The organism is Streptacidiphilus pinicola, from assembly GCF_003258295.1.
In the GTDB taxonomy this organism is placed as follows: domain Bacteria; phylum Actinomycetota; class Actinomycetes; order Streptomycetales; family Streptomycetaceae; genus Streptacidiphilus; species Streptacidiphilus pinicola.
The window spans coordinates 1-40,404 of record NZ_QKYN01000048.1 but is presented as its reverse complement, the minus strand read 5'-3'; the positions used below and the strand labels follow the sequence as shown (position 1 = coordinate 40,404).

At 73.1% G+C, this 40,404-nt stretch carries 35 protein-coding genes and 2 pseudogenes; 18 read left to right on the top strand and 19 right to left on the bottom strand.

The window, feature by feature from the left end:
- From DN069_RS40035 to DN069_RS13180, 7 genes and pseudogenes are all read left to right on the top strand, one after another.
- Window positions 1-183, top strand: a pseudogene (locus DN069_RS40035) (hypothetical protein); the annotation flags it as partial.
- Window positions 180-1,361, top strand: a complete 1,182-nt coding sequence (locus DN069_RS13205; protein WP_111501143.1) for a GNAT family N-acetyltransferase — start codon at window positions 180-182, stop codon at window positions 1,359-1,361. The pseudogene DN069_RS40035 and the gene DN069_RS13205, both read left to right, overlap by 4 nt.
- A gap of 10 nt (window positions 1,362-1,371) precedes the next feature.
- Window positions 1,372-1,704, top strand: a complete 333-nt coding sequence (locus tag DN069_RS13200; RefSeq protein ID WP_111501142.1) for a YnfA family protein — start codon at window positions 1,372-1,374, stop codon at window positions 1,702-1,704.
- A 69-nt stretch (window positions 1,705-1,773) separates the two neighbouring features.
- Window positions 1,774-2,538: a hypothetical protein gene (locus tag DN069_RS13195; protein ID WP_133259906.1), complete on the top strand. Its 765-nt coding sequence runs from the start codon at window positions 1,774-1,776 to the stop codon at window positions 2,536-2,538.
- Window positions 2,539-2,599: 61 nt separating this feature from the next.
- Window positions 2,600-4,198 (top strand): ABC-F family ATP-binding cassette domain-containing protein, encoded by a 1,599-nt coding sequence (locus DN069_RS13190; protein WP_111501140.1) that lies wholly within the window; start codon window positions 2,600-2,602, stop codon window positions 4,196-4,198.
- A gap of 350 nt (window positions 4,199-4,548) precedes the next feature.
- Window positions 4,549-4,779 carry a helix-turn-helix domain-containing protein gene (locus DN069_RS13185; protein WP_243639166.1) on the top strand — a complete coding sequence of 77 codons (231 nt, stop codon included), beginning with the start codon at window positions 4,549-4,551 and terminating at the stop codon, window positions 4,777-4,779.
- 150 nt (window positions 4,780-4,929) lie between these two features.
- Window positions 4,930-5,730: an enoyl-CoA hydratase/isomerase family protein gene (locus tag DN069_RS13180; protein ID WP_243639164.1), complete on the top strand. Its 801-nt coding sequence runs from the start codon at window positions 4,930-4,932 to the stop codon at window positions 5,728-5,730.
- A 14-nt stretch (window positions 5,731-5,744) separates the two neighbouring features.
- Here DN069_RS13180 and DN069_RS13175 read toward each other — a convergent pair whose 3' ends face one another.
- The 7 genes from DN069_RS13175 to DN069_RS13145 are packed head-to-tail and all read right to left on the bottom strand — an operon-like array spanning window position 5,745 to window position 17,445.
- Window positions 5,745-6,695 carry an ABC transporter ATP-binding protein gene (locus tag DN069_RS13175; protein WP_111501137.1) on the bottom strand — a complete coding sequence of 317 codons (951 nt, stop codon included), beginning with the start codon at window positions 6,693-6,695 and terminating at the stop codon, window positions 5,745-5,747.
- Window positions 6,692-9,490 (bottom strand): FtsX-like permease family protein, encoded by a 2,799-nt coding sequence (locus DN069_RS13170; protein ID WP_111501136.1) that lies wholly within the window; start codon window positions 9,488-9,490, stop codon window positions 6,692-6,694. The genes DN069_RS13175 and DN069_RS13170 overlap by 4 nt, the downstream gene beginning before the upstream one ends.
- Complete coding sequence (locus DN069_RS13165) at window positions 9,490-12,990, bottom strand: FtsX-like permease family protein (protein WP_133259905.1); 3,501 nt, start codon at window positions 12,988-12,990, stop codon at window positions 9,490-9,492. The genes DN069_RS13170 and DN069_RS13165 overlap by 1 nt, the downstream gene beginning before the upstream one ends.
- 19 nt (window positions 12,991-13,009) lie before the next feature.
- On the bottom strand, window positions 13,010-13,771 hold the full coding sequence (locus DN069_RS13160; protein ID WP_111501134.1) for an SDR family oxidoreductase: 762 nt from the start codon (window positions 13,769-13,771) through the stop codon (window positions 13,010-13,012).
- Window positions 13,772-13,782: 11 nt separating this feature from the next.
- On the bottom strand, window positions 13,783-15,579 hold the full coding sequence (locus DN069_RS13155; protein ID WP_111501133.1) for a glycoside hydrolase family 15 protein: 1,797 nt from the start codon (window positions 15,577-15,579) through the stop codon (window positions 13,783-13,785).
- Window positions 15,580-15,611: 32 nt separating this feature from the next.
- Window positions 15,612-16,400: an SURF1 family cytochrome oxidase biogenesis protein gene (locus DN069_RS13150; RefSeq protein ID WP_243639163.1), complete on the bottom strand. Its 789-nt coding sequence runs from the start codon at window positions 16,398-16,400 to the stop codon at window positions 15,612-15,614.
- 19 nt (window positions 16,401-16,419) lie between these two features.
- Window positions 16,420-17,445: a DEDDh family exonuclease gene (locus DN069_RS13145; RefSeq protein WP_111501132.1), complete on the bottom strand. Its 1,026-nt coding sequence runs from the start codon at window positions 17,443-17,445 to the stop codon at window positions 16,420-16,422.
- Window positions 17,446-17,511: 66 nt separating this feature from the next.
- On the opposite strand from DN069_RS13145, the gene DN069_RS13140 reads away from it, so the two are divergent.
- Window positions 17,512-18,555, top strand: a complete 1,044-nt coding sequence (locus DN069_RS13140; protein ID WP_111501131.1) for a zinc-dependent alcohol dehydrogenase family protein — start codon at window positions 17,512-17,514, stop codon at window positions 18,553-18,555.
- A 75-nt stretch (window positions 18,556-18,630) separates the two neighbouring features.
- On the opposite strand, the gene DN069_RS13135 is transcribed toward DN069_RS13140, so the two are convergent.
- The 4 genes from DN069_RS13135 to DN069_RS13120 form a co-directional block, all read right to left on the bottom strand.
- Entirely contained in the window at window positions 18,631-19,584 is a 954-nt protein-coding gene (locus DN069_RS13135; protein ID WP_111501130.1) for a sigma-70 family RNA polymerase sigma factor, read from the bottom strand.
- 22 nt (window positions 19,585-19,606) lie between these two features.
- Window positions 19,607-20,347: an SDR family oxidoreductase gene (locus tag DN069_RS13130; RefSeq protein ID WP_111501129.1), complete on the bottom strand. Its 741-nt coding sequence runs from the start codon at window positions 20,345-20,347 to the stop codon at window positions 19,607-19,609.
- Between the two features lie 84 nt (window positions 20,348-20,431).
- The gene (locus DN069_RS13125) at window positions 20,432-21,607 is read right to left on the bottom strand and encodes an acyl-CoA dehydrogenase family protein (protein ID WP_111501128.1); all 1,176 of its coding nucleotides are present in this window, start codon (window positions 21,605-21,607) and stop codon (window positions 20,432-20,434) included.
- Complete coding sequence (locus DN069_RS13120; protein ID WP_111501127.1) at window positions 21,604-22,815, bottom strand: CaiB/BaiF CoA transferase family protein; 1,212 nt, start codon at window positions 22,813-22,815, stop codon at window positions 21,604-21,606. Before DN069_RS13120 ends, DN069_RS13125 begins: the two co-directional genes overlap by 4 nt.
- Before the next feature lie 162 nt (window positions 22,816-22,977).
- Between DN069_RS13120 and moaA the strand changes: the two genes are divergently transcribed.
- Window positions 22,978-24,003: a GTP 3',8-cyclase MoaA gene (gene moaA / locus DN069_RS13115; RefSeq protein WP_111501126.1), complete on the top strand. Its 1,026-nt coding sequence runs from the start codon at window positions 22,978-22,980 to the stop codon at window positions 24,001-24,003.
- A 316-nt stretch (window positions 24,004-24,319) separates the two neighbouring features.
- Complete coding sequence (locus DN069_RS13110) at window positions 24,320-25,609, top strand: glycosyltransferase 87 family protein (RefSeq protein WP_111501125.1); 1,290 nt, start codon at window positions 24,320-24,322, stop codon at window positions 25,607-25,609.
- On the opposite strand, the gene DN069_RS13105 is transcribed toward DN069_RS13110, so the two are convergent.
- The 4 genes from DN069_RS13105 to DN069_RS13090 form a co-directional block, all read right to left on the bottom strand.
- Complete coding sequence (locus DN069_RS13105) at window positions 25,539-25,787, bottom strand: hypothetical protein (protein ID WP_111501124.1); 249 nt, start codon at window positions 25,785-25,787, stop codon at window positions 25,539-25,541. The two genes, DN069_RS13110 and DN069_RS13105, sit on opposite strands and share 71 nt — an antisense overlap.
- Window positions 25,788-26,015: 228 nt before the next feature.
- A complete protein-coding gene (locus DN069_RS13100) occupies window positions 26,016-26,345 on the bottom strand; it encodes a DUF3099 domain-containing protein (RefSeq protein WP_111501123.1) in 330 nt (109 codons plus the stop codon).
- Window positions 26,346-26,464: 119 nt separating this feature from the next.
- Window positions 26,465-27,874 carry a metallopeptidase TldD-related protein gene (locus tag DN069_RS13095; RefSeq protein ID WP_111501122.1) on the bottom strand — a complete coding sequence of 470 codons (1,410 nt, stop codon included), beginning with the start codon at window positions 27,872-27,874 and terminating at the stop codon, window positions 26,465-26,467.
- A complete protein-coding gene (locus tag DN069_RS13090) occupies window positions 27,874-29,370 on the bottom strand; it encodes a TldD/PmbA family protein (RefSeq protein ID WP_111501121.1) in 1,497 nt (498 codons plus the stop codon). The genes DN069_RS13095 and DN069_RS13090 overlap by 1 nt, the downstream gene beginning before the upstream one ends.
- A 220-nt stretch (window positions 29,371-29,590) precedes the next feature.
- Here DN069_RS13090 and fabG point away from each other — a divergent pair, with 220 nt between their 5' ends.
- Both fabG and fabI read left to right on the top strand, forming a co-directional pair.
- Window positions 29,591-30,295: a 3-oxoacyl-[acyl-carrier-protein] reductase gene (gene fabG / locus DN069_RS13085; protein WP_111501120.1), complete on the top strand. Its 705-nt coding sequence runs from the start codon at window positions 29,591-29,593 to the stop codon at window positions 30,293-30,295.
- Between the two features lie 5 nt (window positions 30,296-30,300).
- The gene (gene fabI / locus DN069_RS13080) at window positions 30,301-31,071 is read left to right on the top strand and encodes an enoyl-ACP reductase FabI (protein ID WP_111501119.1); all 771 of its coding nucleotides are present in this window, start codon (window positions 30,301-30,303) and stop codon (window positions 31,069-31,071) included.
- Window positions 31,072-31,123: 52 nt separating this feature from the next.
- Here the strand turns inward: fabI and DN069_RS13075 are convergent, their stop codons facing one another.
- Window positions 31,124-31,663: a hypothetical protein gene (locus DN069_RS13075; protein ID WP_111501118.1), complete on the bottom strand. Its 540-nt coding sequence runs from the start codon at window positions 31,661-31,663 to the stop codon at window positions 31,124-31,126.
- A gap of 10 nt (window positions 31,664-31,673) precedes the next feature.
- Window positions 31,674-32,339, bottom strand: a complete 666-nt coding sequence (locus DN069_RS13070; protein WP_111501117.1) for a FadR/GntR family transcriptional regulator — start codon at window positions 32,337-32,339, stop codon at window positions 31,674-31,676.
- 116 nt (window positions 32,340-32,455) lie between these two features.
- Here DN069_RS13070 and DN069_RS13065 point away from each other — a divergent pair, with 116 nt between their 5' ends.
- The 6 genes from DN069_RS13065 (at window position 32,456) to DN069_RS13045 (ending at window position 39,511) form a co-directional block, all read left to right on the top strand.
- On the top strand, window positions 32,456-33,727 hold the full coding sequence (locus tag DN069_RS13065) for a CynX/NimT family MFS transporter (protein ID WP_111501116.1): 1,272 nt from the start codon (window positions 32,456-32,458) through the stop codon (window positions 33,725-33,727).
- Between the two features lie 17 nt (window positions 33,728-33,744).
- Complete coding sequence (locus tag DN069_RS42375; RefSeq protein WP_279387894.1) at window positions 33,745-33,867, top strand: SGM_5486 family transporter-associated protein; 123 nt, start codon at window positions 33,745-33,747, stop codon at window positions 33,865-33,867.
- Window positions 33,868-33,907: 40 nt separating this feature from the next.
- Complete coding sequence (locus DN069_RS13060; RefSeq protein ID WP_111501115.1) at window positions 33,908-34,432, top strand: SixA phosphatase family protein; 525 nt, start codon at window positions 33,908-33,910, stop codon at window positions 34,430-34,432.
- 204 nt (window positions 34,433-34,636) lie between these two features.
- Window positions 34,637-35,971, top strand: a complete 1,335-nt coding sequence (locus DN069_RS13055) for an alpha/beta hydrolase-fold protein (RefSeq protein WP_111501114.1) — start codon at window positions 34,637-34,639, stop codon at window positions 35,969-35,971.
- On the top strand, window positions 35,968-38,583 hold the full coding sequence (locus DN069_RS42370; protein WP_111501113.1) for a bifunctional lysylphosphatidylglycerol flippase/synthetase MprF: 2,616 nt from the start codon (window positions 35,968-35,970) through the stop codon (window positions 38,581-38,583). The genes DN069_RS13055 and DN069_RS42370 overlap by 4 nt, the downstream gene beginning before the upstream one ends.
- Window positions 38,584-38,635: 52 nt before the next feature.
- The gene (locus DN069_RS13045) at window positions 38,636-39,511 is read left to right on the top strand and encodes an IS5 family transposase (RefSeq protein ID WP_111501112.1); all 876 of its coding nucleotides are present in this window, start codon (window positions 38,636-38,638) and stop codon (window positions 39,509-39,511) included.
- A 9-nt stretch (window positions 39,512-39,520) separates the two neighbouring features.
- Here the strand turns inward: DN069_RS13045 and DN069_RS41495 are convergent, their stop codons facing one another.
- Window positions 39,521-39,817: a hypothetical protein gene (locus tag DN069_RS41495; RefSeq protein ID WP_243639161.1), complete on the bottom strand. Its 297-nt coding sequence runs from the start codon at window positions 39,815-39,817 to the stop codon at window positions 39,521-39,523.
- Window positions 39,818-40,283: 466 nt separating this feature from the next.
- A pseudogene (locus tag DN069_RS13035) lies at window positions 40,284-40,404 on the bottom strand (IS5/IS1182 family transposase); the annotation flags it as partial.

Below are 40,404 nucleotides of genomic sequence, written 5' to 3'. Positions count from 1 at the left end.
GTCGCCGTCGGCGGCGCGGCCGGCCTGCTGCTGGGCAGCCTCGCGCTGCTGGCCCGTCCCGGCGCGGGCGGCGCCGGCGCGCGGACGGAGCCCACGGCCGAGGCCGTCGCCGCGGCGACCGAGCCGGTCGACCCCGCGACCGTGCCGGAGCAGCAGCGCGAGACCGCGGGGCAGGGCGCATGACGACGGCCGTCCGTTCCGACGCGGCCGGCGGTGGCCCCGCCGAGCCCGCGCCGCAGTACGAGACCGTCGTGCTCCGCGACGAGCGGGCGCTGGATGCCCTGGCGGGGGAGTGGGACGACCTGCAGGAGCGCAGTCCGGGCGCGACGCCGTTCCAGAGCCACGCCTGGCTGGCCTCCTGGTGGCACAGCTACGGCCGCCCGGGCCGGCTGCGTCTGGTGACGGTCCGTCGCGACGGACGGCTGATCGCGCTCGCCCCCCTCTACCGCGACGGCGCGGTCCTGCGACCGCTGGGCGCGGAGATCACCGACTTCCACGACGTACTGCTGGACCGGGAGTTCGCGGACGAGGCGGCGCGGCGGCTGGCCGCGGCGCTGGCCGCGGAGCTGCGCGGGCCGTTCGCCCGCCTCGACCTCCCGGAGGTCCGCGCCGACGCGGCGGTCCACGTCCTGCACACCCACTGGCCGCGTACCGCGCGCCGGCTCCCGGCGTCCCTGGTGCAGCACCTGCCCGGCGTCCCGATGGAGGAGCTGCTGATCCGCCTGCCCGGCCGCACGGCGCAGCGCACCAGGGTCAAGCTCCGCAAGCTGGCCGCGGCCGGGATCGACGTCCGCCTCGTCCCGCCGTGGGAGGCCCCCGAGGCGGTCGACCGGATGCTCGCCCTGCACGCGCTCCAGTGGCGCGACCGCGGCGCGACGCCGGAGCACATGCGGGGACGCTTCGCCTCGCACCTGCGCGCGGCCGCGACCGGCATGGCCGCGACCGATCGCGCGCAGCTGCGCGAGTACCGCCTCGACGGCCGCCTGATCGCCTGCGACCTGATGCTGCAGAGCACCGGGATGGTCGCCCTGTACGTCTACGGCGTCCACCCGGAGGCGCGGGAGCGCCTCGACATCGCGGGCATGCTCTTCGGCGAGTCCCTCGCCCACGCGGTGAGCACCGGCCGCCACGAGCTCAGCCTGCTGCGCGGCAACGAGCCCTACAAGCAGCGCTGGCGCCCCGACCCGGCCCACAACGAGCGCCTGCTGTTCGGTTCGGCGCCCGCCGTCGTCCTCACGGCCTGCGCGGCGCGGGCGGAGGAGCGTGCGAAGGAGTTCGCGCGGCGCCGGATGCCGTGGCTCAAGGAGGTCCGCGGGCGGGCGCGCGTGCTGAAGGCCAAGCTCACGCGGCAGGTCGCATAACCTCTGCCCTGTGGCCGTCACTCGTTCCGTCCTGCTCTTCGTCCTCGCCGCGATCGCCGAGATCGGCGGCTGCTGGCTGATCTGGCAGGCGGTGCGCGAGCACCGGAGCTGGCTGCTCGCCCTCGGCGGCGTCCTCGCCCTCGGCGCCTACGGCTTCGTCGCCGCCGCCCAGCCCGACTCCCACTTCGGCCGCGTCCTCGCCGCCTACGGCGGCGTCTTCGTCGCGGGCTCCCTCGCCTGGGGCGTCCTCGTCGACGGCTTCCGGCCCAGCGTCTGGGACTTCGTCGGCGCCGGGGTCTGCCTCGTCGGCGCCGGCCTCATCATCTACCAGCCGCGCGCCTGAGGGCCCCGCGTCGCGACACGAGTGCGGGGTGTCGCCGGGGAGCGGGGCGCAGCCCTTACGGTGGCCTGCATGCGTCGCCGCGTCTCGCTACGGGTTCTGGTCACGGCTGTGCTGCTCGCGGGGCTCGGGCTGGTCGGGGTGGCGGCGCGGGCGGAGCGGGCGGCGCCGTTCGGGGACTCGGTGGCGGTGGTGCAGGACGCCGAGGCCGGGGCCGGGGCGCTGCGGATCGCGGCCGCCGCCGTGGAGGGCTACGACGTGCGGACCCGCGCCGTCGCCTGGAGCTACCGCAGGGACGGGCACCGGCCGCTGCGGCTGGTGCCGGTGGGGGCGACCACGGTCGCCGTCTGGGACGACGGGATGCTGACCGGCATGGAGCCGGAGCCCGCGGCCGTGCGGTGGCACCGCTATGTGCCGGGGGTGGGGGCGCGGACGCCCCTGCTGCTGGTGCCCCTCGGCACGGGCGGAGCGTCGTTCCTGGTGCTGACCCGGGACGTGGTGATGACCTACAACACCGGCGACGGCACCCTGCGCACCTCGACCCTCCCCTCCATCGCCGCCGGCTGCTTCTTCCGCGACTCCGGCCCAGCCGGGCCCGTGCACGTGGGCGGCTGGGTGCTGGCCCGGCGCGACTGCGCCGACGGCGCCGGACGGACCGAGCTGGAGGGCTTCGACCTGGACGGCCGCCGCTGGCAGCGGCCCGCGGTGGCGCCCGTGCGGATGGCGGCGACGGCGGCGGGGGACGTCGACGTCCTCGCCGTTCCGGCGGGGCGGTCCGCCGTGGTGGACCCGGTGACCGGCCGTCCGGCCCGGGAATGCGTTTGCGCGGCCCGTTAGACTGGAGGCTTGTTGCGCGAACTGGCGCACCCTCGCACACCGTCCCGGGAGTGGTTTCGCCATGATCGTCGCCAACGACATCGAGCTGCGCGCGGGCGCGCGGATCCTGATCGAGTCGGCGACCTTCCGCGTCGCCCCCGGCGACCGCATCGGTCTGGTCGGCCGCAACGGCGCGGGCAAGACGACGCTGACCAAGGTGCTCGCCGGCGAGGGCCAGCCGGCCGGCGGCACGGTGACCCGCGGCGGCGAGATCGGATACCTGCCGCAGGACCCCCGCACCGGCGACCTCGACGTGCTCGCCCGTGACCGCGTGCTCTCGGCCCGTGGCCTCGACGAGGTGCTGCGCAAGATGCGCATCAACGAGGACAAGATGGCGAACGGCAAGGGCGCCACCCGCGAGCAGGCCATGAAGAAGTACTCGCGGCTGGAGACCGAGTTCCTCACCAAGGGCGGCTACGCGGCCGAGGCCGAGGCCGCCACCATCGCCGCCAGCCTGGGCCTGCCGGACCGCGTGCTGGGCCAGCCGCTGCACACCCTTTCCGGCGGTCAGCGCCGCCGCGTCGAGCTCGCCCGGATCCTCTTCTCGGACTCCGACACGCTGCTGCTGGACGAGCCGACCAACCACCTCGACGCCGACTCGATCCTGTGGCTGCGGGACTACCTGAAGTCCTACAAGGGCGGCTTCATCGTCATCTCCCACGACATCAACCTGGTCGACGAGGTCGTCAACAAGGTCTTCTACCTGGACGCCAACCGCACCTGCATCGACGTCTACAACATGGGCTGGCGGCTCTACCTGCAGCAGCGCGAGGCGGACGAGAAGCGCCGCAAGCGCGAGCGGGCCAACGCCGAGAAGAAGGCCTCGCAGCTCAACTCGCAGGCCGACAAGATGCGCGCCAAGGCCACCAAGACCGTCGCCGCGCAGAACATGGCGCGCCGCGCCGAGAAGCTGCTCTCCGGCCTGGAGGCGGTGCGCCAGAACGACCGCGTCGCCAAACTGCGCTTCCCCACCCCGGCGCCCTGCGGCAAGACGCCGCTGACGGCCGAGGGTCTGTCGAAGTCCTACGGCTCGCTGGAGATCTTCACCGACGTCGACCTGGCCATCGACAAGGGCTCCCGCGTGGTCGTGCTCGGTCTCAACGGCGCCGGCAAGACCACGCTGCTGCGCATGCTCGCGGGCGTGGAGCAGCCGGACACCGGTCAGGTCGTCCCCGGCCACGGCCTGAAGATCGGCTACTACGCCCAGGAGCACGAGACCCTGGACGCGGACCGCACGATCCTGGAGAACATGCGCTCGGCCGCGCCGGACATGGACCTGGTCGAGATCCGCAAGATCCTCGGCTCCTTCCTCTTCAGCGGCGACGACGTGGACAAGCCGGCCGGCGTGCTCTCCGGTGGCGAGAAGACCCGCCTGGCGCTCGCCACGCTCGTCTGCTCCAGCGCGAACGTGCTGCTGCTGGACGAGCCGACCAACAACCTCGACCCGGCCAGCCGTGAGGAGATCCTCGGTGCGCTGCACTCCTTCGAGGGCGCGGTCGTGCTGGTCACCCACGACGAGGGCGCCGTGGAGGCGCTCGAGCCCGAGCGGATCATTCTGCTTCCGGACGGTGTCGAGGACCTCTGGAACCAGGGTTACGCCGACCTCGTGTCGCTTGCGTGAATTATCAGCAGCAAAACGCCTAGTCGGAACTGTTCGGCTAGGCGAGGGATCATGCATCTGGCCCAGAAGACCTCATATCGACAGTTGCATCTTCCGCCGCTGGGCAGTGCTCGGATTCCGTGGAATCCGCAATCTTCGGCAATCCCCAATTACCGCTGCTGATCAGCAATTTCGGCTGGCGGGCCCGCTGTGGCCGGGGGCGTGAGGGTAGATCCTGTGCGCTCCCCGTGCGCGCGGCGACTCCACTTGGGTGCGGGAATCCCGGTATCGACCTTGTCGAATGGGTGGCCATGGAGCCCCCCATGGGTGATCATGGGATTCCGACAGAGCACTGCTACGAGGAGGCACGGGTGGCCGAGACTCTGAAAAAGGGCAGCCGGGTGACTGGTGCCGCACGGGAGAAGCTCGCGACCGAGCTCAAGAAGAAGTACGACTCCGGTGCGAGTATCCGCGCGCTCGCGGAGGAGACGGGTCGTTCCTACGGCTTCGTCCACCGCATGCTCAGCGAGTCCGGCGTGTCCCTCCGCGGTCGCGGCGGGGCCACGCGCGGCAAGGCGAAGGCGACCGCGGCGGCCGGCTGACGTCGTTCCCGGCGCGACATCTGTTCCTGACGCAACGGCGGTCCGGGTCTCCTCCCCCTGGCCGTCGTTCGTCGCGCTGCGGCTATGGATCGGCTCCGCCGACGTTGTTACTCTTCGGTAGCTACGTTCGCGCGACTGCCGGAGGAACCTGTGACTGACCACGCTCACGACTGGCCTGTTGACGACTGGGCCGAGGCGGGCGTCCGCCTCGAGGTCGAGGGCCAGCTCGCCACGGTGACGCTGTGCCGTCCCGAGCGCCGCAACGCGCAGTCGCCCGCCCTGTGGCGCGCACTGGCCGCGATCGGCAGCGCGCTGCCCGGCACCGTGCGCGTCGTCGTGCTGCGCGCCGAGGGCGTCTCCTTCTCCGCCGGCCTCAACCGCCAGGCGTTCACCCCCGAGGGCATCCCCGGGGAGCTCTCGTTCATCGAGATCGCCAAGGGCCCGAACGGCGACGCGGTCATCGCCGAGTACCAGGAGGGCTTCCTCTGGTGGCGCCGCCCCGACCTGGTCACCGTCGCCGCGGTCCAGGGCCACGCGGTCGGCGCGGGCTTCCAGCTCGCCCTCTCCTGCGACCTGCGCGTCGTCGCCGAGGACGTCCAGTTCGCGATGAAGGAGACCGCGCTCGGCCTGGTCCCCGACCTGACCGGCACCAAGCCCCTGGTCGACCTGGTCGGCCCGGCCCGCGCGCTGGAGATCTGCGCGACCGGCCGCTGGGTCCACGCGGACGAGGCCGCGCGCATCGGTCTCGCCAACCTGGTCGTCCCCGGCGAGGAGCTGCACGCCGCCGCGTCCGACCTCGCCGCCGCGCTGCTGGCCTCGCCGCGCGACGCGGTGATCGAGACCAAGGCACTGCTGGCGGGCGCCGGCGCCCGCACCCTCGAGGAGCAGCGCGCCGCCGAACGCGCCGCCCAGCTGCGCCGCCTGCGCGACCTGGCGGGCATCGCCGAGTAGCGGCAAGAGAGGCCCTAACCCTCGGGGCGGACGGCGATGTGGTCCGGTTCGAGGGTGAGGCCGACGCGGTGTTCCATGGCGAGGGCCTCCAGGAACGGGCGGGGGAGCTGGACGCGGCCGGCGCGGTCGAGCATGGCGTACTCGCGCTCCTCCACCGATTCCTGGCCGTCGGCGTCGGTGGCGAGGCGGCGCAGCACCTCGGAGGCGGCGCGGCCGTCGCGGATGGCGACGGTGCGGCGCACCTCGCCGGCCACCATCGGGTCGTGGGTGACGATGACGACGGTGGTGGACAGCTCGGAGTTGACCGAGCGGAACGCCTCGAAGATCTGGGCGGCGGTCTCGGAGTCCAGCTCACCGGTGGGCTCGTCGGCGAGCAGCACCGAGGGCTGGTTGGCCAGGGCCGTCGCGATCGCGACGCGCTGCTGCTGGCCGCCGGACAGCTCCGCCGGGCGGCGGTCGCGGCACTCGGCGACGCCCAGCAGCTCCAGCAGCGAGTCCGCGCGCTCGGCGCGCGCCCTGCGGGCCCGGAAGCCGGCCAGCTGCATGGGCAGCAGCACGTTCTGGCGTGCCGTCAGGAAGGGCAGCAGATTGCGGGCCGTCTGCTGCCAGACGAAGCCGACCACCTCCCGCCGGTACCGCAGCCGGGCCTTGGCGTCCAGGGTGAGCAGGTCGTTCCCGGCGACGACGGAGCGCCCCGCGGTGGGGACGTCCAGGCCCGCCAGGATCTGCAGCAGCGTGGACTTGCCGGAGCCGGACGCGCCGACGATCGCCATCAGCTCGCCGTGGGCGACCGTCAGGTCCAGGCCCTGCAGGGCCTGCACCTCGACGCCCTCGGCGGAGAAGATGCGCACCAACCGGTCGCAGGCGATGACCGAGCCCTCGCCGTAGGCGGGCCCGTCCTGCGCCGCCGCCGAGCGGGCCCGCAGCTCCTCGAAGGTCGGGGAAGAGGCGGGGGAAGGGGTCATGTCGCGTCTCCAACCCTCAACTGGGCGCCGATCTGGCGCCGTCCGATCAACGCGGCCTCGGCGGCGACGACCACCGCGGCGAGGACCAGCAGCAGCACACCCGGGCCCAGCAGCGGCAGCGCCTCCACCCGCAGGCCCCGGCTGATGCCGACGCCCGACAGCGAGGCGGTGCCGGAGAGCGCGCCGAGGTCCACGGCGGAGCCCAGCACCGGGACGGTCAGCAGCCCGAGCAGGGTCCCGGCCACGGCCGCCAGCAGCACCGGCGGCAGCGACTCGGTCAGGATCAGCGCGTAGCCCTGACGGGTCGTGAGACCCATGGTGCGCAGCCGGGCCAGCAGCCGGGAGCGTTCCGGCGAGGCCTCCAGCAGCGACAGCAGCACGGCCAGCAGGCAGAGCAGCCCGGTGGCCACCACCGAGGCCAGATAGATACCGGTCGCACCCGCCTGCAGCGGCGACCCGGCGAGCCGGGCGCGCTGCTCGGTGAGTACCGCGGTGTCGACCGCGCTCGCGCCGGGTGCGCGGGCGACGACGGCGCGCAGGGCGCGGCCGTCCACGGAACCGCTGAGCAACAGGACGCGCGGACCGTTCACGAATCCGTTGTGGGCCTGCTCGGCGGCGAGCAGCGGCGCGGCCGGCAACACGACGAAGTCATTGGTCCCCTGCGCGGGGGTCGCGCTGATCGTGGCCACCACCCGCACCTGGAGCGGGCCGTAGTCGCTGTCGATGCTCTGGACCGCGCCGCCGAAGAAGGCGGCGACGGCGGGGGAGGCGAGAGCCGGCAGCGGGCCGTGCCCGTCCCAGCGCAACTGCGCGGCGTCGAAGCCGCCCCGGCCGACGCGCCGCGCCAGCGCGGCGTAGGAGTCGGGCCGGACCCCGAGGATGTCGAAGCGCGCGGTCTCCCCGAGCGCGAGGTCGCGCTGCACGAGGACCGGCTCCACGGACCGGACCCCCGGCAGCCGGCCGACGGCCCGGACGAGCGAGGGGTCCAGGTCGGTGCTGTCGGTGCTCACCCGTGCGTCGGCGCCGACCAGGCTGAGCGCGCCCGTCTCCCGGGCCTGCTGCACGCCCGACAGCACGGAGCCGCCGAAGGCGCCGACGGTCAGCGCGAGCAGCATGGCCAGCAGTGGCAGCAGCGCCGCCGAGGCGGAGCCGCGGCCCGCGCGGGCCAGGCCCAGGAACGCGATCGCTCCGTCGCGGCGTCGCGAGGGCAGTGAGAGCAGGCGCACCGGCAGCGGGTAGAGACGCACCAGCAGGATCGCGCCGGACAGACCGAGCAGCAGCGGCGCCAGAGTGACCATCGGATCGACCCCGCCCGCAGGGTCGGTGCCGCGGCCGCGCAGGACCAGGGCCGCGGCGAGGGTGGCCGCCAGCACGGTGAGCTCGGCGACCGTGCGGCGGCGCGAGGGGCGGGCGGACAGGACGTCCTCGGCCCGGCCGCGCGGCTGCACCCTGCGGTGGCCGGCGAGCAGCCGGACCGGGTGGGCCAGCGCGGCCGCGAGCCAGACCAGCGCCGCGGCGGCCAGGGCGGCGCGGTGCCGCCCGCTGGGGAGCAGCAGCAGTGCGGCGCCCGCGCCGAGCGCCGTGCCGACCCCGGCGTAGAGGGCCGACTCGGCGAAGAGCCGCGCCCACAGCCCGGGCAGGGAGGCACCGCGGGCGCGGAGCAGGCGCAGTTCCTCGCGGCGGCGTTCGGCGGCGAGGCCGAGCAGCATCAGCAGGACGACCGCGCCGACCCCGGCCGTGCCCGCCACCCCGACGGTGGTGAGCGGGGCCAGGGCCCCGCGCTCGGCGTCGTAGGAGGCGAGCAGCGGGTCCAGCCTCGTGGTGGCGCTCAGTCCCGCGTGCCACTGCTGGTAGATCCAGGTGGCCGTCCCGCCGTTGGTGACCGAGGCCAACTCCTGCCGGGCCGCCCCGATCTGGTACGCCTTCAGGCTGCCCGCGCGCAGCGGGTACCACCAGTACGCCTCGGTGGGCCCGAGCCAACGCATCACCAGGGCGCCGCCGCGGGAGGTGAGCGCGTCGGCGTAGGGGTAGTCGATGGTGTCGGCGGTGTGCGGCGGGGTGACGCTGAGCGTCGTGGGTGCGTCGAGGCGGTCGCCGGTGTTCCAGTACGGGTCCTGGGGCCGGTCGACGTGGTAGACCCCGACGAGCCGGGCCTGCGCGGCGGGACCCAGCTGGTAGAGCCCGCCCAGGCGCAGCCCGAACCGGGTGGCGGTGCTGTCGCTGACCGCGATCTCGAATGGTCCGGACGGCGCGCCGGGCGTGCCGTCGGGCGCGTCGGGGCCGCGGGTGGGCGCGGTGTCGGCCGGCATCCGGCCCTGGACCAGCCGCACCTCGTGGTGCGGGTCCGGCTGCCAGACCAGGTCGATCCGTGGGGACTGCGGCCCGGCGGCCACACCGGGACCGCTGAGCGCCAGACCGCTCAGCGGCAGGGGGTCGCCCACGACGAGGGTGTGCAGGCCGGCCGTCTCGGCCTCGCGGTCCAGGGTCAGCGGTGCCCCCAGCGCGCCGCGCAGCGCGTCCTGGGCCTCCGCGAGCGCGCCCGGCGTGGCGAACTCCCAGGTCTGCTCGCTCTGCAGGGTGTTGACCGCGTTGCCGCCGATCCGGACGCTCTGGCCGGTCAGCCCGGCGCCCGCCAGCTCGGCGGCCAGCGCCCGGTCCTGGTAGCGGTCCAGCTGCAGCGGCAGCGCGGCGGCGAGGAAGCCGGTGACCAGGGTCAGCAGCACGACGGCCGAGGCGATGCCGGGCAGGTGGGCGATCCGGGTGCGCACCCAGGGGACGCGGTTCCGACGCGACATCAGCTCTCCTCGGGCGTGCGCGGACGGCGGGAGGGGTCGCCGCCGCGGAACCCGGCGAGGACCGCGCACAGCAGCGGGACGGCGGCGACGGCGGTGAGCAGCCCGGCCACCGGCAGCACCGGGATCTCCACCAGCACCCCCGGTACCGGCGTGGTGGCCTGCGGGGTCAGCACCAGCAGCGGCACCACCAGCCGCGTGATCGCCTCGCCCAGCAGCAGGCCGACGCCGACGCCCAGCACGATCGGCAGGGTCAGCTCGGCGGCGGTCGCGCGGGCCATCCGTCGTCGGCTCATGCCGAGGGCGCGCAGCACCGCGAACTCGCCCGCCCGCGCCCGTACGGTGCCCGAGGCGTTGGCGGCGAAGCCGACCGCGGCGAGGACCACCGCGAGCACCATCCCCGCCAGCAGGGCGGACTGCGGCCCGCTGCCGATCGGGTCGTGCGCGGCGGACGCGGCCACGGCGGCGCGGTCGTAGAAGACGGCGACGTCGCCGTCGGCCGCGAGGGCGGCGTCGGCCCGGGCGCGGCCGTTCGGGGTGGCGGCGAGCCACCACTCCACCGGCGGGGCCGAGGCGTTGGCGATGGCCGTGTCGGGGCGGTCGAGCCGTTGCACGTAGGAGGGCAGGTCGACGAGCACGGCGCCGCCGTCGTCGTTCGGGTCGGTCGCGCCGAAGCCGGCGCCGGTGTTCAGCGTCTGCCCGTTCAGGCCCTGCTCGGCCGCCGCGCCGGTGCCGGGCAACTGCCGCACCACGCCCGTGATCCGCACCACCAGGCCGCCGCCGGCCTCGTTCAGCGTGAGCACCGAGCCGACCCGGGCGTGGTTGCTGTCGAGGAAGCGCTGGTCGGCCACGGCGGCGAGCGGCGGCAGCGAGGCCGGCCCGGCGGGGGTGAAGGAGCTCTCCACGTCCGGCGCCGCCTGGCCGAAGGAGCCGCCGGCGGTCTGGTCGAAGAAGGTGCCGAGCTTCATCCGCGCGGTCAGCGCGGCCGGGCCCGAGGGCTGCGCGGTGACCGGACCTCCGGGCTGGTACGTGGAGTCGTGGTCCTTGGCGGCGCTGTCCTGGGTGCGGTTGCTCCAGCCGAGTCCGGCGGGGGCGGTCGCCGTGACGCCGTCCCCGGCGAGGGTGAAGGCGGCGGTGAGCTGCGGGTGCGGCTGCCGGTCGGCGGCGCGCGGGGCGAGAGCCACGGGCCGGGCCAGGTCGATCCTGGTGACGGTCAGCGGGTAGGCGGGCGTGCCGGTGCCGGCGGCGGCGCGCAGGTCGAACACCAGGTGGTGGGTGGCGTCGTCGGGCGGAACGGATCGGGTGTCGAGCCCGGCGGTCACCCCGAAGCGGTCCGTCACCTCGACGGTGACGCCGACCTGTTGCGGCGTCAGGGTCTGCCCCGGCCCCAGGCCGGAGACCGAGAGCCGCACGTCCACGTCGAGCGTGGTGGGGCGGCCGGGCAGCGGGACACCCCGCTGCGCGGCCGGGGCGGGCGGGTCGGCCAGCGGGCCGAGCAGCCGCTCGGCGGAGCGGTCGGCGAGATCGGCGCGCAGCGGCAGCCGGCCGGCCTCGGCCCGGGTGTCGAGGGCGAGCAGTTCGCCGATGCGCCCGCCCGCCAGGCTGAGCTGCTGCCGGTTGACGGGGACCGCCGCCGCGACGCCCGGCAGCGCGGCCAGCAGACCGCCCTGCCCGAACGCGGGGACGTGCAGCGCGGCCACCCGGATGTCCCCGCCGGTGTCGAACGCGGCCTGGTCCCGCTGGGACCGCCCCCAGCTGACGTTCAGTCCGATCGACAGGGTGCCGATGGCCGCGGCCAGGGCGAGCGCGAGCACCGGACCGGCGCTGCGGTGCGCGCGCCGGGACAGCTGCCAGGCCGCGAGTGCGCCGGGCAGCGACCGGCCGCGGGTCGCCAGGCGCTCGCCGATCCGTGCCACGACGGGCAGCAGCCGCAGCGTCAGCACCGTTCCGGCGGCCAGCGCCAGAGCGGGGGCGGCGACCAGCACCGGGTCGACGCCGAGCGAGCCGGTCGGGCCCTGGGGAGCGCCGGCGTAGTGGCGCAGCTGCACGTAGGCCGCGACGGCGAGGGCGACCAGGGCGAAGTCCGCGCCGCCGCGCAGCACGGAGGGCAGCGCGGCGCGCGCCCCGCGCGTCGGCCGCCGCGACTCCCGCGCCCTGCGGGCCCGCGCCAGCGCCGGCACCACCACGACGGCGGCACAGCCGAGCGCGGTGACCAGCGCCGTCCACCAACCGGCGGCAGGCAGCGGCCCGTCCAGCCGCACCCCGGCCGAGGAGAGCGGGCCGAACGCGCCCAGCAGCCGGATCAGCGGCTGCGCCAGCAGCGGCGCGAGCACGGCGGCGGGCAGCGCCAGCAGCAGCGCCTCGGTGGCGGCCAGCCGCACGATCCGCTGCGGCGCGGCGCCGCGCGCCTGCAGCAGCGCGTTCTCGGCCTCGCGCTCCTCGGTGAGCAGCCGGGCCGCCAGCAGCAGCGTCATCGCGGTGAGCAGCACCAGTTGCAGCACCACGACCAGCAGCGTGGAGCGGGCGACGAGGATGCTCTGACGGAGCTGGTCGAGCACGGGCGGCAGGTTGCTGACGGCCTGGTAGGTGCCCTGCTGGTTGATCCGCGCGGTCGCGGCCCGGTCGGCCGCGGCGAGCGCGCCGAGGTCGGCGGCGCGCAGGCGGTCGGTGCCGGGCACGGCCTGCCAGCTCAGCTGGGACTGCGTCACCGCGCCGCCCGCGAAGGCGGCGTCGGTCGTCAGCATCGGCCCGTAGCCGGCCCCGCCGTGGCCGCCGCCGGCGGCCCGCTGGAAGCCCTGGCCGCCGAGCGCGTCCAGCTGCCAGTAGGGGTCGGCCGGGTTCGCGGCCCGGTAGACGCCGGAGATCAGCACCGGGAGCGGGGCCTTGCTGATCTGGTCGGTGAGGGTGAGCCGCCCGCCGGTCACGCTGCGCGTGCCGGCCGGGAGGCCGAGCAGCAGCCGCGAGACCGCGGCCTCCGGCACGGCGATCGGGACCGGCCCGCCCGGGACGGCGTCGGTGGGCCAGCTGCCCTGCAGGAGCTCGAGCTTGCCCCGGTCCAGCGTCGCCAGGCTGGTCACGTCGGGGTTCGCGGTGGTGCCGCCCGGCAGGGCGAGGCCGTCGGAGAGCGCGAGACTGCGGATCTCCAGCGGCAGCCCCGGCAGCGCGGTCGCGGCGAGGCGCCGTGCGTCCCGGTCGCTCCCGGCGCGGTCGGCGTAGCCGGCGTGACGGGTCAACAGCAGCGGCGTGGCCGCCGCGTCCGTGGTCGCCAGCACCCGCCGCGCCCCGGCGTCGGCCACGCCGGACGCGAAGCCCGCGAGCGTGGCCAGCACGCAGGTCGTCACGAGAATACTGACGGCCGCGGCGGCGACGAGCAGCCGATGCGCCCGCAAGCGCAGCACCACGAACCCCGCGAAACCACCCACCTGTCCCCAACCCCCGCCCCCGGCCCGTTCGCGGACGATCCTGTCACGCACCCGCGTGGTGACGGAAGGGGTGATCACCACGGCTCAGCCGTGGGCGGGCCTACAGGCCGTGGAGGGCGCCGCCGTCCACCGGGATCATGACGCCGGTGAGGTAGCTCGCGGCCGGGGAGAGGGTGAAGGCGGCGACCTTGCCGAACTCGTCCGGGCGGCCGTAGCGGCGGAGCGGGATCGCGGCTTCGTGGGCGGCGCGGGACCCTGCCGGGTCGGGGGAGAGGGAGTCGAGGTGGGCGACGCGCTCGGTCTCGATGCGGGCGGGCAGCAGACCGAAGACGCGGATGCCCTCCGGACCCAGCTCGTTGGCCAGCGTCTTGGCCGTCATCGCCAGGCCCGGCCGCAGGCCGTTGGAGACGGCCAGGCCGGGAATCGGTTCGCGGGCGGAACCGGAGAGGACGAAGCCGATCGCCCCGCCCTCCTCCAGGACGTCCGCCGCCGCGCGGGCGATCCGGAGCGCGCCGAGGAAGACCGACTCGAAGCCCTCGCGCCACGCCGACTCCGGCGTGGCCAGCGCCGTGCCGGCCGCGGGGCCGCCGACGCTGATGAGGACGCCGTCGAGGCGCCCGAAGCGGGCGAGCGCCGCGCCGACCACGCGTTCCGCGGTGTCCTCGGCGGCGTTGTCGGCGACGACGCCCTCCACCCGTTCGTCGCCGCCGAGCGCGGCGACGGCCTCGGAGACGGATTCCTTGCTGCGGCCAGTGACCACGACGCGCGCGCCGTCGGTGACCAGCTCGCGCGCGCTCGCGAAGCCCAGGCCACGGGTGGCGGCGGTGACGACGTAGACGCGTCCGGCGAGTCCCAGATCCATGTGCGTGTGGTTCAGCCTTCCGTGCGCGCGAGTTGGAACGCGGTGTTGACGAGGGCGACGTGGGTGAACGCCTGGGGCGTGTTGCCGAGCTGACGGCCCGCCAGTGGGTCCCACTCCTCCGAGATCAGGCCGACGTCGTTGGCCAGGCCCCGCAGGCGGTTGAAGAGGGCGCGGGCCTCGTCGACGCGGCCGATGGCGATCAGCGCGTCGCACAGCCAGTAGGAGCAGGCGAGGAACGCGCCCTCGGAGCCTTCGAGGCCGTCCACCGCGTCGGTGTCCGCCTCGCCGGTGGGGGTGGAGTACCGCAGGATGTAGCCGTCGTGGTCGAGCTCCTGCTGGATGGCGTCGACCGTGGCGGCGACGCGCGGGTCGTCGGGGGCCAGGAAGCCGGTCTTGACGGCGAAGAGGGTCGACGCGTCCAGCGCGGCGCCGCCGTAGTACTGGGTGAACACGCCGCGCTTGTGGTCCACGCCGCGCGCGCAGACGTCGCCGTGGATGATGTCGCGCAGTTCGCGCCAGCGCTCGACGGGCCCGGCCATGCCGGTCTCCTCGGCGAGCTTGACCGCCCGGTCGAAGGCCACCCAGCACATGATCTTGGAGTGGACGAAGTGACGGCGCGGACCGCGCACCTCCCACAGGCCCTCGTCCGGGTCGGACCAGTGCTCCTCCAGGAACTCCAGCAGGTTCTGCAGGAGCCGCCAGACGTGCTGCTCTATCGTGATGCCGTGCTGGTGGGCCAGGTAGAGGGTGTCCACCACCTCGCCGTAGACGTCGAGTTGGAGCTGGTCGACGGCGGCGTTGCCGAACCGGACGGGGTGCGAGCCCTCGTAGCCGGGGAGCCAGTCGGCCACCTGCTCCGGGAGCCGCCGCTCGCCGCCGACCCCGTACATGGTCTGCAGGTCGGCCGGGTCGCCCGCGATAGCGCGCAGCAGCCAGTGGTACCAGGCCACGGCCTCGTCCCGGTAGCCGGCGTTGAGCAGCGCGGAGAGGGTCATCGTGGAGTCGCGCAGCCAGCAGAAGCGGTAGTCCCAGTTGCGCCCGCCGCCGATCTGCTCGGGCAGGCCCGCCGTCGCGGCGGCGACGATGCCGCCGGTGGGCTCGTAGGTGAGCGCCTTCAGGGTGATCAGTGAGCGCCGCGCCGCCTCCTGGTCCTGCTCGGCGAGGCCGGACCCGCAGCGGTCGGACCAGCGCTGCCAGTCGTCCAGAGTCGCCTGCAGCGACTTCTCGGCGTCCTGCCGCGGAGCGCTCTTGTGGTGCGAGGGTGTCCAGCTCAGTACGAACGGGATCCGCTCGCCCGCGTGGACGGTGAACTCGGAGTAGGTGGCGAAGTCGCGTCCGTAGGTGTGCACGCCCTCCCCGCAGCGCAGCCAGATCGCGTCGGGGCCGGCGATGGCGATGCGGTGGTGGTTGGTGCGGCGCATCCACGGGATGATCCGTGCGTAGTCGAACCGCAGCCGCAGCTCGCCGATCATGTCCACCGAGCCGCTGATGCCCTCGACGATGCGCATCACGTCAGGTGTGCGGTCGCGCTGTGGCATGAAGTCGATGACCCGGACACTGCCGGTGGCGGTGGTCCACTCGGTCTGCAGCACCAGGCTGTCGCCCACGTAGGAGCGGAACGGCGCCTCTCCGTCGGAGGCGGGGGCGAGCCGCCAGTGGCCGTGTTCGTCGCCGCCCAGCAGGGCGGCGAAGCAGCTGGGGGAGTCGAAGCGCGGCAGGCAGAGCCAGTCGATCGATCCGTCCCGGCCGACCATGGCGGCGGTCTGCAGGTCACCGATCAGCGCGTAGTCCTCGATGCGTCCAGGCATGCCGACCATCCTGCCGGTCCCGGCCCGCGAAGTCAGGCCTTTCGGGCCAGCTTGATCTCGCGTCGGAACAGGAACCACCAGGCGACGGGGATCAGCGCGGCGAAGACCCACCACTGGATGGCGTAGGGCAGGTGCACGCCCTTGCCGACCACGGCCATGCTGTCGGACTGGTTGTCGTTCGGGTTCGGCACCTGCTCGGCCTGCCCGGAGGAGGGCAGCGCGGGGGAGGAGCCGGTCAGCTCCAGATAGCCGGCCAGCAGCGGCTCGCCGACGCGCCGCTGCTGCTCACCGCTGTTGATCAGCATGAACTGCCGGTCCGGCATGCCGCCGGGGTTCCGGATCCCGGTCAGCGCGGTGGTCTCGTCGGGGCGCAGCCGCCCGGTGACGGTGATCTCGCCGGACGGCGTGGAGGGCACGGCCGGGAACTGGGCGCCCATGGTGTTGCCGGGGGAGATCCAGCCGCGGTTGACCAGCACGGCCTTGCCGTCGTCCTGGATCAGCGGGGTGACCAGGTAGAAGCCGATGTTGTCGCCGGAGGCGTCGGTGCGGTGCCGCACCACGAACTGGTGCGCCGGGTCGAAGTGCCCGCGCGCGGTGACGGTCCGGTACATCTCGCTCACCGGGATCGTGGCGCCCGGCTTCGACAGCGCCTCCATGGGCACCGCCGCCGCACTCAGGTTGCCGTTGATCATGGCGTTGTTGCGGTTGGTCTGCTGGTAGCGGTGGTACTGCCACTGGCCCAGCCAGATCATCACCGGGATGACGGCCAGGAAGACCAGGGTGAGCACCACCCAGCGCCGGGTGAGCAGGATGCGGAACACCCTGAGACGGTACCTCCGCTCACCGGCGCTCCCGGCCCCGGGGTCCGTCCTGGGGGGCGACGTCCTGGAGCAGCTGCAGGAAGGCGGCCTCGTCCACGGTCGGCGTGCCGACCTCGCGGGCCTTGCGCGCCTTGGTGGACCAGCCGTCCGGGTCGTTGGTGACCAGCAGGCTGGTGAGCCTGCTCACAGAGGAGGCCACGTGCAGCCCGGCCTCGGTCAGCCGGTCCTCCAGCACCTCGCGGTCGGTCGCGGTGTCGCCGGTGATCGCCACCCGCATGCCCTGGACCAGCGGACCGTCCTGCTCCCAGCGGCCCGGGTTCGGGTAGGGGCAGGCGGGGCGCCTCTTGGCCGGACGGTAGCCGCCCCACAGGCCGGCGCGCCGGGTTGTCTGCGCCGGGCCCGCCTGCCCGGGGATAGCGGGCCGGGCGGCGCGGGCCTCCTCGGCCAGGCCCAGATCGCTTATCTGCACGCACGGCACCAGCGGCAGCCGCAGCCCCGCCTCGGCGGCCAGCCGCAGACTCGGCCGGAAGATCTCCGCCAGCACCCGCGCGTCGTCCAGCGCGTGGTGCGCGCGGCGCGTCTCGACGCCGAAGTGGGCGGCCAGGGTGCCGAGTTTGTGGTTGGGCAGCGGCAACCCGAGATCGCGGGAGAGCACGATGGTGCAGAGCCGCTGCTCGATCGGCGCCCGGTCGCTCATCCGCGCGTACTCACGCGAGATCATCGACCAGTCGAACAGGGCGTTGTGGGCGACCAGCACCCGCCCCGTCAGCCGCCGGCTCAACTCCTCGGCCACGCCCGGAAAGGTCGGCGCGCCCTCCAGCACGTCGCTGGTCAGCCCGTGGATCCAGACCGGGCCGGGATCGCGCTCCGGGTTGACGGTCGTGTACCAGTGGTCCTGGACCTCGCCGCGCGGGTCGAGTTGGTAGACACCGACGGAGATGACGCGGTCCGTCCGGCCCAGGCCCGTGGTCTCCACGTCGACCACGGCCCACCCCGCATCCGGGTAGTCCGCGGGCCACGTATCGATGTCAGTTCCAGGAAGCACGGTGGAACACAATACGGTGGGAGGCCGACAGCGCCTGACCGGCCGGCACCAGAGAGAGACGAGCACATGCGCGCCACAGTGATCCACGGACCGAACGACATCCGCGTGGAGGAGGTCCCCGACCCGGTCGTGCGGAAGTCCACCGACGCGGTGGTCCGCACGGTCCTCGCCTGCATCTGCGGCAGCGACCTGTGGGCCTACCGCGGTGTCGCCGCGCGCGAGAAGGGTCAGCGGATCGGGCATGAGTTCCTGGGCGTGGTCGAGTCGGTCGGCGCTGACGTGACGACCGTCAAGCCGGGCGACCTGGTGGTCGCCCCGTTCGTCTGGTCGGACGGCGTCTGCGAGTTCTGCGCCGAGGGTCTGCAGACTTCGTGCCCGCACGGCGGTTTCTGGGGCACCCCGGGCTCCGACGGCGGCCAGGGCGAGGCCGTCCGCGTCCCCTTCGCCGACGGCACGCTGGTCCAGCTCCCGGCTGACGCCCAGTCGGACCCGCGGCTGCTGACCGCGATGCTGGCGCTCTCCGACGTCATGTCGACCGGTCACCACGCGGCGCGCGCCGCGGGGGTCCGGCCGGGTGCGACGGTCGCCGTCGTCGGCGACGGCGCGGTGGGCCTGTGCGGCGTCCTGGCCGCGAAGCGGCTGGGCGCGGAGCGGATCATCGCCCTGGGCCGCCACGAGGCCCGCACCGCGATCGCCCGTACCTTCGGCGCCACGGACGTCGTCGCGGCCCGCGGTGAGGAGGCGGTCGAGGCGGTGCGCGAACTGACGGGCGGTCTGGGTGCGCACGCGGTCCTGGAGGCGGTCGGCACCGAGCAGTCCATGAAGACCGCCATCGCCGTCGCCCGCGACGGCGGCGCGGTCGGTTACGTCGGCGTCCCGCACGGCGGCAGCGCGGGCGTCGACATCGGCCAGATGTTCGACCGCAACGTCTCCCTCCGCGGCGGCGTCGCCCCGGCCCGCGCCTACATCCCCGAGCTCCTGGCGGACGTCCTCTCCGGTGCCATCGACCCTTCCCCGGTCTTCGACGCCGCGGTCCCTCTGGACGGCGTCCCGGACGGCTACAAGGCGATGGACGAGCGCACGGCGCTCAAGGTGAAGATCACCTTCTGACCCCGCCCCCCGACGCCCGGGCCTCAGCCGCCCCCTCGTCCGGCTGAGGCCCTGCTCTGGGCCTACCGGCGGGAGTCAGGCGGGGGTGAACAGGGGGACCAGGCGCGGGTCGTTGAAGGACGTGATGCGGGCGACGCCGGTCTCCGTCAGCGTCAGGACCTGGGCGCCGTACGGGCGGTAGCCGCCCGCGTCGGTGCGGGCGTGGATGACGACGGCCGGCTGGCCGTTGGCGCGGGCGGGTTCCAACCGCCACCGGCCCGGGTGGAGCACGCGGGAGGCGAGGAAGCCGAGGACGGCGTCCCTGCCGGTGAACCAGGTCGGTGTGGGCGGCATCTCCAGCTCGACGTCGGCGCGCAGCAGGCGAACGAGCGCGTCGGCGTCGGCGCGGGTGAAGGCGTCGACGTAGTCGTCGAGCAGTTTGCGCTGTCCGACCGCGTCCGGCTCGGCGAGCTGCTCCGGGACGGCGCCCGCCTCCGACATCGCGGCGCGGGCCCGGCGCAGCGTGCTGTCGACGGCCGCCGTCGTGGTGTCGAGCATCCCGGCGACCTCGGCGGTGCGGAACGCCAGCACGTCACGGAGCGTCAGCACAGCCCGCTGCCGCGCCGAGAGGAACTGCAGCGCCGCGATGAACGCCAGCCGCACGCCGCTGCGCGCGGCCACCACCACCGCCGGGTCGTCCCCGCCCGCGCTGAACATCACGTCCGGCGCGGGCTCCAGCCACGGCACCTCCGGCTGCCGCGCCGCGACGGTGACCTGATGGTCCGTCTCCGGCGCGCCGAGGCCGGACGGGAGTGGCCGCCGGGCGCGTGTCTCGAGCGCGGTCAGGCAGGCCATGGTCGCGATCTTGTACAGCCACCGGCGTACGGAGGACCGGCCCTCGAAGCGGTCGAAGCCGCGCCACGCGCGCAGGTACGTCTCCTGCACCAGATCCTCGGCGTCGTGGACCGAGCCGAGCATCCGGTAGCAGTGCGCCAGCAGCTCCGGCCGGAACGGCTCGGTCAGCGTGGCGAACTCGAGGTCCGAGACCATGGTCTCCACGGTAGCCGTCGGCTCAGCGGTCCAGCGGCTTCACGCCCGCACCGGTCACCACGTACTCCGGCGCGGACTCCGGGTCCGCGACGACCTCCAGCACCGCCTTGGCGACCAGCTCCGGCGTCACCACCGGCTGCATCCGGGCGAGGAAGGTCTCCCGGTCGATCCCGGCCCGGGCGGAGTAGCCGTCGACGCCGAGCGAGCCGATGCCCGTCGGCGACAACTGCGGCAGCAGCGCCACGAAGCGGATCCCGAGCCCGGCGCGCGCCGACTCGTCGGCGGCGTAGCCGCTGAGGTAGCGGACCGCCGCCTTCGCGGCGGCGTAGCCGCCGCTGAGCGGGGAGCCGTTCAGGGCGGCGCCGCTGGACATCTCCACCACCACGCTGCCGGGTGCGAGCGGCTGCACCAGCACCGCGCGCGTCCACACGAAGGCCTGCCGGGCGTCGACGCCCCAGTTGGTGCTGAAGGACTCCCAGGTCTGCTCGTGCACCGGGCCGAGGTGCGGCGTGGCACCGGCGTTGAGCACCACCAGCCCGGGGCGGTGCTCGGCCAGCAGCCGTTCGGCGAGCTGCTCGTCGGTGGCGTCCCCGACGACCGGCACGAAACCGTCGCCGAGCTCCTCGCGCACGGCCTCGAGGTCGGCTCCGTTCCGGGCGATCCCGAACACCGTGGCGCCGTTCGCGACGAGCGCGGCGGCGATGGCGCGGCCGAAGCCCCGGCTGGCACCGGTGACGACGGCGGTCTGCTTCTGGGTGGACATCGTTCGCTCCCTGCGGCTGGTCGAGTGCTCTCACACATCAAGACCAGCCGCGGGGAGAAAAACCGTCGCGATGCGGCAGAGGATTTACCGGAACGCGTCCTGGCCGGTCAGCACCTTGCCGATGACCAGCTGGTGCATCTCGACGGTGCCCTCGTAGGTCAGCACCGACTCCAGGTTGTTGGCGTGGCGCATGATCGGGTACTCGTAGCTGATGCCGTTGGCGCCCAGGATCGTGCGCGCGGTGCGGGCGATCTCGATGGACTCGCGGACGTTGTTGAGCTTGCCGTAGCTGACCTGCTCCGGGCGGAGCGTGCCGGCGTCCATCCGGTTGCCCAGGTGCCAGGCGAGCAGCAGGCCCTTGTTGAGCTCCAGCGACATGTCGGCGAGCTTGGCCTGGGTGAGCTGGAAGCCGCCGATCGGCCTGCCGAACTGCTCGCGGGTCAGGCTGTACTCGCGCGCCGTCTCCAGGCAGCTGCGGGCCGCGCCCAGCGAGCCCCAGACGATGCCGTAGCGGGCCTGGTTGAGGCAGGACAGCGGGCCCTTGAGACCGCGGACCTCGGGGAAGACCGCGTCGGCGGGCAGCCGTACGTTGTCCAGCACGAGCTCGGCGGTGACCGACGCGCGCAGCGACCCCTTGTGCTTGATCTCCGGCGCCGAGAAGCCCGGGGTGTCGGTCGGCACCACGAAGCCACGGATGCCCTCGTCGGTCTGCGCCCAGACCACCGCGACGCCGGCCACCGTGCCGTTGGTGATCCACATCTTGCGGCCGTTCAGCACCCAGTCCCCGCCGTCGCGCTTGGCGGAGGTGCGCATCGAGGCCGGGTCGGAGCCGTGGTCCGGCTCGGTCAGGCCGAAGCAGCCGATGATCTCGCCGGCCGCCATACCGGGCAGCCACTGCTGCTTCTGCTCCTCCGAGCCCCAGCGGTGGATCGCGTACATCGCCAGCGAGCCCTGCACCGAGACCAGCGAGCGCAGGCCCGAGTCGGCGGCCTCCAGCTCCAGACAGGCCAGGCCGTACTGCACGGCCGTCGCGCCCGCGCAGCCGTAGCCGTGCAGGTGCATGCCGAGCGCGCCGATCGAGCCGAGCTCACGGGCCAGCTCGCGGACGGTGGGCAGCTCGCCCGCCTCGTACCAGTCGGCGATGTGCGGCAGCACCTTGTCCGCGCACCAGGCGCGGACGGTGTCGCGGACGGCGATGTCCTCCTCGCTCAGCAGGTCGTCGAAGCCGAGCGGGTCACGGGGGTCGAGTGCGGTGCTCATGCGCCATCCTTATCAGGCTGGGTCCCAGCTGGGAACTGTTCGGTGGCCGGGCCGGCGAGCCAGGCGCGCACGGCCTCGTCGTGCTCGCCGAGCCGGGGCGGCGCGACGGGCGGCCGGACCGGCGTGGCGGTCAAGGTCAGCGGGCTGCGCACCTGCGGCACCCGGCCGGGGCCGACCTGCGTGACCGGGTCCAGGCCCAGCTCCGTCGCCAGCGCGAACGCGCCGGCCAGGTCGTTGACGGGCCCGCACGGCACGCCGGCCGCGGTCAGCAGCGCCTGCCACTCGGCCGCGCCGTGGGCGGCCAGCGCCGCCTCCAGCACCACGACCAGCTCGGCGCGGTTGCGCACCCGCTCGCTGTTGGTCGCCCAGCGCGGATCCTCGGCCAGACCTGGGACGCCGAGGGTCCTGGCCAGCGCGCGGAACTGCCCGTCGTTGCCGCAGGCCACCGCGAGGAGTTCGGCGCCGCCCTCGCCGCCGCTGTCGGAACCGCAGTGCAGCGTCTCGTAGGGGGCGATACTCGGGTGCTGGTTGCCCATCCGGCCAGGCGCGCGGCCGGTGGCCAGGTACGACGAGGCCTGGTTGGCCAGCGAGCCGAGCAGGCTGGCCAGCAGGTTCACCTCGACGTGCTGCCCCTGGCCGGTGCGGTCGCGGTGCAGCAGCGCGGCGAGGATCGCGGCCACCGCGTCCTTGGCCGTCAGCACGTCCACCAGCGCGACGCCGACCTTGTGCGGCTCGCCGTCGGCCGGGCCGGTGATGCTCATCAGGCCGCCGATGGCCTGCACCACGAAGTCGTATCCCGGCAGCGCGCTGCCGGTGCCGAAGCCGGTCACCGAGCAGTAGACCAGCCCCGGGTTCGCGGCCAGCGCGGACGCCTGGTCCAGGCCGTAACGCGCGAGGGAGCCCGGCTTGAAGTTCTCGATCAGCACGTCCGCGCGGGCGGCGAGCTCGCGCGCCAGCGCGGCGTCGCCCGGATCGCCGAGGTCCAGCGTGACGCCGCGCTTGGAGCGGTTGGCGCAGTCGAAGTAGGCGGCGGTCCCGTCGACGAACGGCGGACCCCAGGCGCGGGTGTCGTCACCGGCCCCGGGCCGCTCGACCTTGACCACGGTCGCGCCCAGGTCCGCGAGCGTCGCGGCGGCCAGGGGGCCGGCCAGCACGCGGCTGAAGTCGGCCACGAGCACGCCGTCCAGCGGCGCGGGTGTGGTTGCCATGGGTGTCATGGTTGCAAGATCCAAACGAGGGTTGGAATAGGCCCCACCGGTGAGAAGCCCAACATGGACACGCCTTGCCGTCCATGGCGTGATCGGCTTGGCCGCGCTGTCCGAGGCGGGCACTAGGCTGGGGGTTGAAACAAGCGGAAGGCGGAGTGCATCGTGACCACGGTCGAGACGGGACTGCTCGACACCTACGGGCGCCGCGCGGTGGACCTGCGTGTCTCGCTGACCGACCGGTGCAACCTGCGCTGCACCTACTGCATGCCCGAGGAGGGCATGCAGTGGCTGGCCAAGGACACCCTGCTGACGGACGAGGAGATCGTCCGGCTGGTCCGGATCGCCGTGCGGGACCTCGGCGTCCGCGAGGTCCGTTTCACCGGCGGCGAGCCGCTGCTGCGGCCCGGCCTGGTCGGCATCGTCGCCGCGTGCGCGCGGCTCGAACCCCGGCCCGAGCTGTCGCTGACCACCAACGGCATCGGCCTGGCCCGCACCGCGTCCGCGCTGGCCGCCGCCGGGCTGGACCGGGTCAACGTCTCCCTGGACACCCTCGACCCGGAGACCTTCCGCACGCTCTCGCGCCGCGACCGTCTCGACGACGTCCTCGCGGGCGTCGCCGCGGCGGAGGGGGCCGGCCTGCGGCCGGTCAAGCTGAACGCGGTGCTGATGCGCGGCGTCAACGACCACGAGGCCGCGGACCTGCTGGAGTGGTCGCTGGAGCGCGGCTACGAGCTGCGGTTCATCGAGCAGATGCCGTTGGACGCGCAGCACGGCTGGGTACGCGCCAACATGATCACCGCAGAGGAGATCCTCGCGCGGCTGGGCGCGCGGTTCACCCTCACCCCCGAGCCGAGTGCGACGCGAGGCGCCGCCCCCGCCGAGAGCTGGCTCGTCGACGGCGGCCCCGCGCGGGTCGGCGTCATCGCCTCGGTCACCCGCCCGTTCTGCCGCGCCTGCGACCGCACCCGGCTCACGGCCGACGGCCAGGTCCGCGACTGCCTGTTCGCCACGACGGAGACCGACCTCCGCGCCGCGCTCCGCGCAGACGCCACCGACGCGGACCTCGCCGCGCTGTGGCGCAAGGCCATGTGGGGCAAGAAGGCTGCCGCCGGCGTCGACGCCCCCTCCGGCATCGACGCCCCGTCCTTCCACCAACCCTCCCGCCCCATGTCCGCCATCGGCGGCTGAGCGCCCCTTGGGGGCGCCAGGAGCTGCGCGAGTAACCACCGGCGTGCGGATGGCCCTGCGCTCGGGGCTGACCCTGCGTGGGATGGGGGCACCTCCCGGCCGAAGGCTGGGGGATTGTCGCGCAGTTCCCCGCGCCCCTCGCGCATTGCAGCTTCAGGCGGGAGCGAATCCGACGCCGGTCGCGCCCGCGCGGCAGAGCCGCAGATCGATGGAGCCCTGCGCCCCCTAACGTGCTGCAAGTGAACGATCGTGCGATTGCCTGAAAGGCTGAGGGCATAGAGTGGCACGTGCCATTCGAGCCCAGGGGGAAGCCCGCATGTCGCAGGAGAGCCGGGGTGCCGGACTGGTCAGGTTGCCGGTGCGTCATCCGGCGGGCGGGGTGGCCGTGGTGTTCGGCGTCGTCGCCGTCGTGGGGTGGGCGTTCGGGTGGCCGATGGGGTTCGACGACGCCGTGTACCGGGCCGGGGCGTGGGCCGTGCTGCACGGCAAGCCGTTGTACGAGCCGCTGTCGACCCTGCCCGACTGGTCGCAGGTGCGGCAGTTGCCCTTCACGTATCCACCCGTCGCGGCGCTCCTGTTCACGCCGCTGACGCTGCTTCCGCTCCAGCTCGCCTGGGGCGCGATGGCCGTGGCGTCCACCTTCGCGCTCGCGTTCGTCGTGCGGACCGGGGCGGTGGGGGCTCGGGCCGCCTGGACGCCCGCGGCGACAGCCGCGCTGTTGGGCGCGTTCGTGCTGGAGCCGGTGTGGCGGTCGTTCTCGCTCGGGCAGGTGAACCTCCTGCTCCTGGCGCTCGTCCTCGCGGACGCGCTCCTGCTGCCGCGCACACGCTTCGGCGGGACGCTGATCGGGCTGGCCGCGGCCGTCAAACTGACACCGCTGATCTTCGTCGCGTACCTGCTGGTCACCGGACGACGCGCGGACGCCGCCCGCGCCCTCGGGACGTTCTTCGTGCTCAACCTGCTGGGCGCGCTCCTGCTGCCGACCGACACCGTCGACTACCTGACCGGCGGCATGCTCGGCGGGGACGACGCGACCGGGAACGCCTGGGGCGGCAACCAGTCCCTGAACGGGGTGCTGCAGCGGCTCACCGGGCAGGCGAGCTGGGCCTTCACGCTCGCTGCCGTCGGGGCCGCCGTCTGCGTGGTGGTGGCGCTGCTGCTGGCGCGCCGGCTGCACCGGCGCGGGCAGGCGCTGGCGGCGGTGCTGGTCACGGCCTGCGCCGGGGCGCTGGCCAGCCCCATATCGTGGAGTCACCACTGGGTCTTCGTGGTGCCCTTGGCTGCCCTGCTGGTCGGTCAGGTGGGGCGGTCGTCGGCCCGCGAGCCGCGCCTGCTGCTGGGGGCGCTGGTCGTGGTCTTCAGCGGCTGGTCGCTCTTCGTCGTGCCCATCGGCCACGGCCGCGAACTGCACTGGAACCCGCTGCAGACGCTGCTGGGGGACGCCTACGTGGTCACCGGAGTGGGCGTGCTGGCGCTGCTGGCCTGGCGGCTGCTGCGGCCGGGTGGCCGGGTCGAGAGCGTGCCGCCCGTGCCGGTCAGCCTGCCTGGGCCTCGCCCTTCCGAGATTCGGCAGCCTGCCAGTCGGTCAGCGTCACGACGTCCTTGAGGAAGTCGCGCAGGTCGAGGAACTGGGCCAGGTGGTCCTTGTGCTCGTCGCAGGCGAGCCAGGTCTTGCGGCGGTCGGGGGTGTGCAGCTTGGGGTTGTTCCAGGCCAGCACCCACACGGCGGCGGCGCGGCAGCCCTTGGCCGAACAGACGGGCTGATCTGCGGTGTTGGAGCTCATGGCTCCACCCTACTTGCGCACCGGTCCGCAGCGGCGGCCGGGCAAAGGCGATGCCGGGCAGCCACGGGGGGAGCCGCCCGGCATCGGTCCGTCGCTCCGACGGGGGATGCGGAGCGCGTCAGCAGTATGGCACGAAGGCATGTGCCATTGGCCAGTGATCCCAGCAAACAAATTCGCTCAGGGGCCGCGACGCGAGCCAAGCTCAAGTCCCGCTGTCAGGACTGCGCATCAGGCGTGCGCGTCGCTGCTCGACTCCCCGTCGGAACTGCCGCTGCCCAGCGCGGGCGGTGGGCGGAAGTCGACGGAGAAGGACTCGGGCGCCCTCGGCGCTCCCTCGCGGCCGGCGTTGGCGAAGACGACGGCGAAGTAGGGAATGATCGTGCCGCCGACCAGCGCGACGATCGCCGCGATCCGCGACTCCTGCCAGAGCACGACGGCGAGTATCACGCAGACCGTGCGGACCAGCATGGAGAACATGTAGCGCCGCTGCCGGCCGCGCACGTCCTCGGTCAGGCCCGTGCGTGCGCCGGTGATCCGGATCGCCTTCGCCTTGGTCATCCCGCTGCACCGCCCCTTGTCACTGCTCGGAGCTTCTCCGGCCTTTCCACCGTACGCCGCGGGCGCCCGCCCGAGGAGAGGGGGGTGCCCGCGACATGCCGGAACGGTCCGCCGGGGGGCTAGGACGCCTGGCTAACCGAGCTCATGTGGAAGTCCGCCACCCGCACCGGCGGCATCGCGGCGCGGGTGAACCAGTCACCCCACTCGCGCGGCAGGCAGCGCTCGGTACGGCCGATCTCGGTGATCCGGCCGAGCAGGTCGACGGGGGACTCGTTGAACCGGAAGTTGTTCACCGCGCCCTTCACCTCGCCGTTCTCGACCAGGTAGACACCGTCCCGGGTGAGGCCGGTCAACAGCAGGGTCGCCGGATCCACCTCGCGGATGTACCAGAGGCAGGTCAGCAGCAGGCCACGCTCGGTCCGGGCGACCATCTCGTCCAGCGTCGCGCCGTGCTCCGGCTCGGCGCCCTCGAAGACCAGGTTGTCGATCGAGGGGCGGACCGGGAGCCCGGTCAGGCCCGCCGAGTGACGCGTGGTCAGCAGGTTGGTCAGCTCGCCGCCACGGATCCAGTCCGTCGGGGCCAGCGGCAGGCCGTTGTCGAAGACGGAGCTGTCGCCGCCGGAGGCGTGCGCCACCACGAAGGGTGAGGCCTCCAGGCCGGCCCGGGCCGGGTCGCTGCGCAGCGTCAGCGGCAGCTGCGCCAGCCTCTCGCCGACGCGGGTCCGGCCACCCGGCTTGGAGAAGACCGTGCGGCCCTCCTTGGCGTCACGGCCGCCCGCCGACCAGGTCATGTAGATCATCAGGTCGGCCAGCGCGGACGGCGGCAGCAGCGTCTCGTAGCGGCCCGCCGGCAGCTCGACCTTGCGCTCCGCCCAGGCCAGGCGCTGGGTGAGCTGCGCCTCCAGGGCCTCCACGTCCACGTCGCGGAAGTCGCGGGTGGCGGCGCCCGCCCAGGCGGAGGCGGAGAGGTCGGCGGTCTTGGCGTTCAGTTCCAGGGTGCCGGTGGGCTGGTCGTGCCGGAGCCGGACGCCGGTCGAGGTGCCCAGGTAGGTCGAGGTGACCATGTGGTTGGCGAAGCCGTAGAGCAGCCGGCCGCTCTTGCGGGCCCGCGCGAGGGCCTCGCCGAGCGCGGGGGCGAACGCGGCGTAGACCTCCGCGGTGGTCTCGTCCGGGGCCGCGGTGAAGTCGGCGGACGCGGGCCCGGTCGGCGCCAGCAGCGGCTGCGCGTCCTCCGCCGGACCCGCCGCCCGCGCGGCGGCCTCGGCGGCGCGGACCAGCGCCTCCAGGTCGTCCCCGGTGACGGCCTCGCGGGAGACCACGCCGGAGGCGGTGCCCTCCTGGCCGTCGACGGTGGCGACGACGGTGAGCGTCCGGCCGCGGGTGACGCCGTTGGTGGTCAGGCTGTTGCCCGCCCAGCGCAGGTTCGCGCTCGACTCCTCGTCGGCGATGACCACGCAGCCGTCGGCGCGGGACAGCTCCAGCGCGCGCTCGACCAGCTCGTGCGGCTTGACGGAGTTCTGTGCGGTCATCAGCGACCCGCCTCCTGCTGGGTGTTGAGCACGTTGACGGAGCGGAACAGCGCCGAGGGGCAGCCGTGCGAGACGGCCGCGACCTGGCCCGGCTGGGCCTTGCCGCAGTTGAACGCGCCGCCCAGCACGTAGGTCTGCGGGCCGCCGACGGCCTCCATGGAGCCCCAGAAGTCCGTGGTGGTGGCCTGGTAGGCGACGTCCTTGACCTGCCCGGCCAGCTTGCCGCCGCGGATCCGGTAGAAGCGCTGCCCGGTGAACTGGAAGTTGTAGCGCTGCATGTCGATCGACCAGGAGCGGTCGCCGACGATGTAGAGGCCGTCCTCGACGCCCGCGATCAGCCCGGCGGTGTCCGGGCCGCCGGCGGCCGGCTGGAGGGAGACGTTGGCCATCCGCTGCACCGGCACGTGTGCGGGGGAGTCGGCGAAGGCGCAGCCGTTGGAGCGGCCGAAGCCCTTCATCAGCGCCATCCGGCGGTCCAGCTGGTAGCCGACCAGGGTGCCGTCCTTGACCAGGTCCCACGCCTGGGTCCGCACGCCCTCGTCGTCGTAGCCGATGGTCGCCAGGCCGTGATCGACCGTGCGGTCGCCGGTGACGTGCATCAGGTCCGAGCCGTAGCGCAGCGAGCCGAGCTTGTCGAAGGTGGCGAAGGAGGTGCCCGCGTAGGCGGCCTCGTAGCCGAGCGCCCGGTCCAGCTCGGTGGCGTGGCCGATCGACTCGTGGATGGTCAGCCACAGGTTGGACGGGTCGACCACCAGGTCGTAGCGGCCCGCCTCGACGCTCGGGGCCTTCATCTTCTCGGCCAGCAGCTCGGGCAGTTCGGCCAGCTCCGCGTCCCAGTCCCAGCCGGTGCCGCGCAGGTACTCGAAGCCGCGGCCGACCGGCGGGGCCAGGGTGCGCATCGAGTCGAAGGCGCCGGACGCCTCGTCGACGGAGACGGCCTCCAGCTCCGGGTGCAGCCGCACGCGCTGCTGCGTGGTGGTGGTGCCCGCGGTGTCCGCGTAGAACTTGTTCTCCTGCACGGCGAGCAGCTTCGCCGTCACGTGCGAGACGCCCTGGGCGTCCAGCAGCCGCCGGCTCCAGTCCGCCAGCAGCGCGGACTTCTCCGCGTCCGGCACGTCGAACGGGTTCTCCTCGTACGAGGACACCCAGCTGACGTCGCCGTAGGACGGCTCGTCGGCCAGCTCGACGACCTCCTCGCTGAGCCCGCCGGACAGCCTGGCGACGGCGACGGCCTGGTCCGCGACCCGGGCCACCGCCTCCGGCGTCAGGTCCACGCCCGCGGCGAAGCCCCAGGCGCCGTCGACGACCACGCGCACGGCGTAGCCCAGTTGCAGCGAGTCCGAGCCGCCGGCCGGGCGCGCGTCGCGCAGCCGCAGCGAGGCGCTGCGCACCCGCTCCAGGCGGAAGTCGGCGTGGCTCACGCCGAGCGCACGCGCCCGGCTGAGCGCGGCGTCGGCCAGCGGCCGCAGCGGCAGGGCGAGGAAGGATTCGTCCATACCTGGCGATGTCCGCGACATCGGTCTCCTCTGAGGGATCGAGGGTCAAGGAATTGCTGGTACGCATCCTGCCCCCAACCGCACCCCCGGCACGTGCGACTGTCAGAAGCCGACAGATACCCGTACCCGGCGCTGTGGAGGGTCGATTCGCCCGCGCCCTCCGCGAGCGGATAGCGTCGCCCTAGTCCGCGAGATCGCTGCACGTGAGAGAGGTATGCCAGTGAGCCGGTCGGTTCTGGTCACCGGAGGCAACCGGGGCATCGGCCTCGCCATCGCCCGCGCCTTCGCCGAGGCCGGCGACAAGGTCGCCGTCACCTACCGCTCCGGCGAGCCGCCGGAGGGTCTGCTGGGCGTCAAGTGCGACATCACCGACTCCGAGCAGGTCGATCTGGCCTTCAAGGAGATCGAGGCCGCGCACGGCCCGGTCGAGGTGCTGGTCGCCAACGCCGGCATCACCCGCGACACCCTGCTGCTGCGCATGTCGGAGGAGGACTTCACCTCCGTCCTCGACACCAACCTCACCGGCACCTTCCGCGTCGTCAAGCGCGCGAGCAAGGCCATGCTGCGCGCGCGCAAGGGCCGCGTCGTGCTGATCTCCTCGGTCGTCGGCCTGCTGGGCTCCGCCGGCCAGGCCAACTACGCCGCCTCCAAGGCCGGCCTGGTGGGCTTCGCCCGCTCGCTGGCGCGTGAGCTGGGCTCGCGCAACATCACGATCAACGTCGTCGCCCCCGGTTTCGTCGACACCGACATGACCGCCGTGCTGAGCGACGACCGCCGCGCCGAGATCGTCTCGCAGGTCCCGCTGGGCCGCTATGCCTCCACGGCCGAGATCGCCTCGGCCGTCCGCTTCCTCTCCTCGGACGAGGCCGCGTACATCACCGGAGCCGTCATCCCCGTGGACGGCGGATTGGGAATGGGTCACTGATCACCATGAGTGGAATCCTCGACGGCAAGCGCATTCTGATCACCGGCGTGCTGATGGAGTCCTCCATCGCGTTCCACGCCGCCCGCCTGGCTCAGGAGCAGGGTGCCGAGATCATCCTGACCGCGTTCCCGCGCCCCACCCTGACCGAGCGCATCGCCAAGAAGCTGCCGAAGCCGGTCAAGGTCCTCGAGCTGGACGTCTCCAACAACGAGCAGCTGGCCGGCCTGGCCGAGCAGGTCCGCGCCGAGCTCGGCGACCGCCTGGACGGCATCGTCCACTCCATCGGCTTCGCCCCGCAGGACGCCCTGGGCGGCAACTTCCTCAACACGCCGTGGGAGTCCGTCGCCACCGCGATGCAGGTCTCGGCGTTCTCGCTGAAGTCGCTGACCACGGCGCTGCTCCCGCTGATGACCGAGGGCGGCTCGGTGGTCGGCCTGACCTTCGACGCGCAGGTCGCCTGGCCGCAGTACGACTGGATGGGCCCGGCGAAGGCCGCCCTGGAGGCGACCTCGCGCTACCTGGCCAAGGAGCTGGGCAAGCAGGACATCCGCTGCAACCTGATCTCGGCGGGCCCGCTCGGCTCGATGGCCGCGAAGTCCATCCCCGGCTTCGGCGACCTGGCCAAGACCTGGGACACCCGCTCCCCGATGAACTGGGACATGTCCGACCCGGAGCCGGCCGGCCGCGGCATCGTCGCGCTGCTCTCGGACTGGTTCCCGAAGACCACCGGCGAGATCATCCACGTCGACGGCGGCCTCCACGCCATCGGCGCGTAACACTCCACCCGAACGGGGCGCGGGAGCTGCGGCTCCCGCGCCCCGTTCGGGTTCATCTCGCGCCGGTGTAGAGCAGCGCGAGCAGCCTGCCGCTTCCGTCGCGGCACTCGCGACGCACTGACACCTCGTGGAGCACCTCGAAGGCCAGGACGTTGGCACCCGTCTCCGGGTCGACGACGGCGTTCACCCAGGCCACGTCCGACTCCGTGAGCTCCTCCTCGACGTGCGCCACGAGGGCGTCCAGATCGGCGTCATCCATGGTGGTGGAGTCCCAGAGAAAGCCGAGATCCGGGCCGAGGTAGTCGTCGGCCACGGGCTCGCCGAAGCCCGCCGCCGCGATCACCCCGGGTTCGTCCAGCGGTATCAGCAGCATGGTGACGAGCGCCGACCCGGCGTGCCGGACCGCGCCGATGTGCACCGGGTGCCTCCCGGGCGGCACGTCCGCGGACTCCGACCACTCCTCCGGCTCGGGGTTGCTGAAGACCACGCTCCCGGACACGGTCAGGCTGCCGGCGTGGTGGAACTCCTCGGGGCGGTCCCCCTGCGGGATGTGGGCGTCCGCCAACTGCCGCAGCAGCGTCTCGATCTCCATGTGCGCCGCGTCAACTCCTGCACATCTGCAGTGCGTTCGCCGCCTCCGCGGCCGCGCCCTCGCCGTCGCCACCGCGGATGGCGTCGAGGATGCCGTTGTGGCTCACGTAGCGGTGCTCCTGCAGTACGGGACCGACGGTGTCCCGCAGCTCCTCGCGCAGCACCTCGCCGAGGTCGGCGTAGAGGTCCGAGAGCACGCGGTTGTGCGAAGCGGCCATGACCGCCTGGTGGAACGCGGCGTCGTTGAGGACGAAGGCCTCCGCGTCGCCCGAGCTCCACGCCTCCTCGCGGCGCTGCAGCGCCGTCTCCAGCAGGCGCAGGTCCTGCGCGGTGCGGCGGGTGGCCGCCAGCCGGGCGGCCGCGGCCTCCAGGGCCATGCGGAGCTCGGTCACCTCGGACTTCTCCGCCTCGGCGAAGCGGCGGTGCATGACGCCCGCGAGCTCGCTGGTGGCCAGCACGTACGTGCCGGAGCCCTGGCGGATGTCGAGCAGCCCGTTGTGGGCGAGGGCCCGCACCGCCTCGCGGACGGTGTTGCGGGCGACGCCGAGCCGCTCCACCAGCTCGGCCTCGGTCGGGATGCGGGAGCCGACCGGCCACTCGCCAGAGGTGATCTGGGCGCGGAGCTGCGCGATCACCTGATCGGCCAGCGGCTCGCGCCGGGGCGTCGTGAGGGCCATGTCACTCTTGATCCGTTCGTGGTCCGTGTGGTCGTGGATGTGTGGAACATCATCCCGCTCCGACCGGAGCGGAGAAAGCGTTCCCGGAATTCATCCCATGATTGTATGATCCCCTCATGCCTGCCGATTCGTCCACCGCCCTGTCCCCCGAGAAGACGTCCACCCCCCTCACCTCCACCGCGCGCGCCACCGCTCCGACGCCGGGCGCCAAGGTCCGCGCCCGTTGGCTGCTGGCGCTCGCCCTCGCCGTCGCCGCGTTCAACCTGCGGCCCGCGGTGGCCGCGCTCGGCCCGCAGCTGGAGCAGGTGCGCACCAGCCTGCACATGAACGCGGGCGTCGCCGGTCTGCTGACCGCGCTGCCCTCGCTCTGCTTCGCCCTGGTGGGCCTGCTCGCGCCGCGGCTCGCGCGCCGGCTCGGTCCGGCGGTGACCGTCTGCCTCGGCATGGGCGCGATCACCCTCGGCATCGCGGCCCGCTCGTTCGCGCCCGACAGCGCGGCCTTCCTGCTGCTCAGCGCGTTCGCCCTGGCAGGCATCGCGGTGTCCAACGTGCTGATGCCGGTGCTGGTCAAGCGGTACTTCCCGGACCGGATCGGCCCGGTCACCGGGCTCTACTCGATGTCCCTCGCGCTCGGCACCTCCGTGGCGGCCGGCGTCGCGGTCCCGCTGACCACCGCCCTCGGCGGCGGCTGGCGGGTCGGCCTCGGCGTCTGGTCGGCGGCCGGTGCCCTGGCGCTGCTGCTCTGGCTGGTCCAGGCGACGATGCTGGGCCGCGACGGCGCGGGCACGCCGGGCGGCCACACGCCGCGGATCCGGATCACCCGCAGTCCCACCGCCTGGCTGCTCGGCGTCTTCTTCGGCCTGCAGGCCACCGCCGCCTACGCCACGATGGGCTGGCTGCCGCAGATCTTCCAGGACGCCGGCATCTCCGCCACCCAGTCCGGCCTGCTGCTCGCGGTGACCATGGCCGTGGGCGCGCCGCTCTCCTTCGTGATCCCCTCGCTCGCCGCGCGCCTGCCGCACCAGGGCCCCGTCGCGGCCGTGCTCGCCGCCTGCGGCCTCGCCTCCTACGCCGGCCTGGCCTTCGCTCCGGCGGCCGCGCCGTGGGCGTGGGCGCTGCTGCTGGGCGTGGCGAACTGCGCCTTCCCGCTGGTGCTGACCATGATCGGCCTGCGGTCGCGCACCTCCGAGGGCGTCGCCAAGCTGTCGGCCTTCGTGCAGGGCGTCGGGTACCTGATCTCCGTCCCCGGCCCGGTCCTGATCGGCGTGCTGTACCAGCGCGAGCACGGCTGGTCCGGCCCGCTGGCGCTGCTCGCCGCTCTGATGGCGGTCCAGCTGGTGCTGGGTCTGCGCGCCGGGCGACCCCGGCAGATCGAGGACGAGGTGTGAGTGGCAGACTCGACCCCATGCCAGTTCTCGAACCGAACCCGACCGGCGGCAACAAGAAGCTGCTCCAGATGTTCGCGCTGATCGGCGCGATCCTCGTGGCCATCGCGATCGTCGCGACGATCGCAGCCAACCTCGGGTGAGCTCCTGCCGGTTCGTCCTGATTCTGGGAAGCTGACAGGCATGAGCGTCGACACGACCCGCACGATCATCGTCCTCCGGCACGCCAAGGCCGACTGGCCCGGCGTGCCCGACCACGAGCGGCCGCTGGCCGACCGCGGCCGCAAGGACGCCGCGAACGCCGGCCAGTGGCTGGCGGTAGCCGACATCCTCCCCGAACTGACCCTCTGCTCGACCGCTACGCGGACCCGTGAGACCTGGAAGCTCTTCGCCCACGAGCTGCCGGAGCGCCCGCGCACCGTCTACGACGACCGCCTGTACGAGGCTGCGCCCGGCCTGCTGATCGAGGTCCTGCAGGAGCTGCCGGAGGACGTCCGCACGGTCCTGCTGGTCGGCCACAACCCCGGCGTGCAGGGCCTGGCGGAGATCCTCTCCGGCGAGTTCGACGACGACTCCCTGCCCCGCCTGCGCGCCTCCGGCTTCCCGGCCGCCGCGGTCGCGGTCATCGACGTCCCCGGCCCCTGGAAAACCCTCGAACCGGGCCTCGGCCGCCTCCGCGCGTTCCACGCGCCGGTCGAGGTGGACTGAGTCACTCCGTTGCACTACCTGTGGGGCGCGAGGCTTCGCCGATCGGCGGATCCGCCGCGCGGGCGCGAGTCGGTCACAGCTGTTCCCGCAGGTAGCTGCAGCACCCCAGGGACGTAGTGCAACTGGCCCAAGATCGACATGCGTGCGCAGGTGATCTCCCTTGGAATCTCCCCGAGGGACTGATCACTGAGAGGGGCGCCGCCGATGTCGTTCCGGGCCGTGCGGAGGGTTGCGCAGCTCGCGGGGCCGGGTGACTGGTCGCTGCTGTCGGGGTGGCTGCCCACGCTGCTCACGGTGCTGGGGATCGCCTCGCTGGCGTGGCTGCTGGTGGCGCGCCGGCGCAGCTGGTGGATCCGGTGGCTGCCGATCGTGCTGGTGCTGGCCGCCGGGTTCGCCTACCTGATCACGGTCTGGGTCGACGACTGGTGGCAGCCGTTCCCGGACGGGCTGCCGACCACCTCGGCGGTCTGGATCGGCGTCTGCGTCCTCGCAGTCCTGCTCTTCCTGTTCCGGCTGCCGTTCCTGCGCTGGCGCGGTCGGATCCTCGCACTGGTCGCCTGCCTGCTGGTGGTGGCCTTCGCCGGGAACAAGGTGAACCAGGAGTTCCAGCAGTACCCGACTCTCAGCACGCTGCCCGGCCCCTGGCAGACCCAGCCCGCCGAGCTCGCCATCGGCGACAAGGAGCCGATGCTGAAGGTGCCGGCCGGCAAGACCGTCGCCGAGGTCTGGCACAAGCCGGCCGGCCTGCCGGACAAGGGCGCGCTGGCGACGGCGAAGATCCCCGGGACCGCGTCGGGCTTCACCGCCCGCGACGCGATCATCTGGCTGCCGCCCGCCTACAAGGCCAAGGAGCGCCCGCCGCTGCCGGTGGTGGTCCTGATGCCGGGCGAGCCGGGCAGCCCCGAGGACTGGGTCGGGGCGGGGCAGTTGGAGACCACGATGAACAACTTCGCGGCCGGCCACCAGGGCCTGGCCCCGGTCGTCGTGGTCGTGGACCCACTCGGTGGACTGACCAACAACACCCTCTGCATGGACTCCCACATCGCCAAGGCCCAGACGTACCTGGCCAAGGACGTGCCCGGCTGGATCGCGAAGAACCTCCAGGTGGCCACCGGCCGCAAGGCGATGACCGCCGCGGGGCTCTCCTTCGGCGGCACCTGCTCGCTCCAACTGGCCGTCAACGCGCCCGGCGTCTACGGCTCGTTCCTGGACATGTCGGGACAGGACGAGCCGACGCTGGGCAGCCACAGCAAGACCGTCAACGACGCGTTCGGCGGAAACGAGGCGGCCTTCGACGCCGTCAACCCGCTGAGCGTGATGGCGCACAAGAAGTTCCCGGACACCGCCGGGGTGCTGCTGGCCGGCACGGACGACCACGACTACGGGCCGCAGCAGCAGAAGGTCTTCACCGCGTCCCAGGCCGCGGGGATGAACGTGGTCTTCGTGCACGTCCCGGGCGGCCACGACTGGGGGGTGTGGAAGACCGGCCTCGAACGCGAGATGCCCTGGATCGCCAAGCAGGACGGACTGATCTCATGACATCGTCCGCGCAGAGCACCGCGGTCACCGAGGAGACGCCCGCCGCCCGGCCCGGGCGTCTGCACCGGCTCGGCGAGAACCTCGGGCGCTGGCTGGCGGCGACCGCCGTCGTCCCGCGGCTGCTGGCGAAGGCGCCACTGACGGTGACGTTCCTGGCGGCGTTCTGGGTGCTCGGCATCGTCACCCGCAGCGTCCTGCACGGACCGTCCGACTCACTGCTGCGGCATGTCGGCGTCGGCACCTCCAGTGTGACCGCGGGCAAGTGGTGGACCCTGTTCAGCTACGGCCTGTGGGCGGACGGGCTGAAGCCCTACATCGTCACCAGCCTGCTCGCGCTCGCCACGCTGCTTCCGGCGGAACGCCGCCTGGGACCGCTGAGGACGGGAGCGTTCTTCCTCGCCTCCCAGGTGCTCGGCGCCCTGCTCGGCATCGCCGCCATCGAGGTCGGCGCGGTGGCGGGGGACCCGTGGCTCCAGGACTCGGTGAGCCACCTCTACGCCCATGTCTCGACCGGCCTCTCGGTCGGCGCGAGCGTGCCCCTGACCGGCGTCGGGTTGGCGCTGAGCGCGGCCCTGACGGCACTGTGGCGCCGTCGGACCCGGTTGCTGTTGCTCACCATGACGGTGCTCTTCCTCTTCTATGCCGGCGACGTGCTCGACATCGCGCGGGCGGGCGCGGCGTTCGTCGGCCTCGTCGGCGGCGCGGTCGTGGTGGGGCGGCGACGGTCGCTGCGGGGCGTGCGGCTGCGGCCCTCCTCCTATGCCGAGACCAGGGTGCTGGTCGCGCTCTTCGCGGCCACCTCCGCGCTGGGTCCGGCCATCAGCTGGTTCACCGACTCGGGGGCCGGCCCGCTGGCGATCTACCAGGAGCTGTTCGTTCCGCGCTACTTCGGGACGGAAGTGATCACCGACGCCTGCACCGGCGCGCGGGCGACACCGCGGGACTGCCTGACCGCGCGCGCGGACTACCTGCTCAACCACAGCCCGGCCGTGGTGACGCTGTTCGTGCCGCTGCTGATCCTGTTGGTGATCGCGGCCGGTCTGGCGCGCGGCCGGCGGATGGCGTGGTGGGCCGCGGTGGTCTTCGAGGTGCTGCTGTTCGCCGCGACCCTGCGGTACTTCCTGTTCACCCGCAGTGTCCTCGTCGCCCAGGATCCGAGCACGGTCACGCTGGTGACGGTGTACTCCATCGGGTTGCTCGTCGTCCCGATCGCGGTGCTGGCGGTACTCGTGGTGACCCGCCGTCACTTCCGGCTGCGCGCGGAGAAGGGCACCGCGCTGACCTTCTGGGCCATTGCCGTGCTGGCCTTCGTGCTCGTCGGCGCCGCCTACATCAAGTTCGGCTACGACGCCCGCAACGACTTCAGCCCCGTGCCGACCTTCCATCAGATGGTCACCGACTACCCCAAGCGGCTGCTGCCGGACAGCTATCTCGTCCTCTTCGGCACCAACGCGGCCTACGCCTTCGTCCCCGACGGCGGTTGGGCCAAGGCGCTGTACGAGCTGGCCGGGCCGGTGTTCTGGCTGGTCGTGCTCGGCGGACTCCTCGTCGCCTTCTGGCGGGCCGGCGCCGGGCACAAGGAGGACCACGCGGACGAGGCGGAGGCACTGCTGCTGCAGAACGGCGGTTCGCCCCTCTCCTACATGACGACCTGGCCGGGTAACGACTACTGGATCAGCGAGGACGGCCGCGCCGCTGTCGCCTACCGGGTGATCGGCAACATCGCGCTCACCATGGGCGACCCCTACGGCGAGCCGGACGCGGCCCGGGCGGGGGTGGCCGGGTTCAGCCGGTTCTGCGACGAGCAGGGCTGGTCACCGTGCTTCTACAGCGTCACCGGCGAGATCAAGCAGCGGTCGGACGGGCTGGGGTGGTCGGCGGTGCAGGTGGCCGAGGACACCCTGCTGCGGCTGCCGGACCTCGCGTTCACCGGCAAGAAGTGGCAGGACGTGCGCACCGCGCTGAACAAGGCCGGCAAGGCCGGCATCAGCGGCCACTGGTACACCTGGCCGACCGCGCCGCTGGCGGTGCAGGAGCAGGTGCGGTCGCTGTCGGAGGAGTGGGTCGCGGACAAGGGCCTGCCGGAGATGGGCTTCACTCTCGGCGGCCTGGACGAGCTCGACGACCCACGGGTACGGATCCTGGTCGCGCTGGACGAGGAGGGCAGCCTGCACGGCATCACCAGCTGGCTGCCCTGCTACCGCGAGGGGCAGCCGGTCGGCTGGACGCTGGACTTCATGCGGCGCAGCGGTGAGGGCTTCCGCGGCGTGATGGAGTTCCTGATCGCCACGGCGGCCCTGCAGTTCAAGGAGGAGGGCGCGGAGTTCCTCAGCCTGTCCGGCGCCCCGCTGGCCCGGATCGACCGCGGCGAGCAGGCGGTGCCGCTGCAGCGCGTCCTCGACATCGCCGGCAAGGCGCTGGAACCGGTCTACGGCTTCCGCTCGCTGCTGAACTTCAAGGCCAAGTTCCAGCCGGAGTACCACCCGCTCTACATGGCCTACCCGGACCCCGCCCAGCTGCCGGCCATCGGCACCGCGATCGGCAAGGCGTACCTGCCCCACACGACCCCGGCCCAGATGGTCCGGCTGAGCCGTCAGTTCACCGCCGCCTAGCGGCTAGGCCGTGTGTCGAAAGCGGATCTTGAGCGTTGGATGATCACAGTTCATGGCGCGGGGTGACCTCACGGATGAGCAGTGGGCAGTGCTGAAGCCGTTGTTGCCGACAGGGGCGAGGGCTGGGCGGCCGCCTGTGTGGTCGCGGCGGCAGCTGATCGACGGAATACGGTTCCGGGTCCGGACCGGCGTTCCGTGGCGGGACGTGCCCGTCGGGTACGGACCGTGGGGACGGATCTACGACCTGTTCCGGCGTTGGCAGCGGAACGGCACCTGGCACCGGATCCTCACTCGGCTGCAGTCCCTGGCCGACGCGAAGGGCGCGATCGTTTGGGACCTGAGCGTCGACTCCACCGTGTGCCGCGCCCATCAGCACGCAGCCGGAGCCCGCAAGCAGGGTGACCTGCAGAAGGAACCACCGGGCGGTGTCTTCACCGAGCCCACTGATCACGGACTGGGACGTTCGCGCGGCGGGTTCACCACCAAGCTGCACCTGGCCGTGGAGCAAGGTCAGAAGCCCATGTCGTTCGTGATCACGGCTGGGCAGCGCGGGGACTCACCACAGTTCGAACCGGTGCTGGAGAAGGTCCGCGTGCCTCGTATCGGACCAGGTCGGCCACGCAGCCGACCAGATCGAGTCCGCGCCGACAAGGCGTACGCCTCCCGCAAGAACCGCGCCTATCTGTACCGCCGCGGGATCCGCTGCACCATTCCGGACAAGGCCGACCAGGCGCGCAACCGTCAGAGGCTCGGGTCCCGCGGCGGCCGGCCGCCGTACTTCGACCCGGCCGACTATCGCGAGCGCCACGCGGTCGAGTGTGGGATCAACCGCCTCAAGAGGCACCGGGCGGTCGCCACGCGATACGACAAGCTCGCGGTCCGATACGAGGCGACCGTCGTCATCGCTGTCATCAACGAATGGCTGTGATCAGGGTCTTTAAGACTCATAGGGACCGCCCCGGAAGTACATCCCCGCGCGCGCTCGTGAGCGGTCACCGCGCTCGTGCGCGGCATCGGAGCGGTCGGCAGGGGCCGTCCGTTTGGCCAGTGCGCGCAGCGTCTCCAGACCAGCAAGGACCTCCGGGCGATTGTCCGCCCTTTTCATCCACGCCGGCAGGCGAGCGAACATCGACATCGTAGGCCGAACTCCGGCGCGCTCTCGCAATTGCGCACTGACGTAGGCGGCCAGCTCGTCGACGTGATCCTCGTTGTAGGCCCACAGGATTCGGCCCACGCAACGGGTCTGCAGCCACAGCGGCCGCCCGAAGAACGGATCCTCACTACCACCCAGCACTGCGCCAACCAGCCCGGCCCCCCGCACCTCAGGCTTCCAGTCGGCGACGGCACCGCATCCGTCACACGCCAGACGACGCGGCTGGAACAGGAGCTCGCTGGAGTATTTGGGAGCAGACAGGCCTGGCCGGGGGATCACGAGAGCGCGGCCCCCGCATCGCGAACAGACCACGAACATCCGACCCGCGAACCGAGCCAACCAACCCCCTGGGTCATAGTGACGAGCGGGATCAGTAGAGGGCTCGGAATCCATGACAGACACCATCGCAGGTTCGCGAGACGAGCGGCGACCGGATTCTCGACGAGCATGACCCAGGGCTCGCTACCAGCCACTTTCGATACACGGCCTAAAGGGTGTTGCACAATCCGGTGGGCGGGCAGGCTGGGGTGCGGTCTGAGCTGGGGTTTCATGTGGCGAGGGCGAGGTTGTGCATGTGGGCGACGGCTTGGACCGCGTGGTGGAGGCCGTCGCCGCGGACACGGCAGTCGCGCAGGATCTTGTAGGTCTTCATCCGGGCGCGCGCAGTC

Bases quoted from the DNA above. Each gene is read 5' to 3' on its own strand.
- DN069_RS13160 (WP_111501134.1), bottom strand. From the start codon at position 13,771: ATGGATCTGGGACTCGCCGGACGCGTCTACGTCGTCACCGCCGCCACC.
- DN069_RS13140 (WP_111501131.1), top strand. From the start codon at position 17,512: ATGCGCGCCACAGTGATCCACGGACCGAACGACATCCGCGTGGAGGAG.
- DN069_RS13060 (WP_111501115.1), top strand. From the start codon at position 33,908: ATGAGCGTCGACACGACCCGCACGATCATCGTCCTCCGGCACGCCAAG.
- DN069_RS42375 (WP_279387894.1), top strand. From the start codon at position 33,745: ATGCCAGTTCTCGAACCGAACCCGACCGGCGGCAACAAGAAGCTGCTC.
- DN069_RS13110 (WP_111501125.1), top strand. From the start codon at position 24,320: ATGTCGCAGGAGAGCCGGGGTGCCGGACTGGTCAGGTTGCCGGTGCGT.
- DN069_RS13170 (WP_111501136.1), bottom strand. From the start codon at position 9,490: ATGTCGCGTCGGAACCGCGTCCCCTGGGTGCGCACCCGGATCGCCCAC.
- DN069_RS13125 (WP_111501128.1), bottom strand. From the start codon at position 21,607: ATGAGCACCGCACTCGACCCCCGTGACCCGCTCGGCTTCGACGACCTG.
- DN069_RS13195 (WP_133259906.1), top strand. From the start codon at position 1,774: ATGCGTCGCCGCGTCTCGCTACGGGTTCTGGTCACGGCTGTGCTGCTC.
- DN069_RS13155 (WP_111501133.1), bottom strand. From the start codon at position 15,579: ATGCCTGGACGCATCGAGGACTACGCGCTGATCGGTGACCTGCAGACC.
- fabI (WP_111501119.1), top strand. From the start codon at position 30,301: ATGAGTGGAATCCTCGACGGCAAGCGCATTCTGATCACCGGCGTGCTG.
- DN069_RS42370 (WP_111501113.1), top strand. From the start codon at position 35,968: ATGACATCGTCCGCGCAGAGCACCGCGGTCACCGAGGAGACGCCCGCC.
- DN069_RS13190 (WP_111501140.1), top strand. From the start codon at position 2,600: ATGATCGTCGCCAACGACATCGAGCTGCGCGCGGGCGCGCGGATCCTG.
- DN069_RS13065 (WP_111501116.1), top strand. From the start codon at position 32,456: ATGCCTGCCGATTCGTCCACCGCCCTGTCCCCCGAGAAGACGTCCACC.
- DN069_RS13105 (WP_111501124.1), bottom strand. From the start codon at position 25,787: ATGAGCTCCAACACCGCAGATCAGCCCGTCTGTTCGGCCAAGGGCTGC.
- DN069_RS13075 (WP_111501118.1), bottom strand. From the start codon at position 31,663: ATGGAGATCGAGACGCTGCTGCGGCAGTTGGCGGACGCCCACATCCCG.
- DN069_RS13095 (WP_111501122.1), bottom strand. From the start codon at position 27,874: ATGACCGCACAGAACTCCGTCAAGCCGCACGAGCTGGTCGAGCGCGCG.
- DN069_RS13090 (WP_111501121.1), bottom strand. From the start codon at position 29,370: ATGGACGAATCCTTCCTCGCCCTGCCGCTGCGGCCGCTGGCCGACGCC.
- DN069_RS13045 (WP_111501112.1), top strand. From the start codon at position 38,636: ATGGCGCGGGGTGACCTCACGGATGAGCAGTGGGCAGTGCTGAAGCCG.
- DN069_RS13135 (WP_111501130.1), bottom strand. From the start codon at position 19,584: ATGGTCTCGGACCTCGAGTTCGCCACGCTGACCGAGCCGTTCCGGCCG.
- DN069_RS13070 (WP_111501117.1), bottom strand. From the start codon at position 32,339: ATGGCCCTCACGACGCCCCGGCGCGAGCCGCTGGCCGATCAGGTGATC.
- DN069_RS13205 (WP_111501143.1), top strand. From the start codon at position 180: ATGACGACGGCCGTCCGTTCCGACGCGGCCGGCGGTGGCCCCGCCGAG.
- DN069_RS13120 (WP_111501127.1), bottom strand. From the start codon at position 22,815: ATGGCAACCACACCCGCGCCGCTGGACGGCGTGCTCGTGGCCGACTTC.
- DN069_RS13100 (WP_111501123.1), bottom strand. From the start codon at position 26,345: ATGACCAAGGCGAAGGCGATCCGGATCACCGGCGCACGCACGGGCCTG.
- DN069_RS13175 (WP_111501137.1), bottom strand. From the start codon at position 6,695: ATGACCCCTTCCCCCGCCTCTTCCCCGACCTTCGAGGAGCTGCGGGCC.
- DN069_RS13055 (WP_111501114.1), top strand. From the start codon at position 34,637: ATGTCGTTCCGGGCCGTGCGGAGGGTTGCGCAGCTCGCGGGGCCGGGT.
- DN069_RS13130 (WP_111501129.1), bottom strand. From the start codon at position 20,347: ATGTCCACCCAGAAGCAGACCGCCGTCGTCACCGGTGCCAGCCGGGGC.